The organism is Thalassolituus sp. UBA2009, from assembly GCF_002335285.1.
GTDB classification, from domain to species: Bacteria; Pseudomonadota; Gammaproteobacteria; order Pseudomonadales; family Oceanobacteraceae; genus Venatoribacter; species Venatoribacter alkanivorans.
In genome coordinates, this window is sequence record NZ_DDCJ01000143.1 from 65,447 (window position 1) to 109,267 (window position 43,821).

The 43,821-nt window shown below is 51.1% G+C and carries 35 protein-coding genes (1 of these 35 running past the window's edge); 32 read left to right on the forward strand and 3 right to left on the reverse strand.

Annotated features, from left to right (window positions below; genetic code table 11):
- From B3P58_RS17475 to B3P58_RS17585, 23 genes are all read left to right on the forward strand, one after another.
- A protein-coding gene (locus tag B3P58_RS17475) for a chemotaxis protein CheV (protein WP_145465840.1) crosses the window boundary here: on the forward strand, window positions 1-109 show its 3' end. It extends 818 nt beyond the left edge of the window; 109 of the gene's 927 nt are visible here — the last part of the coding sequence; its start codon lies off the left edge, out of view; its stop codon occupies window positions 107-109.
- 17 nt (window positions 110-126) lie between these two features.
- Window positions 127-963 (forward strand): CheR family methyltransferase, encoded by an 837-nt coding sequence (locus B3P58_RS17480; RefSeq protein WP_274704275.1) that lies wholly within the window; start codon window positions 127-129, stop codon window positions 961-963.
- Window positions 964-1,129: 166 nt separating this feature from the next.
- Window positions 1,130-1,528, forward strand: coding sequence for a flagellar basal body rod protein FlgB (gene flgB / locus B3P58_RS17485; RefSeq protein WP_286719347.1), 399 nt, complete (start codon window positions 1,130-1,132; stop codon window positions 1,526-1,528).
- A gap of 2 nt (window positions 1,529-1,530) precedes the next feature.
- Window positions 1,531-1,977, forward strand: coding sequence for a flagellar basal body rod protein FlgC (flgC, locus tag B3P58_RS17490; protein WP_145465836.1), 447 nt, complete (start codon window positions 1,531-1,533; stop codon window positions 1,975-1,977).
- Window positions 1,978-1,987: 10 nt separating this feature from the next.
- Window positions 1,988-2,779 carry a flagellar hook assembly protein FlgD gene (locus tag B3P58_RS17495; protein ID WP_145465835.1) on the forward strand — a complete coding sequence of 264 codons (792 nt, stop codon included), beginning with the start codon at window positions 1,988-1,990 and terminating at the stop codon, window positions 2,777-2,779.
- Between the two features lie 27 nt (window positions 2,780-2,806).
- Entirely contained in the window at window positions 2,807-6,442 is a 3,636-nt protein-coding gene (locus B3P58_RS17500; RefSeq protein ID WP_145465834.1) for a flagellar hook-basal body complex protein, read from the forward strand.
- A gap of 204 nt (window positions 6,443-6,646) precedes the next feature.
- Window positions 6,647-7,393 (forward strand): flagellar basal-body rod protein FlgF, encoded by a 747-nt coding sequence (gene flgF, locus B3P58_RS17505; RefSeq protein WP_145465833.1) that lies wholly within the window; start codon window positions 6,647-6,649, stop codon window positions 7,391-7,393.
- A gap of 13 nt (window positions 7,394-7,406) precedes the next feature.
- Window positions 7,407-8,192: a flagellar basal-body rod protein FlgG gene (gene flgG, locus B3P58_RS17510; RefSeq protein WP_225693476.1), complete on the forward strand. Its 786-nt coding sequence runs from the start codon at window positions 7,407-7,409 to the stop codon at window positions 8,190-8,192.
- 10 nt (window positions 8,193-8,202) lie between these two features.
- On the forward strand, window positions 8,203-8,901 hold the full coding sequence (gene flgH, locus B3P58_RS17515) for a flagellar basal body L-ring protein FlgH (protein ID WP_145465831.1): 699 nt from the start codon (window positions 8,203-8,205) through the stop codon (window positions 8,899-8,901).
- Between the two features lie 20 nt (window positions 8,902-8,921).
- Window positions 8,922-10,019: a flagellar basal body P-ring protein FlgI gene (locus B3P58_RS17520; RefSeq protein WP_145465830.1), complete on the forward strand. Its 1,098-nt coding sequence runs from the start codon at window positions 8,922-8,924 to the stop codon at window positions 10,017-10,019.
- A 28-nt stretch (window positions 10,020-10,047) separates the two neighbouring features.
- Window positions 10,048-10,347 carry a hypothetical protein gene (locus tag B3P58_RS17525; RefSeq protein WP_145465829.1) on the forward strand — a complete coding sequence of 100 codons (300 nt, stop codon included), beginning with the start codon at window positions 10,048-10,050 and terminating at the stop codon, window positions 10,345-10,347.
- A gap of 291 nt (window positions 10,348-10,638) precedes the next feature.
- A complete protein-coding gene (gene flgJ, locus B3P58_RS17530; protein ID WP_286719353.1) occupies window positions 10,639-11,721 on the forward strand; it encodes a flagellar assembly peptidoglycan hydrolase FlgJ in 1,083 nt (360 codons plus the stop codon).
- The gene (flgK, locus tag B3P58_RS17535) at window positions 11,714-14,695 is read left to right on the forward strand and encodes a flagellar hook-associated protein FlgK (RefSeq protein ID WP_225693484.1); all 2,982 of its coding nucleotides are present in this window, start codon (window positions 11,714-11,716) and stop codon (window positions 14,693-14,695) included. The genes flgJ and flgK overlap by 8 nt, the downstream gene beginning before the upstream one ends.
- 21 nt (window positions 14,696-14,716) lie before the next feature.
- Entirely contained in the window at window positions 14,717-15,955 is a 1,239-nt protein-coding gene (gene flgL / locus B3P58_RS17540; protein WP_145465826.1) for a flagellar hook-associated protein FlgL, read from the forward strand.
- Window positions 15,956-16,008: 53 nt separating this feature from the next.
- On the forward strand, window positions 16,009-17,007 hold the full coding sequence (pseB, locus tag B3P58_RS17545) for a UDP-N-acetylglucosamine 4,6-dehydratase (inverting) (protein WP_225693488.1): 999 nt from the start codon (window positions 16,009-16,011) through the stop codon (window positions 17,005-17,007).
- 2 nt (window positions 17,008-17,009) lie between these two features.
- Complete coding sequence (gene pseC, locus B3P58_RS17550; protein ID WP_286719356.1) at window positions 17,010-18,167, forward strand: UDP-4-amino-4,6-dideoxy-N-acetyl-beta-L-altrosamine transaminase; 1,158 nt, start codon at window positions 17,010-17,012, stop codon at window positions 18,165-18,167.
- Window positions 18,164-18,877 carry a pseudaminic acid cytidylyltransferase gene (pseF, locus tag B3P58_RS17555; RefSeq protein WP_286719358.1) on the forward strand — a complete coding sequence of 238 codons (714 nt, stop codon included), beginning with the start codon at window positions 18,164-18,166 and terminating at the stop codon, window positions 18,875-18,877. The genes pseC and pseF overlap by 4 nt, the downstream gene beginning before the upstream one ends.
- A 32-nt stretch (window positions 18,878-18,909) precedes the next feature.
- Window positions 18,910-20,394: a UDP-2,4-diacetamido-2,4,6-trideoxy-beta-L-altropyranose hydrolase gene (pseG, locus tag B3P58_RS17560; RefSeq protein WP_286719451.1), complete on the forward strand. Its 1,485-nt coding sequence runs from the start codon at window positions 18,910-18,912 to the stop codon at window positions 20,392-20,394.
- Window positions 20,378-21,292, forward strand: coding sequence for an ATP-grasp domain-containing protein (locus B3P58_RS17565; protein ID WP_286719360.1), 915 nt, complete (start codon window positions 20,378-20,380; stop codon window positions 21,290-21,292). The genes pseG and B3P58_RS17565 overlap by 17 nt, the downstream gene beginning before the upstream one ends.
- Window positions 21,282-21,917, forward strand: a complete 636-nt coding sequence (locus B3P58_RS17570; RefSeq protein ID WP_286719362.1) for an HAD family hydrolase — start codon at window positions 21,282-21,284, stop codon at window positions 21,915-21,917. The genes B3P58_RS17565 and B3P58_RS17570 overlap by 11 nt, the downstream gene beginning before the upstream one ends.
- The gene (gene pseI / locus B3P58_RS17575) at window positions 21,907-22,938 is read left to right on the forward strand and encodes a pseudaminic acid synthase (RefSeq protein ID WP_286719364.1); all 1,032 of its coding nucleotides are present in this window, start codon (window positions 21,907-21,909) and stop codon (window positions 22,936-22,938) included. Before B3P58_RS17570 ends, pseI begins: the two co-directional genes overlap by 11 nt.
- Window positions 22,939-22,943: 5 nt before the next feature.
- Complete coding sequence (locus B3P58_RS17580; protein WP_225693497.1) at window positions 22,944-23,612, forward strand: PIG-L deacetylase family protein; 669 nt, start codon at window positions 22,944-22,946, stop codon at window positions 23,610-23,612.
- Window positions 23,613-23,614: 2 nt separating this feature from the next.
- Window positions 23,615-24,784 carry a class I SAM-dependent methyltransferase gene (locus B3P58_RS17585; RefSeq protein ID WP_286719367.1) on the forward strand — a complete coding sequence of 390 codons (1,170 nt, stop codon included), beginning with the start codon at window positions 23,615-23,617 and terminating at the stop codon, window positions 24,782-24,784.
- A 43-nt stretch (window positions 24,785-24,827) separates the two neighbouring features.
- Here the strand turns inward: B3P58_RS17585 and B3P58_RS17590 are convergent, their stop codons facing one another.
- Window positions 24,828-26,858, reverse strand: coding sequence for a 6-hydroxymethylpterin diphosphokinase MptE-like protein (locus tag B3P58_RS17590; protein WP_286719368.1), 2,031 nt, complete (start codon window positions 26,856-26,858; stop codon window positions 24,828-24,830).
- A 319-nt stretch (window positions 26,859-27,177) separates the two neighbouring features.
- On the opposite strand from B3P58_RS17590, the gene B3P58_RS17595 reads away from it, so the two are divergent.
- The 4 genes from B3P58_RS17595 (at window position 27,178) to B3P58_RS17610 (ending at window position 35,192) form a co-directional block, all read left to right on the forward strand.
- Window positions 27,178-30,051, forward strand: coding sequence for a flagellin (locus B3P58_RS17595; RefSeq protein WP_286719370.1), 2,874 nt, complete (start codon window positions 27,178-27,180; stop codon window positions 30,049-30,051).
- A 65-nt stretch (window positions 30,052-30,116) separates the two neighbouring features.
- A complete protein-coding gene (locus B3P58_RS17600) occupies window positions 30,117-30,500 on the forward strand; it encodes a flagellar protein FlaG (protein ID WP_145465814.1) in 384 nt (127 codons plus the stop codon).
- Between the two features lie 137 nt (window positions 30,501-30,637).
- Window positions 30,638-34,588: a flagellar filament capping protein FliD gene (gene fliD / locus B3P58_RS17605; protein WP_286719372.1), complete on the forward strand. Its 3,951-nt coding sequence runs from the start codon at window positions 30,638-30,640 to the stop codon at window positions 34,586-34,588.
- 166 nt (window positions 34,589-34,754) lie between these two features.
- On the forward strand, window positions 34,755-35,192 hold the full coding sequence (locus tag B3P58_RS17610; RefSeq protein ID WP_286719374.1) for an ester cyclase: 438 nt from the start codon (window positions 34,755-34,757) through the stop codon (window positions 35,190-35,192).
- A 90-nt stretch (window positions 35,193-35,282) separates the two neighbouring features.
- On the opposite strand, the gene B3P58_RS17615 is transcribed toward B3P58_RS17610, so the two are convergent.
- The gene (locus B3P58_RS17615; RefSeq protein ID WP_145465811.1) at window positions 35,283-35,477 is read right to left on the reverse strand and encodes a (2Fe-2S)-binding protein; all 195 of its coding nucleotides are present in this window, start codon (window positions 35,475-35,477) and stop codon (window positions 35,283-35,285) included.
- A 324-nt stretch (window positions 35,478-35,801) separates the two neighbouring features.
- On the opposite strand from B3P58_RS17615, the gene prfB reads away from it, so the two are divergent.
- The 3 genes from prfB to ung all read left to right on the forward strand — a co-directional run bounded on the left by prfB (window position 35,802) and on the right by ung (window position 39,252).
- Window positions 35,802-36,897, forward strand: a protein-coding gene (prfB, locus tag B3P58_RS17620; protein WP_286719377.1) for a peptide chain release factor 2 whose coding sequence is annotated in 2 segments (ribosomal slippage) — window positions 35,802-35,873 and window positions 35,875-36,897 — 1,095 coding nt in all. Because the reading frame shifts where the segments join, the coding sequence is not laid out codon by codon here.
- A gap of 38 nt (window positions 36,898-36,935) precedes the next feature.
- Complete coding sequence (gene lysS / locus B3P58_RS17625; protein WP_286719379.1) at window positions 36,936-38,468, forward strand: lysine--tRNA ligase; 1,533 nt, start codon at window positions 36,936-36,938, stop codon at window positions 38,466-38,468.
- 106 nt (window positions 38,469-38,574) lie between these two features.
- Window positions 38,575-39,252: a uracil-DNA glycosylase gene (gene ung / locus B3P58_RS17630; protein WP_145465809.1), complete on the forward strand. Its 678-nt coding sequence runs from the start codon at window positions 38,575-38,577 to the stop codon at window positions 39,250-39,252.
- A gap of 76 nt (window positions 39,253-39,328) precedes the next feature.
- Here the strand turns inward: ung and B3P58_RS17635 are convergent, their stop codons facing one another.
- Window positions 39,329-41,347 carry a methyltransferase domain-containing protein gene (locus B3P58_RS17635; RefSeq protein WP_286719381.1) on the reverse strand — a complete coding sequence of 673 codons (2,019 nt, stop codon included), beginning with the start codon at window positions 41,345-41,347 and terminating at the stop codon, window positions 39,329-39,331.
- A 266-nt stretch (window positions 41,348-41,613) separates the two neighbouring features.
- Here B3P58_RS17635 and fliS point away from each other — a divergent pair, with 266 nt between their 5' ends.
- Both fliS and B3P58_RS17645 read left to right on the forward strand, forming a co-directional pair.
- Window positions 41,614-42,078, forward strand: coding sequence for a flagellar export chaperone FliS (gene fliS / locus B3P58_RS17640; RefSeq protein ID WP_145465807.1), 465 nt, complete (start codon window positions 41,614-41,616; stop codon window positions 42,076-42,078).
- Between the two features lie 250 nt (window positions 42,079-42,328).
- Window positions 42,329-43,789, forward strand: a complete 1,461-nt coding sequence (locus tag B3P58_RS17645) for a sigma-54 dependent transcriptional regulator (protein WP_145465806.1) — start codon at window positions 42,329-42,331, stop codon at window positions 43,787-43,789.
- Window positions 43,790-43,821 lie beyond the last annotated feature (32 nt).

Sequence of the window (43,821 nt, forward strand, 5' to 3'; positions counted from 1 at the left end):
CTTTAACAAGGCGATGGTGGAAAAAGTGGGAGCCAACGATTTTATTGCCAAGTTTGATCCGGACATTCTGGCTGAACGGGTAGTACGACAAGTGAATGCAGCCGGTTAGGCTATGTGGATGAAATTATGACCAAAGACATGTCAGTGGATGAATATAACCGCTTCCGTCAGATGTTGGAAAAAAGCAGCGGTATTATGCTGGGCGAAGGCAAAGAATATCTGGTTACCAGTCGTCTGCGGCGCATGATGGAACGGGAATCGGTTGCCAGTATTTCAGACCTGCTGGTTGCTATGGAGCGCAACCGCAGCCTGCAGGAAAGTGTTATCGATGCGATGACCACCAACGAAACCCTGTGGTTCCGTGACGAACACCCTTACCGTATTTTTCGTGAGAAGCTGTTGCCAGAACTGGCACAACACCGGCGTCCGCTGAAAATCTGGTCGGCAGCCTGTTCTACCGGCCAGGAACCTTATTCTCTCAGTATTGAGATTGAAGAGTTCAGAAAAAAGAATCCGGGTCAGCTGATGACCGGCGAGCGTATTACCGCAACGGATATTTCCCCGAGTTCTCTGGCTGCAGCTAAAGAGGGGGTGTATCAACAATTGGCGATCCGCCGTGGTATGAACGATCAGCATCTTAAAGTGTATTTCGATGAGGTGGATTCAGATCGCTGGCGTATTAACAGCCAGGTGCGCAGCCGGGTGGATTTCCGTGCCCAGAATCTGCAGCAGAGTTTCTCTTTGCTGGGAAAATTCGACATTATTTTCTGCCGTAACGTACTGATCTATTTTTCTGCCGATCTGAAGCACGACATTCTGAGACGCATGCATGGCAGCCTGAATCCTGGTGGTTACCTGATGCTGGGAGCTTCAGAGGCAATGAATAACCTGAGCGATTATTTCGAAATGGTGCAATGCCATCCGGGGATTGTGTACCGGGCGAAGAAGATCGGAGGTGTATAGCCTGTTTGCCGCCGGTCGGTAAAGGTTTGCCGTTGCCGTTGAATTGCCGCTCCATTGCCGCCTTAAAGGGCGGCTTTTTATTTTCAACCTATTGAAAAATAAGGATTATTTTTTTTGGCACAGGGGTTGCTATCTTCCAGTCATAGTCACGTAAGAGAATCAGATTATGGCCTCTATCAATTTCACCAACGCTCTCGGCGTTCATCCTTCTGCACTGCAGCTGCGCGCGGCGCGGGCAGAAATTCTGGCGAATAATCTGGCTAACTCCGACACCCCGGGGTTTAAAGCACGTGACATCAATTTTCAGGCTGTACTGGCCGGAGAGATTAACTCCCGTAACAGCGTAGCGCTGGAGCGCACTCACTCCGGTCATCTCAGTGGTCACAGCCAGCGCGATGATGAATTGCTGTACCGCAATCCGATTCAGCCCTCCATTGATGGCAACACCGTCGACTCGCAGATGGAGCAGGCGCTGTATGGCCGTAACAGCATGAATTACAACGCCAGCTTTGAATTTCTCAGTGGCAAGTTCAAAGGCATGAAAGGCGCGATCCGGGGAGAATAATTATGTCGTTATCCAACGTATTTGATATCGCCGGTTCCGGCATGAATGCTCAGTCGATCCGGATTAACACGACCGCCAGTAATATCGCCAACGCAGAAAGTGCATCCAGCTCGGTCGATGAAACCTACCGTGCACGTAAGCCCTGGTTTGCGGTGATGCATAAAACTTTTATGGAAGTGAATGCTAATAACGAGTTTCAAAGCATTGAAGATGGCACCGGAGCCGGTGTTCAGGTGATGGGAATTGTGGAGAAGGATGCGCCGCTGCAGCAGCGTTTTCAGCCGGATCACCCAATGGCAAATGAAGATGGTTATGTGTACTACCCGAACGTGAACATCGTTGAAGAAATGACCGATATGATGTCTTCATCGCGCAGCTATCAGATGAATGTAGAGGTGCTGAAGACCGCAAAACAGATGCTGCAACGTACGTTGACTCTGGGACAGTAAGGAGCAGGTTATGGCAATTAATGAAGTCGGTAATAACACTGCTGCGCTGGATCAGTACCGCAAGCCCAGCAACAGTGCGGAGCCAAAAGATAACGAACTGGGACGTGATGCGTTTCTGGAGCTGATGGTTGCTCAGCTGAACAATCAGAACCCGCTGGAACCGACCGATAACCAGGCCTTTGTGGCACAGCTGGCACAGTTTTCCACGGTAGAAGGGATCGACAAACTCAATACCACCAGCGAAAGCATGATGTCGCGCTTTAACTCGGCTTCGGCGTTACAGGCATCCAGCCTTGTCGGCCAGTCGGTCATTGTGGAAGGCAATGAAACCGGTCTGCTGCTCAGTGGCGGGGTGGTCAGTGGCTACACCGAGGTGCCGGAAAGTGCCAGCAATCTGCAGCTGAGCATCGAAGACGAAAATGGTGTTCTGCTGGAACAGATTCCACTGGGTAACCGTACCGCCGGCTCGATGTCGGTGCGCTGGGACGGTCTGAATATGATGGTCGATGGCGAAATTATCGACATCGATGTGAATAAGCTTAACCGTCAGGAATATTACAAAGACGAAGACGGTGAGCTGGTCCTCGATGCCGAAGGTAACAAGATTCCTGTGCCTTATCCGGCTGGTGAGTACGTGTTCAAAGTCACCGGCACTATGGGTGGCAAATCAGAAGAGTTAGGAATGCAGATGAGCTCACGGGTTGACAGCGTCACCATGAGCGGCAGTGGAACGGTCACTCTGAATCTGGCGGGCGGTCGCAGTGCCTCGCTGGATCAGATTAAACAGATTCTGGATGAGTAGTTCGGAACGGGCAACGGAGACTAGATTATGGCTTTTAATATTGGTTTAAGTGGTATTCGGGCTGCCTCGACCGACCTTGAGGTAACAGGTAATAACATTGCCAACGCCAGTACCACCGGCTTTAAGCAATCACGGGCGGAATTTTCCGACGTGTACACCACCACATTGCTGGGTACCGGTGTTAAACCGGTCGGCAGTGGGGTTATGGTGGATAACGTCCGTCAGCAGTTCAGCCAGGGTAATATCAGCGGCACTGAAAGTGCGCTGGATATGGCCATTGACGGTAACGGCTTCTTTGTTCTGGAGGATCGCGGCAGCGTGTCTTACACCCGTGCCGGGATTTTCTCTCTCGATAAAAATGGCTATGTGGTGGCCAATAACGGCTCCCGTTTACAGGGCTACGCTGCCAATGAGAATGGTGTGGTTAATGGTGTACTGGGCGACATCCGTATTCAGGTTGCCAATCAGCCACCGCGACTGACCAATCTGGCATCGGCCATTCTGAACCTGAATGCCAGTGAAAAGGTATTGCAGGAGCAGGGTCTGCAGCTGGTATCCAATGGTCTGGCAATCGGTGCTGCAGATTCCGGTATTGCCGAGTCGACCCGCAGTATTCTGGATTCTGCCGGTCAGCCAACGACTGGCGGCACGCCGGCAGCGGTGGCTTTTGATGGTGCGCTGGGTGGTGGTAATACCGTCGCCAACGTGGCCACTGCCGGTACCGCCGGTGGTGAAACCTTTGATGTTGACCTGGGTGACGGCAACGGCGTGCAGACCATAACGCTGCAGGCGATTCCGGCCGGCTCTACTCAGGCAGAGGCCCTGACTCTGATTCAGCAGTCGATTGATACCGTGCTGGGTTCCCAGCAGCTGACAGCGACAACGGATGGCACCGGCAATCTGGTGTTCCAGCGTGCTGGCTACAGCGCAACGGATGGTTCCAGCTTTGCCTTTACCAACTCCGCCACTATGGCGGCCTTTGGTGCGGCCGGTGCCGTGACCGCAGGTACTCAGGGCTCACTGCTCTTTGTAGGTTCCGGTGCATTGACCGCTGACTTCCGCAGCATTCCCGGCACATCTACGACGACCCGTACTACCGCCACACCATCGTTGAATATCGTGGCTTCTGACCCTGGGCAGTTTGCCCAGCTGACCGCCAGCAACCTCTATGGCGCGCTGGATATCAGTGCCGGTAGCGGTAACGTTCTGGCCTTTACCATCGCTACCGAAACCGGTGCTACCTATCCGATTAACCTGAGCCAGGCAGCCTGGCAGGGCGCGGCTCCGGGTTCGGGTTATGCCACTTTAAGTATTGCTGATGCCGTGGCGCAGATTAATACGCAGATCACTGCAACTGCAGGCGCGGGTAACGAAGAAGTACTGGCTGTTAATAATGCCGGCCGCATTGAGTTTCAGGTTCAGGCTCCGGCAACACAGGGTGACTATCTGCAGATTGCCAATAACTCGGTGTCTTCTGTGGGTCTGAGTCTGGACAGCATTGGCTTCCTGACAGGTAACCGCTTCGACAATGGCGTTGAACCGGTTCAGGCCAATAACGTTTTCCAATTGGAAGTCACCAGTACAACCGGTAATGGTGGCGGTCCGTTCAACATTACCATTCCGCCGGCGAATTATGCCTCGCTGGACGATCTGGCAGTGGCCATTCAGCAACAGATTGATGTGTATATCGGTGCCGCGGGTATCGCCGGTAAGGTCACCGTGGATGCGGTGGGCGGTCAGCTGGTGTTCACTAACACCAATGTGGGCTCCGGTGAAGGTATCTCGGTGACACCAACCGTAGCTGAACCGCAGGCGGTTGCAGCACTGGGCTTTGACAGTCTGTTTGTGGTTACCGGTGAAGACGAGGTGGATAAATCCAACAGCTTCCGTATTAACCTGACAGTACCGGCTCCGGATAACGAAAACCGCAGTGGCTCTGTGCTGATTACGCTGGATGAAGAATATCGTTCGGTGCAGCAACTGGCGGCCAGTATTAACCGCCAGCTGAACAGTCAGGATGCCGATGGTTACATCGGTGTGCAGGCGGCTGCGGTCGAAATTGAACCGAATGTGGTGCCACCACAGTATCAGCTGGAATTGCGTGCCACTGAAGCCGGTGAAGCGTCGATTATTTCGATCAGTAATATCAGTGCCTCAGGCCCGGATATTACCGCTGCCGATCTCTATGGTCTGCTGCAGGCTAACCCGTCTGACGGTACGCTGCTGACTACCGGTATTGAGGGTGTGAATAATGAATATCCGCGCCAGACGGTCGTACTGACTGATCCGGACGGTGAAGAAACTGAAATCGTTATTCCTGAACGCAGTGAGGCCAATGCCATTGTTGCTCTGTTCAACAAGCAGCCAGGGGTCACCGCATCGGCACTGACCACCATGAATATTCCGCTGTCGGGTTATAACAGCCCTGGCAATGATATGAAGCTGACGCTGAATGGTCAGGTGTTAACCTCTACCTCGCTGGAAGATATTGCCGACGAAATTAACTCCTACCGCGGCACGACATTGCCGGGTTTCAACGCCGAAATTACCGCTGCCGGTGATCTGGTCATCACCAACGAAATTGGCCGCGATATCAAGCTCAGTATTTCCAGTCCGGTCACTTCCGATTCGCTGGTGGTGCAGGGCGCCGATAACACCGGTCCGGTGGTACTGGGCGGCAGTACCAGTGCTGACCTGTCTGCGGCAGTGGGTGGTGTGGTGACCTTTATCCTGAACGAGAACTACACCCTGAGTCAGCCTGATCCGGTGGTATCCGGTATTTTCGGTGCGCTGACACCGGATGAGTTTACCCCTTACACCCTGAATGCTTTTGATCCGAAAGATCAGGACACCTACAACCACGCCACCTCAATGAATATCTATGACAGTTTGGGTAATACCCATGTCATGACACAGTATTTCGTTAAGGAACCGGTTGATCCGAGCCGTCCGAACGAGGCCAACCTGTGGGCAATGTATGTTCAGGTGGATGGCTTCGATGTGGGGGATCCTGATCCGACTCTGCCATTCCCGCAGAACCTGGAGCCAACGCCGGCACGTTTTGAACTGTTCTTTAATCAGGACGGCAGCTTTGATCCGGTATCGACAGGTGATATCTACATCACCAACTGGGACCCTAAGGATGCCGATGGTAATCCGACCGGTGCCCTGAGTTCGGTGAACGTGCTGGAAGGTGGTCTGCCTCTGTCCGATCCGCCAAGCAACTCCAACTTCCAGATTGACCTGAGTGGCTCTACTCAGTTCGGCAGTGCCTTTGCGGTTAACGAAGTGAGCCAGAATGGTTACACCACCGGCCGTCTGACCGGACTGGAAGTGGATCAGGAAGGGATTATCTTCGCCCGCTTTACCAACGGTCAGGCACAGACACTGGGGCAGGTGGCTCTGGCCAACTTCCGCAACCCGGAAGGTCTGACCCCGCTGGGTGACACATCCTGGGCCGAGTCTTTTGAATCGGGTGATCCGACGGTTGGCTCTCCACGCACGGCTTCCTTTGGTCAGGTGCGCTCATCGGCACTGGAAGACTCTAACGTGGATTTATCGGAAGAGCTGGTTGGGCTGATCATTGCCCAGCGTAACTTCCAGGCCAGTGCCAAAACCATTGAAACCACCGATCAGGTCACTCAGACCATTCTGAATATCTGATGACTGCCTGGCGGCAAGCCTCTTCCCCTCTGGCGGAAGAGGCTGCCGTTTTTTCCGCGCTTTTTCCCGTCTGATACCGTCAAAAAATCATAAGTTATTGAAAATAATGACTTTTATGGTTTTGGCACGTCCTCTGCAATGTTTCCTGTAACTCATTCGGTAAGGTGGATTTTCCGTCTTACCCGCAAGAACAGAGGCAGAACTATGGACCGCGCTTTATACATTGCCATGTCAGGTGCCAAGCAAAATACGCTGGGGCAGGCCGCACACGCCAACAACCTGGCCAATGCCAGTACCACAGGCTTCCGCTCCGATTACACCCAGAGCCGGGCGATGGGCGTATTTGGCGATCATTTTCCAACCCGTGCTTATGCCATGACTGAACGCCCGGCCAGTGATTTCCGTCAGGGCCCTCTGATGGAAACCGGCAACCGTATGGACGTGACCATTGAAGGCGATGGCTGGTTTGCGGTGCAGGGACCCGACGGCCAGGAAGCATACACCCGTGCCGGCGATCTGAGCGTCGATGCCGATGGTCGTCTGGTGAATGGCAGTGGTCTGCAGTTGATTGGCGATGGCGGGCCTGTGGTGCTGCCAGAGTTTCAGAGTATTGAAGTCAGCCGCGCCGGTATCGTGACGATTCAGCCTTTGGGGGAAAACCCGGCAGCGGTCGCCGAACCGGTGCAGCTTAAGCTGGTGCGCCCGGATCTGCAGGCGCTGGAAAAAGGCGAAGACGGCCTGTTCCGTTTCCGTGATCCGGCCACACCGCCAGCGGTTGCCGACCCCAATATCACACTGGTTAACGGTTTTGTTGAAGGCAGTAACGTCAATGCGGTGAGCGAGCTGACCAGTCTGATTGCCCTTAACCGCCAGTACGAAATGCAGGTAAAGCTGATGAAACGGGTGGATGAAAATACCGCCGCAACCACACAAATTCTGGCCAACCAGTAACAGGAGCTGACCTATGTTAAATGCACTTTGGGTAAGTAAAACCGGACTGGAAGCACAGGATCTGGCGTTAACCACGGTTTCTAACAACCTGGCCAACGTATCCACCACCGGCTTTAAAAAAGACCGCGCGGTATTCGAAGACCTGCTGTATCAGATCCAGCGCCAGCCCGGTGCCAACTCCTCGGCTGACAGCCGTTTGCCGTCGGGTCTGCAGCTGGGTACTGGTGTACGTACTGCGGGTACGCAAAAGATTTTCACCACAGGTTCCCTGCAGCTGACCGATCAGCCACTGGATATGGCCATTAACGGCCGTGGTTTTTTCCAGATCGCGATGCCGGACGGCACCATCGGTTATACCCGTGACGGTACCTTTCATATCAATAATGAAGGGGTGGTGGTGAACGTGAACGGCTATCCGCTGGAGCCGCAGATAACCATTCCTGAGCAGACCAATAAGCTCACCGTCAGTAAAGACGGGATTGTGCAGGCCACCCTGTTTGGTGATCCGACGCCGCAGGAGCTGGGCCAGATTGAAACCGTCGACTTTATTAATCCGGCCGGTCTGCAGGCAGTGGGTGGTAACGTGTTCTATGAAACCGCCGCCAGTGGTGCGCCGCAGGTAGGCGTACCGAATGAAGAAGGCTTTGGTACGGTGGAGCAGGGAGCACTGGAAAACTCTAACGTCGAAGTGGTGGAAGAGCTGGTAAAAATGATTACCGTGCAACGTTCCTACGAAATGAATTCGAAGGTTGTATCCGCCGCCGATCAGATGCTGCAGTTCCTGACGCAGAACGTGTAAGGAGGTTGTTATGAATACGCTGTTTTCATCCCGTTTATCTCTGGCCGCGCTGATGCTTATAACATTGCAGGCCTGTACTTCAGTGCCTTTGGAGCCTGAGGTTTATCCGGATGATCCGGATTACGCGCCGGTATCCGCCGAAAGCCTGCAGCCACCACCAATGGCCAATGGTTCTTTATTTCAGGCGCGCTACAGTTTTGGTTTGTACACCGATCAGCAGGCACGTCGTGTCGGCGATATTATTACGGTGATTTTTGATGAGCAGTATCAGTCATCAAAATCGGCGCAAACCAAGTCGGATAAAACCTCCAGCAACAGCATTGTACCTAACAGTGTGATGGGTACGGTGCCAGGCTGGAAAAATCTGGGTCTGGATTCCGATACCTCGGCTGACCGTAAATTTAACGGCAAGGGTGAAGCTGATCGCTCTAACAGTCTGAGTGGCCAGATATCGGTATCGGTCGCGGAAATTATGCCTAACGGTATTTTACGTATCCGCGGTGAAAAATGGCTGACCCTGAGTGAAGGGGAAGAATATATCCGCATCAGTGGTCTGATCCGCCCGCAGGATATAACGCCGGACAATACCGTTTCATCAAGTAAAGTGGCCGATGCCCGTATTTCCTTTGGTGGTCGCGGTAATCTGAATAATGCCACCAAGCAGGGTTGGTTTGACCGTATTCTTAATTCGCCCTGGTGGCCACTGTAAGCCGGCCGAGGAGAAAAACCATGTTACGTTTTCTGAGTTGTCTGTTTGTGGTGTCAGTTTTTCTGGCACCGGCCGTACAGGCTGAACGGATTAAAGACATCACCAGTATTTCCGGTGTGCGTACCAACCAGCTGGTGGGGTATGGTCTGGTGGTGGGGCTGGATGGTACCGGTGATAAAGCACCGTTCACCACTCAGACCTTCCGCAACATGATGGCCGAATTCGGCATTACCCTGCCGGCCGGTGTCGATCCGAAATTAAAAAATGTGGCGGCGGTATCGGTTACTGCAGAATTACCGGCCTTTGCCAAGCCCGGACAACGGGTGGATGTCACCGTTGCCTCATTAGGTAATGCCAAAAGCCTGCGTGGTGGCGCATTGATGTTTACTCCGCTCAAAGGTGCCGACGGAAATATTTACGCGGTTGCCCAGGGTAATCTGGTGGTTGGTGGTTTTGGCGCTGAAGGTAATGATGGTTCAAAAATTACCGTGAATGTACCCAGTGTCGGCCGTATTCCTAACGGTGCTTCTGTGGAGCAAACCGTGCCCAGCAATTTTTCCCGTGGTGACAGCCTGATTTTTAACCTCGACCAGCCGGACTTTACCACGGCCCGTGCGATGGTTGAGCGCATCAATACCTTACTCGGACCGGGAACCGCTGAAGCGCTGGACGCAACGTCGATCCGCGTCAGTGCACCGCGTGATACCAGTCAGCGCGTCAGTTATTTATCCATTATTGAAAATCTGGAAATTGAAACCGGAAAAGAACGGGCCAAAGTTATTATCAACTCCCGCACCGGTACTATTGTGATCGGGCAGAATGTAATGATTGAGCCGGTGGCGGTTACCCACGGCAGCCTGGTCGTAACCATTACCGAAGATTTTCAGGTTTCCCAGCCCAATGCCCTTGCCGATGGCGAAACCGTCGTCGTACCGCAGACCAATATTAATATCGATAACGGTGGCGATAACCGTATGTTTAAATTTGGTCCTGGTGTATCCCTCGACAGTATTGTTAAAGCCGTTAACGAAGTAGGGGCTGCGCCCGGTGATTTAATGGCTATTCTTGAAGCAATGAAGCAGGCCGGTGCGTTAAAGGCTGAATTGATTGTTATCTGATACGAATAAACATAAAGAGAACACGAATATGAGTGCTGAATTGTTTGAGCAGGTAAAAAACCTGTCCCTGGAACTCCGCTCGCTGATTCGTCAGGGGGTTCGTGAGGGTGTCGATGAACGGATTCAGCGGCGCAACGAATTACTGCAGCAGTGGTTTGCCCAGATCAGTGAGCTGATTGATATGACCAATGAGCAGCAGGAGTTTCTGGAAGGTTTGCTGCAGGAAGAGCAGCAGTTGCTGGCCGATCTGCAGCAGGAGCAGAAAAGCATTGCCAGCCGTCAGAGCGGCAAGAAAAAGCTTTCCCAATACGAACAGTTGCCGCATTGAAAGCGTACATCTGGCTCCCACGCTCTGCGTGGTAGTCTTTGCTGACACCGTTGCATTCCCACGCAGAGCCTGGGAACGAGAAAAAGAAAAAACCTTCTGAATACGAACAATTGTCACACTGAGGCAATGCCTGTTCAGCTCATCAGACTTTACTGGCAGAAATGGCTCAGATGCTGATGTTATTCAAACTCAAAATCCGGGCTTTTGTCCGGATTTTTTCTTCTCTCTTTACACTCGCTTAATCAGTCAATTGGCAAACATCTTGCAGTTTCCCTAACAAAGGAGATTGTTATGATCCAGACTCAACCACAGAGCGCCCAGATTTATACCGACCTGAATGCCCTGCAGGGTATTCGTTCGTTGGGAAAAGACGATAAAAACGCCGCGCTGATGGAAGTTGCCAAGCAGTTTGAATCGATGTTTCTGAACATGATGATGTCGTCCATGCGTGACGCCAACAAGGTGTTCGAAGAAGACTCGATGTTCAATTCTCCGGAAACCGATTTCTACCGCAAAATGTATGACGATCAGATGGCGCTGTCGCTCTCCGGCCAGCAGGGCATGGGGCTTTCTCAGGTTATCTATCGCCAGCTGATGTCCAGCTACGGTGACAACAATAACGAAGCCAAAGAGCTGGATCAGGGCAAGTTATTTGACCGTCGCGCACGTTCACCGCTACCGATGGTTTCTCCCTCTCATGTTACTGCCCTCAATGCGACGATGGATGCCGTTGATGCTGAACTGCATCAGCTTCGTCCTCGGCCTCAGGCAGCGGTCACAGCCAGTGAACATTCTGTTGCTGCGGATACAACACCGCTTGTAGCAGCCAGCGGCAGCGGTAATAAAGGGCAACAGTTTGCCACTCCGGCAGAGTTCGTTGCCGCTCTTTATCCGCTGGCAGAAAAAGTCGGCGCTGAGTTAGGGGTCGAACCGAAAGCCATCGTTGCCCAGGCTGCGCTCGAAACGGGCTGGGGAAAATATATGATCAGCGATGATCAGGGTCGCAACAGTTTTAATTTTTTTGGCATTAAAGCCGACAGCCGCTGGCAGGGTGAGCGGGTCGACGTGGTTACCCACGAATACCGCGACGGTCTGGCCGTAAAAGAACGGGCGCCGTTCCGCTCTTACTCGTCGATGGAAGAAGGTGTGCGCGACTATGCCGACTTCCTGCAGGGAGCCGAGCGTTATCAGCAGGCCATTGGTCAGAATCTGGGCGCCGGACATTACGGTTATGCCCTGCAGCAGGCCGGCTATGCCACCGATCCACAATATGGAGCAAAAATTCAGCGTATTTCACAAAGTACAACCCTGAATTCTGCACTGGAGCAACTGCGTTCGTCAGCGCCGCTGACCGGAGATCGCAACGATGGCTAGTATTCTTGAAATTGGTATTTCCGGCCTGCGCGCAAGCCAGACGGCATTAACCATTACCGGCCACAATATTACCAATGCCGGCACAGAGGGTTACAGCCGTCAGGTGATTGGCCAGAGTGCAGTCAGTCCGCAGAATAAAGGCGGTGTCTGGGTAGGTTCAGGCGTTAATGTCGATACCGTTAATCGTGTTTATGATCAGTTTCTGACTGAGCAACTCTGGCGTGATACCTCAACCTTTAATGGCTTCGATACGCTGGCTTTAAACGCAGAACAGATTGACAGTTTACTGGCCGATTCCGGCACTGGTGTGCAGCCGGGTCTGGAGCGTATGTTTTCATCCCTGCAGGCTGTGGTGGATGATCCGGCTTCATTGCCGGCACGGGCAGTATTAATTTCAGAGAGTAATGGTCTGGTTGATCGTTTTACCTCGATCAGTGACCGCCTGTATGCACAGAACGATATTATTAATGGCCAGATGGATGTCATGGCCGGGCAGATTACCACCATTGCAGAAGGCATTGCTGAGCTGAATGAGCAGATTCAGTTTGCCACCGCATCGGCCAATGGTATCGAACCCAGCGATTTACTGGATGCCCGTGATAAATTAGTTAAAGACCTTTCCGAGCTGGTAAAAGTAAATGTTGTAGAACAAGACGATTCGGTCTGGAACGTTTTTATCGGCAATGGCCAGGCATTGGTTATTGGTAATGACTACAACGAAGTATTTGCCGATGCCGGTGGCTCTGATCCATCCCGCTCCGATCTGTACTTCCGTAAAGGCGATGTGATTCAGAATGTCACCGACGAAATTGTTGGTGGTCAGCTGGGGGGAACACTGGAGTTCCGTAATGAAGTTCTGGATCCGGTACTCAGTGGGTTGGGACGTCTGGCGCTGGTCATAAATCAGACCTTTAACGAACAACACAAGCTGGGCATCGATTACGACGGTAAAATGGGCGAGAACTTTTTTACCGATATTAACGCACCGGAAAAAACCTACACACGTGTTCTTGGTGATAGTCAGAATGCCCGCCCGAATGACCGCTTGTTGAGTGTTCATATTAAAGATGCCGGAGCATTAACCACCAGTGAGTATCAGGTGGAATTTCCCGGTCCGGATGATTACACCTACCGCATTAAACGCCTGGATGACGATAAAATCGTCAGCAGCGGAGCATTGACCGGCAGTTTTCCGGATTCCGTAGAGGTCGATGGATTTGAAATCCGCTTTGAAGCCGGTAGTTTTCAGGCGGGCGATGACTTCCGCATCATGCCGACGCGTAATGAGTCGACTAAGGTTCAGGTTAATATCACCCGTCCTGAGCAGGTTGCCGTTGCTTCTCCGATTGTGACCGATTCCGCTATTGGTAATCAGGGAAATGCAGCGATATCTCAGGGTGGTGTTTATGACATTAATACGCCTTATTTTTCCCGTGAAGGTGAACTGACACCACCGCTGTTGATCCGCTTCACTTCGCCAACCACTTACGATGTGCTGGATAACACCGATCCGGGGAAGCCTATTCCGCTGTTTCCGCCGCTGATGAATCAGACTTACGTGCCGGGTATCAGTAATTCGATTCTGCCAGCTGATGAAGGCAAAACAGCCTTTACCAGCTTTGGTGGTTATCTGCCGGTTAATACAACCTATCAGGCGCCACCACCGGCCACTAATGTGACACCGAAGAATGGCTTTTTCCCGGAACGCATTGTCATCAGCCATACCGACCCGGTCAGTGGCAAGGTGACGACACAGCCGACATTAATTACCAAGGCAAATGCCTCGGCAAAAGAAATTGCAGAGCAATTGAGCAAGCGTGAGGGTATTGAAGCCCTGGCACGGACAACGGTTGAGCTGAGTGATTTCAGCAGCGATGCGAATCCTTTTCAGCCTATGACGTTCAGCCTGAACGGAATTGTTCTGACCGATACCCTTGGCCCGAATCAGACGAAATACGATGCCAATTACCCGGAAGAAGTACCCGACCCGGTAACGCCGGATTTTATTGCCGATCGCATTAACAGCAATCGTGATCTGCAGGATTTGGGGATCGTTGCGCGCAGTGATGGCAGCAGAGTCGTGATCACCGCACTGAATGGTGACGATATTAATCTGGAGATATCCGGTGACAATGGCGACGGATTCAACGTCAGTAATGGTCAGGACATTATTCTGCGTGAAACCGGCGAAGCGCCATTTACGCCACTGACTGAGTACGATGGCTATGACTTCAGTGAGGGTGGTCCTTACACCTACGAATTTGATGTACCGGGACAGGGCACCTTTAATATCGAGCTGAATGATACCTATGCAACGGGAGCTGAGGTTGTCGATGCTATCCGTACCCAGCTGGAAAATTCTGGTTTTACTTTTTCTGGCAATCTGGATGTGGATATTGATGAGCGTGGCACCATCAGTTTTCAACCGCGTCTGCCGATGAATGCCACCGGTGTGCATGGCTCATCCAAAATATCCATGGGCGGACAGATCAAAGTGATTGCCGATCCCGGTTACAGTCTGGATATCGAACCGCCGGGTAATAATTTGTTCGCCGAGAATCCGGTGGGCGAACCAGTGCACTTTGGTTTTGATGTTGAAATCAGTGGTCTGGCACAAAGAGGTGACGAATTCACCGTTGGATTTAATACCGATGGTACTTCAGACAGCCGTAATGGTGTGGCTCTGGCAGCGCTGCAGAATGAAGACACGGTGGCCGGAAATACCAGTTATTCGGAATCCTACTCCCGGTTGGTTGAAGAAATTGGCTCTGTAACCAGTCGCGCTCAGATTAACCGTGATTCCAGCGAGGTATTGTTACGGAACTCTGAGGGTGCAGTAACCAGCCTGTCTGGCGTTAACCTCGATGAAGAAGCGGCAGCCTTGATTAAATATGAACTGGCCTATAACGCCAGTGCTCAGGTAATTCAGGTTGCGCGCAGTATTTTTGATACCTTGATTTCGACCTTCCGTTAAGGCTTTGGCAGGAGATTACTGATGCGTATAGCAACATTGCAGAGTTTTAATACCGGTCTTAATGGCATTCTGGATAACCAGTCTTCGGTTAATAAAACCCAGCAGCAGGTTTCCAGTGGCCGGCGCGTACTGACACCGGCCGACGACCCTATTGCTGCTACAAAAATTCTTCAACTGCAGCAGGACCAGGCATTGCGGGATCAGTATGACCGCAACATGACAGCGGCCGATAACCGCCTGAAACTGGAAGATGCAACCCTTGGGTCTATTACTGATAACCTGACCCGCCTGAAAGAACTCACGGTTAAAGCCGGTGGCGGCTCTCTGACCCTGACGGACCGTCAGGCGATTGCCGCTGAGGTTTATCAGATTCAGGAAGGCCTGGTCGATTTATTCAATACCCGTGATGCCAATGGTGAATATGTGTTTGCTGGTTTTAAAGGCGGCAATGCGCCTTTTGTTAAAAACGACAGTGGACGCTATGACTACAAAGGTGATGAAGGACAACGCTTTCTGACCATTGGCGCTTCTACCAATGTTGCAACCGGGGATAACGGTAAAAGTCTTTTTGTCGATGTGGAAGCGGCTAAAAATACCTTTACTGCTGAGCTGAATCCGCTCAACAAGGGCACCATGCGTATCAGTCCCGGATTTGTGATTGATGAAGAAAAATATGCAGAGTTTTATCCTGATGACCTGATCATCACTTTTAATCCGGAGTCTGCTATTACACCAGCGGGTCCCAATTACACCGTGCGCCGCGCTTCTGATAACCGGGTTGTCGAAGGTATGAGTAATCAGGCATACAGCCCGGGTACCGATGTGGTGGTTGCCGGTCTCACCATTACCCTGAATGGTGACCCGGAACCGGGTGATGAAGTGCTGGCTAATTCGACGCCCAAACAGAGTATCACTGACACTATCTTCCGTCTGACCGCTGGTCTGAATACGCTGGAAGATAATGTGGTGGATTCGGAAACACTGGATATTCTGATTGAAGATACACTGACCAACCTGGCATTTGCCCAGTCATCGGTGTCAGAAATCCGCAGTCAGGTCGGCGCCCGGCTGAATGTTGTGGATAACACCCGCAACCTGTCGGCGGATGTTGGTCTGGTTAACAAAGAAGTACTGTCAAAACTGTCGGATGTTGATTTTGCTGAGGCGGTAAGCCGCCTGTCACTGCAGAGCTTTCTGCTGGAAGCGGCGCAGCAAAGCTATACCACCATCTCAAGGTTGTCATTGTTCAATCAGCTGTAGTAGCTTGGTACTTATAGTCACCGGTTCCGCTATGGCGTTCCAGGAGAGTCATAATGTTTGATAACAAGGTATTGCTTGTCACCGGAGGAACGGGGTCGTTTGGCCATGCTTTTGTGCCGATGACTCTGGAAAAATATAACCCGAAAAAGATCATCATCTTTTCCCGTGATGAAATGAAACAATGGGAAATGGCAAAGATGTTTGCCGGTGACAAGCGGGTACGGTTTTTTATCGGTGACGTGCGGGATAAAGACCGGTTATACCGGGCGCTGGATGGTGTTGATTATGTGATTCATGCCGCTGCGACGAAAATTGTACCAACCGCTGAATACAACCCCTTTGAATGCATCAAGACCAATATTAATGGCGCAATGAATGTCATTGATGCCTGTATCGATCATGATATTAAAGGCTGTGTTGCTCTGTCGACTGATAAAGCCAGTTCTCCGATTAATTTATACGGTGCGACCAAACTGGCATCTGATAAATTGTTTGTCGCATCCAATTCCTACTCTGGTGAGCATGGCACGCGGTTTTCCGTGGTCCGGTATGGCAACGTAATGGGGTCACGTGGCTCAGTGATTCCATTCTTTATGTCTATACGTGATAAGGGAACGCTGCCGGTTACCGACGAACGCATGACACGTTTTATGATTTCTCTGGATGAAGCGGTAAAGCTGGTATGGCATGCCTTTGAAGACATGATTGGTGGTGAAATTTACGTTAAAAAAATTCCGTCAATGAAAGTCACTGATATTGCCAGAGTAGTAGCACCGGAAGCCGATATTGAGTTCGTTGGCATTCGTCCGGGTGAGAAACTGCATGAGCAGATGATTGGTGTTGAAGATTCTTACCATACCTATGAGTATGATGAGCACTTTAAAATTTTACCGGCAATCAACGACTGGGATCACTGCCCAAGCCGGATTAAAAATGGCGTTAAAGTTCCTGAAGGTTTTGTCTATGCCAGCGATAATAATCAGGAATGGATGACGGATGAGGAACTCTCTGACTGGATTGATAAACACCGGGATAAAATCGGAAACCTTTGATAATGATTCCATATGGTCGTCAGGATATTAACCAGCAGGACATAGATGCTGTTGTTGATGTTTTACAATCAGATTTTCTGACCCAGGGGCCTCAGGTGCCTCTGTTTGAAAAAGCATTAACTGATTATACCGGTGCTGCTTATGCAGTGGCGGTTAACAGTGCGACTTCGGCGTTGCATCTTGCTTGTCTGGCACTGGATGTTGGCCCAGGGGATTATGTCTGGACATCGCCGGTTACCTTCGTTGCTTCGGCCAACTGTGCTTTATACTGCGGCGCTCAGGTTGATTTTGTCGATATCGATGAAAAAACATACAACCTGTGTCCGCTTGCGCTTGAACAGAAACTGATTCAGGCAGAGCAAAAGGGCATGCTGCCCAAAGCAGTGGTGGCTGTTCACCTCTGTGGTCAACCCTGTGATATGGCTGCAATAAGCCGGCTGGCCGAACGTTATGGCTTCCGGGTGATTGAAGATGCTTCCCATGCAATTGGTGGGCAATACCAGAATCAGCCAATCGGCAGTGGCCGTCACAGTGATATTACGGTTTTCAGTTTCCATCCGGTAAAAATCATTACAACCGCAGAAGGCGGTGCGGCGCTGACCAATTCATCAGTACTGGCAGAAAAATTAATGTTGCTGCGCAGTCACGGTATTACCCGTGATCCGGCGCAAATGACCAGAGAGCCGGATGGCCCCTGGTATTATCAGCAGATAGCACTCGGTTTTAACTATCGCATGACTGAGTTGCAGGCTGCTTTGGGAGTCAGCCAGATGCAGCGGCTGGACCAGTTCGTTGCGCGCCGGCACGAACTGGCAAATCGTTACAACGAATTATTGGCTGACCTGCCGCTAACAACGCCCTGGCAAAACCCCGACGGCTATTCCGGGCTGCACCTGTACGTTATTCGATTGCAGTTGGAAAATATCAACAAGACTCATCGACAGATATTTGAAGCATTGCGCGAGCAGGGTATAGGAGTGAACCTGCACTATATACCGGTGCATTTGCAGCCGTTTTATCAGGCCATGGGATTTTGCAACGGAGATTTTCCTCTGGCGGAGCGCTATTATCAGGAGGCAATCAGCCTGCCTATGTATCATACACTGACCGAAGAACAACAGAATTCCGTTGTTCAGGCCGTTACGGATGCATTGCTATGAAAGTCGCTGTAATTCCTGCCCGTGGTGGCAGCAAGCGGATTGCTAAAAAAAATATCCGGCCATTTTTCGGAAAACCGGTAATGGCCTGGTCTGTTGAGGCGGCGCGTGCCAGTGGCTGCTTTGATCGTATTATTGTGTCGACCGATGATGCAGAAATCGCAGCTGTAGCCAGGGCTCTTGGCGCCGAAGTGCCTTTTACCCGCCCGGTGGAGCTCGCAACGGATCAGGCGGCGACCATTCCGGTAGTCGCTCATGCTATTAACTGGCTTAAGCAACAGGGTGAAGAGCCGGAACAGGTTTGCTGTATTTATGCTACCGCGCCTTTTATTTCTGCCACAGACATTCAGCAGGCGGAGACTATTTTACGCGACAGCAGCGTCAGCTATGTGTTTCCTGTTGCCAGTTTTCCCTCTCCGGTACAGCGTGCTCTCCGAATTCTGCCCTCCGGGCGGGGTGAGATGTTTAACCCGGAGTTGTTTGTTAAGCGCTCGCAGGAACTTGAAGAGGCATATCATGATGCCGCTCAGTTTTACTGGGGAAACGCAGAAGCCTGGCTGCAGGAAAAAATGATCTTTTCCACAGATTCTGTGCCACTGGTTATTCCCCGCTACCGGGTACAGGACATTGATACGGAGGAAGACTGGCAGAGAGCGGAGTACCTGTTCCGTGCCATGCAGGAAATGCAGGCTTTTTCCGGAACGCAGGGTTGAATACGCTGATGAGTACGCCTGTTACGAGCCGTATGAGAGTATTAATCAGGGCCGATGCTTCTGAGGCCATAGGCCATGGGCACATCATGCGCTGTCTGACTCTGGCCGGTGCTTTAGCCAAAGCCGGAGCTGAATGCCATTTTATCTGCCGCGAACTACCGGGGCATGCTCAGGCGTTAATCAGCCGCTATGGCTTCCCGGTTAATCTGATTCCGTGTTCTGAACTTTCTTCTGCTGAAGCCATTGCGGAAGATGCAAAGCTTACACTGCAGTTCGCAGGATTATGGCAACCCCATTGGGTTATTGTTGATCATTATGAACTGAATACCGAGTGGCAGTCTGCGCTTAAAAGCACTGGTTGTCGTTTGCTGGCTCTGGATGACTGGCCGCACCGGCAGCACCAGAGTGATCTGTTACTGGATCAGAATCTGGCTGCCGATGCAGAGGCTTATTCAGCCTGGACTGACAGCACTTGCCGGATCTTAACCGGAGCCTGTTTCTCTTTGCTGCGCCCGGAATTTATGCGCAAAAAAGTAAACCGTATTTATTCAGAGAATAATCAGCTGAAAGTCCTGATTAACCTTGGCGGTGCCGATTTACCGGGTTACAGCGCCGATATCGTTGAGCAATTGATGCCTCTGGCGCAACGCCTGAATCTGCAGCTGGTTGTTCTGGTCAATCAGCGCTCGGTTTCCTATACGCAGATCGCAGAAAAAATAACCACAGGGTATTACCCCTTCACAGTGCAATTGCAATCCTATTGTCAGGATATGTGTTCGCTCTATGACAGCGTGAATCTGGCGATTGGTGCCGGTGGCAGTTCAACCTGGGAGAGAGCAAGCCGTGGTTTACCAACAGCGCTGGTTGTCATCGCAGATAATCAGAAGGCGACGGCACAGGCTGCGGTCAGTGCGGGAATGGCTGTCAACATCGGTGATTTTACCTGTTCAACAAAGCTTGACCTTTCTGCACTGGCTGACGTTCTGAAAAATCCGCAGCAGTTACAGCATATGAGTCAGTGTGCTGCTGCATTATTTGATGGCTTTGGGCCAGAGCGCATTGTGCGGGAAATGTTGCGTAAAAGCCGCCAGGATTTGCAATTAACAGCAGCACAACCACAGGACTGCACGCTTTTTTATCAGTGGCAGAAAGAGCCCGGTGCCAGACGCTTTTTCCGTAATCCACAGGTTCCGGTCTGGTCTGATCACCGCTCATGGTATCTCAAGGTTTTACGCAGCCGCGCCGTTATTCTTTATAAAATCATGCTGTGCGGAATGGCGGCGGGTTATATCCGTCTGGATATTCATAATCGCCGGGATGCTGAAATATCGGTACTTGTAACGCGCAGGTTTCAGGGACTTGGTCTGGCAGCAATCGCCCTGAATCTTTGTGCCTCTGTGCATTCAGAACGCCGTTTATATGCGGCTATAAAAAATGGCAATTATGCATCGCGCCGCAGTTTTCGCCGTGCCGGATTCCGGCCATCAGGAAATGAAATGTATGTCAGACATCCGTAATAAACCCCGTATTCTGATCAGTGCCGCCGCTTCACCTGCCGCCGCCTCGCTGGTGCAGCATCTGCGCTCAAAGGGTTATTACATTATTGGAATGGATGCCAATGAATATGCTGCGCCTTTAGGGGCGGCTATGTGCGATGATTTTTTACTTTCGCCCATGGCGACAGACTGTGGCTATTTACCGTTTCTGGCAAAGCAGCTTGATCGCTGTGATCTTTTCCTGCCCTTTATCGATGAAGAGCTGCTGGCGATTGTCAATGCCGGCGCCGGACGGATTCAGAAGAGCAAAATAATGCTGTCTGCCGATCAGAGCATGAACATTTGTCTGGATAAACTGAATTTTCAGACTTTCTGTGAGAATAATGATTTAGCCATTGCTCCGCGGGCCATTGATGTTCCGGCGATATATAAGCCACGTAACGGTCGTGGCGGAAAAGGTGTGATGCTGGTTGATGATGAGGCTGTTTTTGCACTTCTTTCTGCAAAAGAGCAGGGTATTCTGCAGCAGCAGCTTAAAGGCGTTGAGTACACCGTTGATTGTCTGTTCGGCAAGGACTCGGCACTGTTGTCTGCGGTTGCCCGTCAGCGTCTTCTGGCAGCCGGTGTATCGACCATTGGCCGCATTGATCAGAATCCACAGGTACTTGAATTAGTGACCGATGTCAGTAAGAAACTGAATTTCCGTGGGCTGGTGAATATTCAGATTATGCTGACAGATGCAGGACCTAAGCTGATCGAAATTAATCCGCGCTTATCCGGAAGTCTGATGTTTACCATACTGGCAGGCGCTGATTTGGCAGATGCCGCTATCCGTCTCTGGCTGAATGATGAACAACCACCGGCATTTACTCTCTCCGAAAAAACCTTCTGCCGTTATTGGAGTGAGTATGTCTACTGATCTTGCCGATAATATCAGGCAGTTATTTATCCATTTGGAGCCTTATCAGGAATGGTTGTTTGATCTTGATAATACCCTGTACGCGCAGGCGGAGTACGACCATTGCATCTTTACTGCGCTGGAGCACTGGCTCGGGCAGCAGGGAGAGGCGGTTTCCGGACTGGCCAGAAAAATGTCCGCCGAGAAATTGCGATTAGGACCAACCTATCCGCATCTTTTTGATGACGTTTTCGCCGGTTTTAATCTCAGTCCGGATATTGTCAGCCGGGCGATTGAGTTTTACCGTGATGAACGACCAGCCTTCGTCAGCAAACATAACCTGATTGCACAGATCAGGGCTAACTTACAGGGGCGGCCTTTGTTTATCGTAACCAACGGACACACGGCACTACAGCAGCATAAAGTGAAGTGTCTTGGTCTGGACTCTCTGGCCAGCAAAGTTGTTTATTGTGATAAACACAGTCCGGAGCAACTGAAGCCTTCCCGCTGGGCCTGGGACAGGCTGCTTGCGGATTACCAGTTCAGCCATCCGCTGTACGTCGGAGATTCTCCGGCAACAGACGGTGGTTTTGCCCGTAATGCGGGCATCGACTATTACCGCTTTGAGTATTCCTATGAACATTAATAATCAGATCATCGGTGCCGATCATCCGCCCTATATCATTGCGGAAATGTCCAATAATCATATGCAGGATATGGATCGTGCCAAAGCCATCATTGACGCGGCGATGAATGCCGGTGCCGATGCGATAAAAATTCAGACCTATGATGCCGACAGCCTGACCATCGAGTGTGATCTGGATGATTTTATTATTAAAGATCCGCTTTGGGCCGGGCAGAGTTATTATCAGCTTTATAAAAATATTGCTGCGCCAAAATCCTGGACGCAGGAGTTATTCCGTTACGCCCGCCAGCAGGGCGTAACCCTGTTCAGTTCACCTTTTGATAAAGAAGCCGTGCGGATTCTGGAAGAGGTTAACTGCCCAGCTTATAAAATTGCCTCATTTGAAGCGCAGGACCCTGAGCTGCTTGGGTATGTCGCCAGAACCGGAAAACCGGTGCTGGTATCGTCCGGGGTCAGCAATTGGAATGAAATTCAGGAAACGCTGCTTTGGCTCAGGCAGGCCGGGGCGCAGGATCTGGTATTTCTGCACTGCATCAGCAGTTACCCGGCCAGCGAAGCGGATATGAATCTGAATGTTCTTAAGCGCCTGGCCACTTTACCGGTTATTACCGGTTTATCTGATCACAGTCTGGGTAATACTGCGGTACTCGGTGCTGTTGCTTTAGGGGCGAGAGTCATTGAAAAGCACTTTACCCTGCAGCGCAGCGATGGCGGCCCGGATGCGGAGTTTTCTCTTGAGCCAGAGGAATTTAAATCGATGGCAGTGCAGGCGCGGGCATTATTTCAGGCGCTGGGCAGCGACCGTATTATTGATGCCCCATCCCGTCAGGGCAATCAGCATTCACGTTCGGTTTATTGTGTTAAAGATATTAAAGCCGGCGAGCATATAAGCGCGGATAATGTGCGCGTCATTCGTCCGGGTTTTGGCCTTAAGCCGAAACATTTACCTGATATGATCGGTAAAAAAGCCCGCGCGGATATTGCGCGTGGTACGGCTATGAGCTGGGAGCTTCTGGAATGACTGGAATGAAACGGATACTGATTATCGCCGCCCATGCCGATGATGAAGTGCTGGGTGCCGGAGGAATAATCCATCGCTGGGTCAGAGAAGGTAAAGACGTTGCCTGTTTATTTCTGGCTGATGGTGAGACATCGCGTGCCGGTGGCGAAGAGCGCATCGGCCAGCGGACCTGTGGTGCAGAGGCGGCCGCTGCTGTACTGGGTCATCAGATTCTGGCAACGCTGAACTTTCCCGATAACCGGCTTGATCAGGTTCCTTTGCTGGATATTGTGCAGGCAATTGAACCTCATATTGCTGCTTATGCACCGGATACGGTACTGACCCATTCTGCCGCCGATCTGAATGCTGATCACCGCCGGGCGCTGGAGGCAACGCTGACAGCTTGTCGGCCTTTACCTGGCCATCCGGTACGGCGAATTGCCAGCTTTGAGGTGGTGAGCGCAACCGGCTGGAATCCGGCCAGTGCTGCTTTTAACCCTAATTGCTATATCTCGCTGAGTGAGCAGGACTGGAATAAAAAACAGGAAGCTCTGCAGTGTTACGATGCGGAAATGCGGGCTTATCCTCATTATCGTTCCTATCAGGCAATCGATGCACTGGCGCAGATGCGCGGAGCCAGTGCGGGGGTTGAACGGGCAGAGGCATTAACTATTTTACGTTGGCTGGAGAACTGAGTATGACGGATCAAAAAACTATCTGCCCGGTGTGTGCCGGCGAACAGTCAGAAACTCTGTTAACACTGAAAAAATTTCCGGTGTATCAGCATCCGGTTCCGGTCGGTGAAACACTGCAGCCACCTTTTGAGGTCGATATTGAATATGGATTATGCCGTGATTGCGGTCAAGCTTATCAGCGGCATTATGATAAATCTGTGCTGGAAAACCTGTATAAACAGCATTACTACACGCCACGACCAGGCCATATAGGAACAAAATTTACTCAGGATTTTGTCGGCTTTTTCAAGGAATGTGTCGCCGGGCAGGAGCAACGCTTTCAGAGCGTGCTGGAAATCGGTTGTTCTGCTGCAGAGGTGCTGGGTGAGATTCGCACACTGTATCCGCAGATGGAGTATCTGGGCATCGAGCCAAACGATGAAACACGGGAACAAGCCGAGGAGCAGGGGTTTTGCGTTTATAACAGCTTTTTCAACCGCTCATTTGCAGAAGCACTGGGGCGGAAAGTGGATATTATTTACAGCCGCCATGTGATCGAACACGTCTTTGACTTTGATGACTATATCGCTGCAGCATCCATGCTGTTGAATCCCGACGGGGCAATGTTTATTGAAACTCCGGGTCTGGATTGGGCAATCGAACATGAAAGCCGGGCGCCTTTTCATGTTGAGCATGTAAGTCTGTTTTGCAAGCATTCGCTGCAGGTTCTGCTGGCCCGGCATGGCTGGTTTATTCAGAAATATCAGGTTTCCGATGTTGGTAACCTGATTGCATTCTGTACCCGTGACCGTGAGCAGGCACTGAGTTTTTCGGTACCAGAGAATATTGGTCATTTTCAGCAGGGTATTGATGCGCAGAAGCAACGGCTGGCTGAGCAGATTTCCGGACGGAAGATTGCAATGTGGGGAGCGGGTGCCGGCGGCCGGGCATTAATGAGTTTTCTGGATTTTGTCCCGGACGTTATTCTTGATGGTAACCCGAATAAATCAGAAAGAATTTTTGCCGGTTATGAACAATGCCGGATTCAGCCGGCCGAAGAATGGATTGCTCAGAATAAAGACGACGCCAGCCAGTGGATTATGGTGGTCGCGTCGTCCTTCTATGATGAAATTGCACAGTCATTACAGGCTTATGGCTGGCATGGCGATGCAACTTATCCTTATCGTTATTAATACTTATGCTGGAATAGTTCAGCTGTGAACCATAGCCCGGTGGCTATGGTTCATATTCCGGACAATCCGGGTCATCAATCGCAGTATGAATCCATGGATCTGAGTCGTTAAATTCTTTGCTGACGACGTTGTGCACATGATCCGGTACGGTATTAATAAAGTGACGGAAATTGGTTTCCCAGCGCTCTATATATTCCGCCATTTTTTCCGGTGAATTCTGCAGTTTAAGGGCAACAGAGGCACCGGCATGCAGGTAATGCCATATGGCTCCGCGGATTAAGAACTGCAGAGCACCATAGCGGCTCAGGCCAAAGGACAGATACTGACCGACGATATGCAGATTCTGATAATGCTGTGTCAGGGTTTTCTGGCCACTGCCCATCATATTCAGAATATCATCGGCGATCTTTCTCAGATTACTTTCCAGTTCATCAGTCCGTTGCTGCAGGAATTCCGGTGAAAAGACAGCCCTTTTCCTGTCTGACATAAGCTGAAGATCGTTTTCCTTTTTCGCGGCCGATGACTCCATCAGCGAACAGAATCGGGACTGCTCCATGTGCTCAGCGTTTTCGATTTTTGCACCATTAGCGCAGTTATAAACTTCAATCGTTCTGTTTTTCAGGAAATAACTGATGTCTGATTCAAGCCGGCGTCTGGAGGCGTTATAAATCATGGTTGTCTGCATTGGTAAGCCATCAACCGATTCAATCTCAATCAGATCCTGCTGCTGGTAATTGGTGGATTGCTTCACCAGATCAGAGCGCTGCTCACTGTAATAAATCGAATTCTTGGAGTGGTGTGAACCGGTATTACGGAAGCCGTAGTCCGTACCAAACAGGAATACCTGTTGGTGGTTCAGGTGATAACAGATGGCCAGCGCGGCATTGGTACAGGTTGGGGTTGTGCCACGGATCTGGTCGGTTAAGTCTTTGCTCAGCTCATGAATGGCGGTGGAGTCTTTGATAAAAAGCATTACCCTGCCAAACATCGGCGGAATTTTCGGCGTTGTCTGAGCCGAGCAGATCAGGGTGATATCCTGCAGATATTCCGGGTCATTAATTTCACTGATCACCCGGAAAGGCTCATAGTGTGATTCAATCTCGATATGGAAATCCGGCTTAATGCCCTGTTTGTATAATGCGCGCAGTGCTGTCCCGGCCGAATAGAGCACGGCTTTGCCCTGATATTTGCGGATATCTTCGATGCGGTCATCAAGGGATGGGCCGGAACCTATGATAAAAGCCGGGCAGTTCATGGCTTGTTTATCGGCCAGTGGCAGCAGTTCGTTCCCTGCGCGGAAATTATGCAGGGCGTTATTCATCTGATTGATTTCATCGTCGTAATACCCCCAGAGCGAGAGATACACTTTCAGATCTTTCTGGATTTTTTTGATGACCTTGCGGTACTTATCCTGGTTGCGGTGATTATATAAATAGGTACACAGGGAAAAGCTGGGCGGATGATCAATCAGCTGATTCCAGAGCACCGCATACTGATCGGTGGCCAGCTTAAAGTCACCAATGACCAGCTGGATGGATTTTCCGCGCTCGCTGAATTTCAGGAAAATGGCTTCCCAGTCGATGCAGTACAGAGAGGTGACAAATTCTTCCGGATCGGTTTCATAGATAATCAGGGCAAGTATTTCCCGCCGGTTGACCAGCTCTTCTATATGGAAACCGGCGCCAATCCCCATGATGGCCACCAGGGCGAGGAAATCCGGGATCTGGTAATCCTCGGTCTGATCAACCTGTGTGTCCTGGTACAGGCGGGTGATTGAGCGGGAGAAATAGCGTTGTGCCTTAAAGGCGTTCGCGCCATGGGGCCTGAGGCCATGGATGGCATTGCCCGGAGCGACGATAGTGTTGAACTGTTCGGCCTCTTGCCGGGCGAACGCTCTGGCATCACCGTTATAAAAGTAAGCATTACCGCTGTGAATATCGACCCGGCCATGATCGTCCATATCCAGTGTCAGCTTCCGCAGGGGCGTGTTCTGCGCCAGATTGTAGAGATAGGGATAGTGCTGCTGCAGGTAAGCGATGTTCTTGTTGAATCTGATTTCGGCAGGGTGCGTCATAAAAGCCTCTCTTTTCATTGAACAAAGCAATATACATGCCTGTGAACCCCCGGGAGCCATCGCTGCGGGAGTGATGTGTCGCGGTTTTTATTCTGGCTGATTTTTTGTCGTTTTTTTGACATTCAGAATAATTTCCAATGGTTTCAATCGCTTAAGAATTCCGTGTCGGTTGGGATTGTGTCGTGATATTGGCGCAAAAAAAATTCTAAAGATCCTGCCGGGTGTGCCGTTAAAAGGTATGACAAAGACAGAGGGAGTGCAGCAACGTTGCTACTACAGCACAGCGCTGGCTCTGTAACGCAGGTACAGGAGAAACACCATGCCTCAAATTATTAATACCAACATTGCCTCTATTAACGCGCAGCGCAATCTGGATAAATCCCAGTCTGCCAACCAACAGGCTCTGCAACGTTTATCTTCTGGTCTGCGTATTAACAGTGCCAAAGATGACGCCGCGGGTCTGGCGATTTCTACCCGTTTCACCTCTCAGATCAAAGGTCTGAATGTGGCCGTGCGTAACGCCGGTGACGGTATCGCACTGGCTCAGACGGCTGAAGGTGCGCTGGGTTCTATGAACGACAACCTGCAGCGTATCCGTGAACTGGCGGTACAGTCTGCTAACGCCACCAACTCCGACGTTGACCGTGAAGCTCTTCAGGCTGAGGTTGATCAGCTGGTTGCTGAAATTTCACGTACTGCTGATGAAACCGACTTCAACGGCCGTAAACTGCTGGACGGTTCTTTCAAAGCAACCTTCCAGATCGGTGCTAACGCTGGTCAGACTGTGGACGTATCCATTGCCGAACTGACTGCCAGCAAGCTGGGTTCCAGCAAAGAAAGCGGTATCAGTGCCATCGGTACTGACAACGCGCTGGCTAACGGCGACCTGATCATTAACGGTGTAGCGATTACCGCTTCCCGTGCAGAAGATGATTCTGCTTCCACCAGTGGTGCGGATGCTTCCGCTATCTCCAAAGCGGCTGCAGTAAACCGTCACTCCGCAGAGACCGGTGTGTCTGCGCAGGTGAATGAAAACACTGTTTCCGGTTCTGAAATGACGGCTTCTGCTGCCAGCGGAACCATCAGCCTGAACGGTGTGAACATTGATATTCAAACCTCTAACGATGGCTCTACTACCCGTGCCTCGGTACTCGAAGCGATTAACGCTGTGTCTGATCAGACCGGTGTTGTTGCGGTTGATACCGGCTTCGATAAAGGTGGTGTGCAGCTGGTTGCCGCTGATGGCCGTAACGTTGACATCAATCTGGGCACTCTGAGTGCCGCTCAGACTGGTCTGGCTGCTACGGGCGTGTACGAAGGTGGTTTCACTCTGATCGCCGATGGTGACGTGAAAGAAATCGTGATCGAAGGTGGTAACGGTACCGGTAACGGTGACCTGTCCAATGCTGGTCTGGTTGCAGGTACTTATGAATCAGGTCAGGCCAGTGTGGTCAGCGATGCCCAGACTCAGGATATCTCTGCCGCGAACGCAACCCCTGCCGGTACTTTCGTCAGTGTTGCCAGCGCAGCAGCATCCGGTTTCGATACCACCACTTCTATCGGCTATGAAGTAACCGTTAACGGTGCTACTTCCATCGGTACTATGGCCAGTGGTGGTTTCGTGAACAACCTGGCGGCAGCCATCTCCAATGTGGCCGGTGTGACCGCTTATGAAAGCGTCAAACTGACTGTCACTATGGCAACTACCGCGACAGCCATTGAGCTGGGTACCGGTACCAGTGGTGCAATGATCAGCTTCACTGCGGGCTCAACCGCAACCGTTGCTGCACAGAATGCTGCTGATGCAATCAACGCCCGTGACTTCTCTGCTGAGAATCTGGATGTAAGCGCTACCGTAAACTCTGCCGGTGCACTGGTTCTGGATGTGAAGAACTTCTCCACAACCACAGCAGGCTCTGCGGGTCTGGTGGTATTCGATACTTCAGGCGCGATTGGTAACGTAGCGGTAGGCACTAACGCTGCTGCTGCATTCCAGGCTTCCGGTACTAACAATATTGTACAGGGCTCTCTGGCCTTCCAGTCTGACGACGGTACTAAAGTGACTGTTGCTCTGTCTGATCCGGATGATGCCGGCCAGTTACTGGCATCAGGCACCACCAGTGTGACCACTGCTTATGATGGTGTGAATGGTCTGAAAGACGGTGACCTGACCATTAACGGCGTCAGTATCAAAGCTGCAGAAACCAGCGAAGATAAGGCGAGTGCCGAGTTTGCATCTGACGGTTCCCGTATCCTGTCATCCAACAAAACCTTGTCCGGTATCGCTGTCGCCGCCGCGATCAATGAAGTATCGGATGAGACTGGTGTGCAGGCGGCTGTGAATCCAACCGAAGTTGTTGGTGGTACTGCAGTGACCCAGGCAGAGGCGAATGCCTTCGAGAATGGTGATCAGGCTGGTATCTACATCAACGGTGTGTCTCTTGGTTCGGTAACCCTGCAGACTGATTCCGGCGGTAACATTGATTACGCTAAATCCCGTGCTGATGCGATTGCACTGATCAATCAGAGCGCAGGTCAGACCGGTGTTACCGCAATCGATAACGGTGAGTCTATCTCTCTGACCGCTGCCGATGGCCGCAACATCTCGATCGCGATTGATGATAAGTCTGGTTCTTCATCTTCAATCGGTCGTGTATTCGGTCTGGACTCTGCGGTAGAGGGTATCGGTGAAGCGACCTTTGGTCAGGGTGGTACAAGTACTAAGTCTTCTGTTGAAGCAGATACTTACGAAACTACTTACTCAACCGTGAAGCTGACTTCTGCGAAAGAAATTGAAGTCAACGTCGGCAGCAACGGTAATACCGAGCTTGAAGCTCTGGGCTTCAACACCGGTACTTACGGTGGTGGCGAAAACGGTCAGTTCCTGACAGAGATCGATATTTCGACCTTCGAAGGTGCGACTGCTGCGATCACTGCGATCGACAACGCGATTGGTCAGGTGGCCAGCCAGCGTGCCGACCTCGGTGCGATCCAGAACCGTATGAGCTCTACTGTAAGTAACCTGCAGGTGACCTCTGAGAACCTGAACTCCGCGAACTCACGGATTCAGGATGCGGACTTCGCGGCTGAAACCGCCGAGCTGTCCCGTACTCAGGTACTGCAGCAGGCAGGTATCTCGGTTCTGGCTCAGGCGAACGCTGCCGGTCAGCAGGTTCTGTCTCTTCTGGGATAATAGCGGACTGATGGGGAAGGCCAGCCTTCCCCAGGCTGCTTAACCAAGAACCTGAGAGGTGACTTATGAACGAGCTGAAATTGAATGTGGTAGACCATACAGCTGTATCACCCTCAGCTACAGCCGGAAAGAAAGCTTACGCCAAGGCGGCAAGTGATCCGGTTGCAGGTTCCGATAGCGGCAAGTCTTTGCCGGTTGGAACTGAGAAAGTTGCGGAACTGAATAAGGACCAGGTCAGAGAAGCAATTTCCCGTATCAATGAGTATGTACAGCAAACTGAAAGAACACTGGATTTCCAGCTGGACGAAGATAGCGGCAAGACCATTATCCGCGTCTATGACCGGGCGTCATCGGAACTGATCCGACAGATTCCCAGTGAGCTGGCTCTGGAACTGGCGCAGAAATTGAATGATGAAGAACCATCTTTATTGTTCAGCGCACAAGTTTAGGTGATCAGTGTATGGGTTAGGTAAACAACCCTTCAGAAAACCCTGCATTGGCCGATAAAGCCAGTACAGGGTTTTTTGTTTCAGGGCCATCTACGCTTGATACAGACCGGATGGTTCGGTAACACGGGGGAACAGGTATGGCATCCATAGAATCACTGGGATTAGGGTCTGGAGTACTGACCACTGATCTGGTGGAAAAAATCATCAGTGCAGAGAAAGAAGCGACCTCGCTGCGTCTGGATAGCCGTCAGCAGCTGGTGGAAGCCAAAATCACCGCCTATGGTGAGATTCAGTCGATGATGGCGAAGGTACAGTCTGCGGCCAACAGCTTATCCAGCCCGAGCCTGGTAAGTTCAACCACGGCGACTTCGTCTGATGAAGATATTCTGACCGCAACAACCTCCAGTCTGTCTGAGCCGGGCACCTATAACGTCGAAGTGCTGAACACGGCTAAATCCCATTCCCTGGCAACACAAACCTACAGCAGCTTTGACGAAATTATTGGCACCGGAAAACTGGTATTCACCTTTGGTGATATCACCTATGGCGCCGGCGGCAATTTTGTCAGCCAGGACCTGAATCCGGATCGTCTCGGCAAAACCATTACCATCGACGACTCCAACCGCACCCTCAGTGGTATCCGCGACGCGATCAATAATGCCGATATGGGTGTAACCGCCAGTATCATCAACGATGGCAGCGGCTATCGTCTGCTGATGACCTCGGAAGAAACCGGGGCTGAAAATGCCATGCGTATTGTCGCGCTGGATGAATCCGGCGCCATGCTCAGTGGCGGGCTGGGAGCGCTGGCATTTAATGAAAACCAGAACACTGCTGCCAATATGAGCCAGACCAGCCGCGGCGAAGACGCGCAGCTGAATGTTAACGGCCTGACCATCACCCGCAGCAGTAACTCCGTAGATGAAGTGATTAAAGGGGTGACCCTTAATCTTAAAAATGCCGATGTCGGTAAAAACATCAGCGTTACAGTCAGTGCCGATACCGATAAATTAGCTGAAAGTATCCAGGGCTTTGTCGATGCCTATAACGAGCTGAAAAGCTTTGTCGATGATTTGTCCGGTTATGATGCTGATAAACGACAGGCGGGCCTGTTGCTGGGGGATTCGACGATTCGCAGCATGATGTCGCAGATCCGCGCCATGATCAGTGAGCCCATTGTTGGCTTAACCGGTAAATACCGTTCGCTGACTGAGCTTGGGGTTGATACCAACCGGGATAATGACTACCAGCTGGATTTTAATACCACCAAATTCAAAAAAGCGATGGCCGAAGACCGGGCGTCGATTGTGGGCCTGCTGGCTAAATCCGGTACCACCACCGACAGCCAGATTACCTACGTTAACGACTCAATCAATACCAAGCCGGGCACCTATGACGTCAACATTACTCAGTTAGCGAGTCAGGCTAAATACGTTGGTGGATCACTGTCTTCGCTGGATTTTTCTTCACCGGTTGTGATTGACGAAAGCAACGATAATTTCCGTATTAACGTAAATGGCCAGACAGCCAGTATTGAACTTACCCATGGCAGTTACAGCTCTGGTGAGGATCTGGCCAAGCAATTGGCGCTGCAGATTAACAGCAGTGAAACCCTGTCTAAATATGGGCACAGTGTTTCGGTTAATTACAATGCCACGGATAAAAACTTTTCCATTACCTCAAACAAATACGGCTCTGAGTCGCAGGTGTATTTTGCGGCTGTCGATCCTAATCTGGCCAACACACTGGGCTTTAATAAGCTCGGTCAGGGGACCTATAAAGGCGTCGAGCTGACCACGCTGAATGCCGAAGCTTTTAATGGCAAAGGCGCTACGACTCAGATCGGCAATACGTCAGTGTCAGCCAGTACCGGAATCAATTTTTCGGTCAGTAACGCGAGCTTTTCTCTCGACGTTGATGGTAATGGTCCGGTAGCGGTGGTGGTTAATCAGAACGCCAATGGCCAGGATCTGAATGGTGACGGGGTATTTGGTGACAGAAAAGATACCCTGCAGGCTATCCAGACCGCCATCGATGCGACAGCCCTGAATGGTCAGGTAACGGCGTCGTTTGATGATAACGGTTATCTGATTTTTGAGACCGTTGCTGAGGGCACTGCACGCAGTATTGAGCTGACCGCTGTTGGCTCTAATACCACGGATGTACAGCTGGGTCTTAATGGTACTCAGGGCGTACAGACTAACGGTAAAGATCCGGGCCTGACCTTTGGCTCACCGGTTGAATTTAATGTGCAGGTCGATGGTATTGAAAGTGCCACCAAGGTTTCTGTGCCGGCTGGTACCTATGCAACAGGCGATGCCTTAGCGGCAGAGATTCAGAATCAGTTAAATATTACGCTGGCCGGTGATGCTAATTTTGCCGGTGCGGTTAAAGGTGCGGAAACCGCAACGGCAACCCGTGATATCAGCACCAATATTGATTTTTCCACAACCAATGCCGGCTTCCGTCTGAATGTATCGGGTGTGGAAAAAGATGTGCTGGTTAACAGCGATTCCGGTGACAATATCGTGGATATTCAGACCGCACTGGATAATGCTTTTGGTGCTGGAGTGGTCAGTGCCAGCCTGGACGGAACCGGGCTGAAATTAACCACCGTAGCAACCGGGCACGAAGAATATATTGAAGTTGTCAGCGACGGTCGCGGCGCGCAAAGCAGCAGCTTTGCCGATATTTCTGCCGGTATTGATTTCAGTGGCGGGCAGAATGCAACCTTCACCCTGACGCTGGATGGCGTCGATATCAATGTGGATGTAAACGGCGATGGCACAACCGGCAGTAATAATGCCGACTCCAATCTGATTGTTATTCAGCAGGCGCTGGATACTGCACTGGCTGCGACCGGGCAATTTGCTGCCGGAGATGTGAAAGCCCGTGTTGATGGCAGTGGCCAGCTGTACTTTGAAACCCAGAGTAAAGACGGTGTTAAAACCGCTGCTACCTTTGGCTCCGGAGCTGCTCTGGAAATTAAAAATCTGGGTGGCACCGCCGTAAGCTCACTGGGTCTTGCGGCTGAAACTGTCAGCAATGGTTATGATGGACTTGGCCTGACCGACACCTCCAGAACCTTTGGCTACGATCTGGATGCCGTGGTTGATTATGTTTACGATCCGGAATCAGATCTTGGCTCCCTGAATATCACCATTGGTGGTCAGGGCACAGCCGTTGGTTTTACCGGATTGGACAGTTCGTCGATTGCTTTCCTCGGTCTGCAGGATGTCAGCCAGTACTCGCCCTCAACGGCTAAAGGCAAAGACGTTGCCGGTACCATTAACGGCATAGAAGCAACGGGTAATGGCCAGTTCCTGCGAGCCGTTGATGGTAATGTGAAAGCCAGTAACGGTTATTACATCGGTAATGAAGCGGCGGACTTTTCGACCCCGGTGAATATCGATGCAACCAATAACACTTTTAAGATCAAGATCGATGGTGTTGAAGCCGAGGTGACATTAAATCAGCCTGCGACCTATAACAGTGGCGCAACGCTGGCCCAGGCATTGCAACAGGCGATTAATGATACCGCGGCATTTAAAGATGAAAGCATTGCCGTCAAAGTGGAATTCACCAGCGATCCGGCATCCTTTGCAAATAATAAATTCGGCATTATTTCAGCCTCAACCGGTGCATCGTCATCTGTTGAAATGACGGATTTCTCCAATGAAGCGGCGGCCATTTTTGGTTTTGTTCGCGGTGCCGGGGATGGTGAGCCGGGTAAAGATCAGGTGGGTACGATCGATGATGCTTCCGGTCTGCGTCTGAAAATTACCGGTGGCAATATCGGCGAGCGCGGTAGCGTTACCTATATCACCGGTTTTGGCGATCAGCTGAAAGATATTATGGACAGTTTCCTTAATGGCCAGAAAAGCGTCATCGGGGTTAAACAGTCGGGGCTGGATGATGAACTGGAAGCGGTGGATAAAGACCGTGACCGGATGGAAGCACGTATCTCTGCGCAGGAAGCCAGACTTAAAGCCCAGTTCCTGTACAACGATTCCATCATTCAGACGCTCAATACCACGCTGGATTATGTGAAGCAGCAGTTTGAAGCAATGAATAACTCCAAGAAATAACCCCTGACCCGGACAGGGACGTCGCGGGCTATACCTGAATGTGAGATATATCGCACATAAGATTAGATTGGCAAATTGCGCCACCCTGGTACAGAATGCCTGAGTACTTAGTTGAACCGGTCACATCGGTTCGGCAGGAGTTCCACTTTTAGGGCAGGGATGTGCCATGTCAGACCATAATAAACAACTCGTAGAGCATTTTATTAATCTGTCCTGGAATACCGGACGTTTCAGTCTGTTGCGTCAGATTGCCACCCCCGATTTTGTTTACCATACGACGTTTGCTGAAGGGTTTAAGGACATTGATTCCTTCGTCGAATACGTCAAACAAATTCGCACTTCCATCGTCGATCTTGATGTCTCCATTGAAGAAATCATGGCGGAAGGTGATCGCGTTATAACGATATCGACATTCAGTGGATCTTTTCAGAAGCCACTGTTTGGTTTTCCCCCAAATAATAAAGTTATTGGCTTCAGTGCGGTGTCTACCTGGGAAATTCGCCGGGGAAGAGTCTGCAGCCAGAATACGCTGGTCGATCTGGCCGGGCTGCAGCGTCAGATGGCTCAGGACTGGGGAAACGGCCCGGTACGGGCAGCCGGATAAAAGCTTTGTGTCGTAACTCTTGATCAATATGTCAGCCAATAAAAAAGAGCGCCCAGAGCGCTCTTTTTTTGCATCTGAATGGCTGTTTTCTCAGCTGGCTACTGCGAACTCGCAGGGCGGCAGGCGGGATGTATGCTCACGGATCATCTGCTTAGCGCTCTGACCGCAGCAGCCGCAGTCGGTACCAACGCCCAGCTTCTGACGGATCTGGGCATAACTGTCGCCTTGCTCGACAGCCTGCTCAATCTGTTGCTGGGTAACGGCTTTGCACAAACATACGTACATGGTAATCAAATCCGGATGCGAATCACTTTGATTTGTAATTTAATCTTAATGCGAAGGATTTGCAATAGCCTTATTAGATATTTCCTATCTACGTCATAAGCAGTAGCAACATCCAGAGCTGCCATGGTTTCAATCACCACCTGTAGCCGCTGCGCTCTTCAGGCCCCGGCTGAGCCGTCTTGCGGCGTGGCCTCAGCCTGAAACACACTCGCATCCGGCGGCTGACTTCTGTAAAATGCTGCCTCTTTTTTGTCGCCAGCGCCCTGAGCGCCGGCCGTACTGACTCCGACCGGCCTGTCTGCCGGATGACAACAGGGTATTACATTGGAAATTAATCCGATCCTCGAAACCATCAAAGACCTGAAAGCGCGCACTGACGTGCTTAGGGGGTATCTTTGACTACGCCAACAAGCTTGAGCGTCTGGAAGAAGTAGAACAGGAACTGTCACAGGGCGACGTCTGGGATAACCCGGAACGTGCGCAGGAGCTGGGCAAAGAACGCTCAGCACTGGAAAATGTGGTCAAAACCATTGATACCCTGGATACCGGCCTGAGTGACGCCCGTGACCTGCTGGACATGGCCGTTGAAGAAGAAGACGAAAACTCGGTCGAAGATATACGCGCCGAACTGGCTGCCTTGCAGAAAGAGCTTGAAGTACTGGAATTCCGCCGTATGTTCTCCGGCGAACTGGACCCGAACAACTGCTACGTTGAAATCCAGTCTGGCTCCGGTGGCACCGAAGCTCAGGATTGGGCAAACATGATGCTGCGTATGTACCTGCGCTGGATCGAAGCGCATGGCTTCAAGGGCGAGCTGATGGAAGTCTCTGAAGGCGAAGTCGCGGGCATCAAAGGCGCCACTATCCGCGTCGAAGGTGAATATGCCTACGGCTGGTTACGTACCGAAACCGGTGTACACCGTCTGGTGCGTAAGAGCCCGTTTGACTCCGGCAACCGTCGTCATACGTCATTCTCATCCGTGTTCGTATCGCCGGAAGTTGATGACAATATCGATATCGAGATTAACCCGGCCGACCTGCGTATCGACGTTTACCGCGCCTCCGGTGCCGGTGGTCAGCACGTTAACCGGACCGAATCGGCGGTACGTATTACCCACATGCCGTCCGGTATCGTGACCCAGTGTCAGAATGACCGTTCGCAGCACAAGAACAAAGACCAGGCGATGAAGCAGCTGAAAGCCAAGCTGTATGAGCTGGAAATGCAGAAGCGTAATGCTGAGGCTCAGGCGCTGGAAGATACCAAGTCGGATATCGGCTGGGGCAGCCAGATCCGTTCTTATGTACTTGACGATGCCCGTATCAAAGACCTGCGTACCGGGGTTGAAACCCGCAATACCCAGGCGGTACTGGACGGCGACCTTGACCAGTTTATCGAAGCCAGCCTGAAAAAAGGCCTGTAACCACACGCTTCGTATCATCTAATTTTTAGGGTAACACCATGACAGACAACAAAGTGACCGAGCAGCCAGCTCAGGATGAGAACAAACTGATCGCCGAGCGCCGCGCCAAGCTCGAACAGCTGCGCAGCAACTGCAAATCGAATGCTCACCCGAACGATTTCCGTCGTGAACATCTGGCCGGTGAGCTGAAAGCCGAACACGGCAGCAAGAGTCAGGAAGAACTGGCCGCTGCCGGTATCCGTGTTGCTGTTGCCGGTCGTGTGATGCGTCGCGGTGGTCCTTTTGTGGGGATTCAGGACAGCACCGGCTCGATCCAGATTTACATGGCCAAAGGCATGCAGAAAGAAAGCGAAGCCTGGCAGATGCTGGATCTGGGTGACATCGTGGCCGGTTCAGGTACGTTACACCTGTCCGGTAAGGGCGAGCTGTATGTCGATATCGACGAGCTCAGCAACTTCCGCATCCTGACCAAGGCACTGCGTCCGCTGCCGGATAAATTCCACGGTCTGGCTGACCAGGAAATGAAATACCGTCAGCGCTACGTTGACCTGATCATTAACGAAGATACCCGCCGTACCTTCCTGATCCGCTCAAAAATTATTGAAGGTATCCGTTACTTCCTGTCGCAGCGCGGCTTTATGGAAGTGGAAACCCCGATGCTGCAAACCATTCCCGGTGGCGCTTCGGCCAAACCGTTTGAAACTCACCACAATGCACTGGGCATCGATATGTTCCTGCGTATTGCGCCGGAGCTGTACCTGAAGCGTCTGGTGGTGGGCGGTTTTGACCGTGTGTTCGAGATTAACCGTAACTTCCGTAACGAAGGTCTGAGCACCCGTCACAATCCTGAATTCACCATGATCGAGTTCTATCAGGCGTATGCCGATTACCGCGACATGATGGATACCACCGAAGCCATGCTGCGCTTCCTGGCCGAAAGCGTATTGGGCACCACCACGCTGGAATACGGTGATGCGACCTACGACTTTGCCCAGCCATTTACCCGCATGAGCATGGTGGATGCCATCCTCAAATATAATCCGGAAATGGACGCGGCTGTTCTGCGCGATGCTGAAAACAACATCGAAACCCTGAAAGAGTATGCCCGCAGCGTGGGTATCCATCTGGGACCGAAAGAAGCAGGCTGGGGTGCCGGTAAGCTGGTGTGTGAAATCTTTGAAGCCACCGCCGAAGAGAAGCTGAATCAGCCGACCTTTATTACCGAATATCCGTGGGAAGTGTCACCACTGGCGCGTCGCAACGACGACAACCCGTTTGTGACCGACCGCTTTGAATTCTTTGTTGGCGGACGCGAACTGGCCAATGGCTTCTCCGAGCTTAACGATGCCGAAGATCAGGCTGCCCGTTTCCGTAAGCAGGTTGAAGAAAAAGATGCCGGCGATGATGAAGCGATGCACTACGACGAAGACTACGTACGCGCGCTGGAATACGGTCTGCCACCAACGGCTGGTGAAGGTATTGGTATCGACCGTCTGGTGATGCTGTTCACCAACAGCCATACCATTAAAGACGTTATTCTGTTCCCGCACATGAAGCCTCTGGCGGATTAACGCTGAGCAGACGATAACAACAGGCAGCTTCGGCTGCCTGTTTTGTTAGGGCCTGTTGCCACAGACAACCCGGACAGTTAACAGACAGTTTTTAAGGATATTAATCATGGGAAAAGCCGGAGAATTACATCCATCCTGGCAGGCAGTGCTTGGTTCTGAACTGGAGCAACCTTATATGCATAATCTGCGTGAATTTCTCAAAGCAGAGAAAGCGGCGGGTAAGGTTATCTTCCCTCCGGGTCCACAGATTTTTAATGCCTTTAATCACACGCCGTTTCAGCAGGTGCGTGTGGTGATTATTGGCCAGGACCCGTACCACGGTCCGGGGCAGGCTCATGGCTTAAGTTTTTCGGTACAGCCCGGGGTAAAAATTCCACCATCACTGGTGAATATTTTTAAAGAAATTGAAGGTGATCTGGGGCTGCGTATGAGCGGCAGTGGTGATCTGACACCATGGGCTGATCAGGGCGTTTTACTATTGAATGCAACGCTGACGGTGGAGCAGGCCAATGCCGGTTCACATCAGGGTAAGGGCTGGGAGCAGTTTACTGATGCGGCTATCCGTGCGCTGAATGAGCAGCGTGAAGGGCTGGTATTTGTCCTCTGGGGCAGTTATGCGCAGAAAAAAGGTGCCGTGATTGACCCGCAGAAGCACCTGGTGCTGAAGTCGGTGCATCCTTCACCGTTATCTGCGCACCGCGGCTTTTTTGGTAATCGCCAGTTCTCACGTATTAACGATTACCTTATTTCCCGTGGTGAAGCACCGATACAGTGGCAGCTTTAAGCGCAGGAAAATAAAACGCAGGATTTAGGAAGCGCGGCCAGATGGCAGCTCAGGTTCAGCTGTCATCTGTCCGTTTTTATGGTTTACGCGCATAAAACTGATACATACCGGCAAATAACTGCGGATTATTCTGCTCCAGTGTGTGCCATTCTGCGGCGGTAATCCGGCTGCTGTGTTTACCTGTAAGGCTGAGTAATTCCTGCGATTCAGGGGGCGGCAGCATACCAATCCATTCCAGTCCGGCACTGGCCAGAAAACCTTCTAATTCCAGTACATCAAACACATGCTCCTGCTCATGAAACAGCAGGTCGCGACAGGCGCTCAGACTGTAAAAGTCCGGTGAGTTATAGATCTCAGTCCAGTCACCTTCAATCGAACTTTGTAATAAAGCTTCACGTACCAGACGCATTTCTGCAGGTTTTCCTGGTTGTTTATTTCCCCAGAGTTTGCGCAATTCACTGATCTGCCGGCGTGCAGTTGCACTGTACAGGGCAAGCTTAATAACGCCACCGGATTTCAGTTTCCGTGTCAGTGCCTGCAGGCCAGTGACAGGAGAGTGCATATGATGCAAAACGCCGGAGCATTCAATTACATCAAAGGTTTCGTGGAGCTTATCAAGCTGCAGAATATCCCCCTGAATAAACTGAATATTACGTTTGTGGCGCTTTTCTGCCTGATATTTCGCATAAGCCAGTGCGCTGTAACTCAGATCCAGTGCGCAGACTTTTACCTGCGTGAAATATTGTGCAAGACGGATGGCATGGCGGCCAGTGCCGCAGCCGGCAACCAGAATATCAAGTGAGCCGCCGTCAGCTTGAGCGAGCAGGCCGTGCTCAGGGAATGCTGCCTGTAACGCCGCCCGGTAATTACCCGGTTGGCTGTACCCTATGTCTGTCCAGCGGGGATAGGGGTTTTGATTGTACTGCTGTTGCACTTTTCGTGAAGTGTGGTCAGCACTTTCCCCTAACGCCGGAATACTGTTAATAATGCTGTTCAGATTCTGTTGCTCAGTAATCGCCTGACGTATAAGGCTATCCATTACTTTTGGCCACTGCAGTTTTTTACTGCTTAACGCCGGGAAAAATTCGCACTGAATTAATGGTTTATACATTTGCAGCAGCAACAGAGCCGGATAGATGTCATCTGCTGTCAGCTCATCAATACTCAGCATCTTTGTGCACAGTATTTCCAGTTGCTGTACCAGAGCTTCTTCCTGTGAGGTTATATACCAGACAGATTCATTTAATGAGCATTGGTATGCCAATGCTGAGACCAGTGGCAGCAGATCTTTTTTAATGGCAAGGTTACTGCTGCAGGACAGTAACAAAGACTTTCTCAGAGTCAGCAGCAAGCGCTCAATTAATGGATCGCAAAAATAAAAGCGTGTCAGTGCCTGTAGTAATAGGTTGTCGTTGGCAATGGTTTCCAGTTCAAGCGGGCATCCGGCTTCAGATAAGCGTAATTTATGTTTCAGCAGTGATGTGGTCAGACTGCGTAACTGGCTGTGATCACTATCGGTAAAATCGAAGTAGCGTAACAGATCCTGTTCCAGCTCCTCTGAATAAAAGTCCGCTATAACGTGGGAAGCAGACTCAAATAATTTACTGCGGATCTGCTTGTCGCGTGACTGGGTTTTGATCAGTTCACGGTAATGGCGGAAAGCTTCAACATAATCTCCCTGCAGTAATTTTACGTGGGCGAGGAAATTAGCTGCTTTAGTGGCCACCCGCGATATACGACAGGAGCGGGTGAAATAATCTTCGGCTTTATCGAGCTGATGTTGGCTCAGGGCGATATGGCCAGCGCTGTACAGCAGGCTGGCACTGTCAGGCTTTATGCTCAGGCCGCGATTAACCCAGTACTCTGCAGCGGCGACATGCTGACGCTGCAGTTCGATACGGGCAAGAAGGTTTAATCCGGCAAGGTTGTCAGGCCGCAGCTGCTGTGCTGCTTCAGCCAGAGTACAGGCTTCCTGCAGCAGGTGCTCATCCTGCTGTGCAACAGCATCGCTGTACAGCTTGCTCGCCAGTTCGTACAGGTGGCGGTGTTCCCCTGTACCACTGCGGGCGACGGTCTGTAGTTGTGCGCTAGCCATAATTAAAGCCTCATTAAAAAATGCACTGACAATTTCCCTGTCAGCATAATGTGTGCCATTTTTTAAGTGATTGAATAATAAGGGTTTTGTCGATTTTTATAGCGGCAACAATGGGTGGCTATGGTTGCCGTCCGGCGAGGCATTGCCGTTTTTATGGAATACTGGAGTGGCTCTGTGGGTGTGTAAGGAATGAAACAGAGGCTAAAGATATTCTCCATGCGGCCGTAACATTGGTAACAGGCTTTTGCGAATTCAGGAGACGTGACATGTATAAGAGCGGTGCTAAGCAATATCAGCAGGTTAATGTGACTTCCGAAGTATTGGATGCCGACCCTCATCGCCTGATTCAATTGCTGATGGAGGCAGCGCTGACGCGCATGTCACAGGCGAAAGGAGCGATTGAGCGTAAAGAGATGGATACCAAAGCCAATCTGCTGGGACGGGTGATGGAAATTATCCAGACTCTGCAGGGCAGTCTGGACCACTCGGCCGGCGGTGAACTGGCGCAGAATCTTGACCGTCTTTATGACTATATGAATCGCCGACTATTGGAAGCCACCAGTCAGAACAACCTGGCGATGATCGATGAGGTGATGAGCCTGTTACTGGAAGTTAAACAGGGCTGGGATGGTATCCGTCAGGAATATCTGCAAAGTCTGAATGGCACAACTGCATCACCTTCTGTTAATTCTGTCAGCGATGTTCGCCTGGAAAGCCATATTTCTGTCTGAAATTTAATCATTTCCCTTCGGAATCCCGGCGCAATTTGTTCACGGTGGACAGATTGTGCCTTGTCTTTTGACGACACCTTCAGCTATAAATGCCCCCAGCGTGAACGCTTAACAACAAATTATTATTTAACGTCAGAAGTTTGACTTGCTTATGGATTGCTACTTAACTTACGTAGTTCCAGTCAATCTTATGACGTTATAAAAAGAAGAATTGACCGATAGTCACATTGGGAAGGAAAGGCTGACCACCATGTGGAGAGAAATTAAAGTACTGCTGGTAGACGATGATGCGCAGCGGCGACACGACATGAAAGTCATTCTTGATTTTCTTGGCGAAGAAGCAATTGTTGCTCAGACCACCGACTGGCGCAGGGAGGTGGAAGGTAAAATCGAAGACAGTACAGAAATCAGCGCCGTCCTTCTTGGTGACAGTAGTTCCATTGCGCTGGAAGACGTAATAGAAGGTTTACTGAGTTGGGATAAAGGCATCCCGATTCTTTTTATGGGCGACAGCTCATTGCCAGACAGTATGCCTGAGCATATTCACCGTGCTTTATTAGCGAATGTGGAGATGCCTCCGAGCTACAACAAATTGCTCGACAGCCTGCATCGCTGCCAGGTATATCGCGAACAATATACGCATAACCGCAGTCGCGGAGAGCGCCGAGAGGTACAGCTGTTCCGCAGTCTGGTGGGCACCAGCCGTCAGGTTCAGCATGTCCGTGAGCTGATTATGCAGGTTGCGGATAAAGACGTCAGCGTGATGATTCAGGGTGAATCCGGTACCGGTAAAGAAGTGGTTGCGCGCAATCTGCATTACCATTCCCATCGTCGAAATAAACCTTTTGTGCCGGTTAACTGTGGCGCTATTCCTGCTGAGTTGCTGGAAAGTGAACTGTTCGGTCATGAAAAAGGCGCCTTTACCGGAGCCATTAACAGCCGCCCCGGGCGTTTCGAAATGGCTGAAGGCGGTACGCTCTTTCTCGATGAAATCGGCGATATGCCGCTGAATATGCAGGTAAAAATACTGCGTGTTCTGCAGGAACATACCTTTGAGCGGGTGGGCAGCAATAAAACCATTGAGACAAATGTGCGCATCATTGCGGCTACCCATAAAAACCTCGAACAGATGATTGAAGATGGTACTTTCCGCGAGGATTTGTACTACCGTCTCAATGTATTCCCGATTGATATGCCTTCTCTGCGGGAGCGCGTCGAAGATCTGCCGTTATTGCTGAATGAGCTGATTTCCCGTCTGGAAAACGAAAAACGCGGTTCTATCCGCTTTAATTCTGCTGCCATTATGTCTCTGTGCCGTCATGACTGGCACGGTAACGTTCGGGAACTGGCCAATCTGGTGGAGCGGCTGGCGATTCTGCATCCCTATGGCGTGATCGGGGTTAATGAACTGCCGAAGAAATTCCGCCATGTGGATGACAATGATGAAAGCTTGTCGGTGCCGGTTATTGCTGATGTAACCCAGAATGATGGCCGCCTGGCGGGTATCGACTCTCCGGCATTACTGCCGGTTAATGGTCTGGATTTACGTGAATATCTGCAGGATCTTGAGTGTTCATTAATTCAGCAGGCGCTGGATGATGCTAACGGCATCGTTGCCCGCGCTGCTGAGAAATTAAATATCCGGCGTACGACTTTGGTCGAAAAAATGCGCAAATATAATCTGCAGCGCAAAGAAAAAGATTTCGCCTGAGAGCGTCTTCTTTTTTGATCAGCCCACAGAAA

Bases quoted from the DNA above. Each gene is read 5' to 3' on its own strand.
- B3P58_RS17480 (WP_274704275.1), top strand. From the start codon at position 127: ATGACCAAAGACATGTCAGTGGATGAATATAACCGCTTCCGTCAGATG.
- flgB (WP_286719347.1), top strand. From the start codon at position 1,130: ATGGCCTCTATCAATTTCACCAACGCTCTCGGCGTTCATCCTTCTGCA.
- flgC (WP_145465836.1), top strand. From the start codon at position 1,531: ATGTCGTTATCCAACGTATTTGATATCGCCGGTTCCGGCATGAATGCT.
- B3P58_RS17495 (WP_145465835.1), top strand. From the start codon at position 1,988: ATGGCAATTAATGAAGTCGGTAATAACACTGCTGCGCTGGATCAGTAC.
- B3P58_RS17500 (WP_145465834.1), top strand. From the start codon at position 2,807: ATGGCTTTTAATATTGGTTTAAGTGGTATTCGGGCTGCCTCGACCGAC.
- flgF (WP_145465833.1), top strand. From the start codon at position 6,647: ATGGACCGCGCTTTATACATTGCCATGTCAGGTGCCAAGCAAAATACG.
- flgG (WP_225693476.1), top strand. From the start codon at position 7,407: ATGTTAAATGCACTTTGGGTAAGTAAAACCGGACTGGAAGCACAGGAT.
- flgH (WP_145465831.1), top strand. From the start codon at position 8,203: ATGAATACGCTGTTTTCATCCCGTTTATCTCTGGCCGCGCTGATGCTT.
- B3P58_RS17520 (WP_145465830.1), top strand. From the start codon at position 8,922: ATGTTACGTTTTCTGAGTTGTCTGTTTGTGGTGTCAGTTTTTCTGGCA.
- B3P58_RS17525 (WP_145465829.1), top strand. From the start codon at position 10,048: ATGAGTGCTGAATTGTTTGAGCAGGTAAAAAACCTGTCCCTGGAACTC.
- flgJ (WP_286719353.1), top strand. From the start codon at position 10,639: ATGATCCAGACTCAACCACAGAGCGCCCAGATTTATACCGACCTGAAT.
- flgK (WP_225693484.1), top strand. From the start codon at position 11,714: ATGGCTAGTATTCTTGAAATTGGTATTTCCGGCCTGCGCGCAAGCCAG.
- flgL (WP_145465826.1), top strand. From the start codon at position 14,717: ATGCGTATAGCAACATTGCAGAGTTTTAATACCGGTCTTAATGGCATT.
- pseB (WP_225693488.1), top strand. From the start codon at position 16,009: ATGTTTGATAACAAGGTATTGCTTGTCACCGGAGGAACGGGGTCGTTT.
- pseC (WP_286719356.1), top strand. From the start codon at position 17,010: ATGATTCCATATGGTCGTCAGGATATTAACCAGCAGGACATAGATGCT.
- pseF (WP_286719358.1), top strand. From the start codon at position 18,164: ATGAAAGTCGCTGTAATTCCTGCCCGTGGTGGCAGCAAGCGGATTGCT.
- pseG (WP_286719451.1), top strand. From the start codon at position 18,910: ATGAGAGTATTAATCAGGGCCGATGCTTCTGAGGCCATAGGCCATGGG.
- B3P58_RS17565 (WP_286719360.1), top strand. From the start codon at position 20,378: ATGTCAGACATCCGTAATAAACCCCGTATTCTGATCAGTGCCGCCGCT.
- B3P58_RS17570 (WP_286719362.1), top strand. From the start codon at position 21,282: ATGTCTACTGATCTTGCCGATAATATCAGGCAGTTATTTATCCATTTG.
- pseI (WP_286719364.1), top strand. From the start codon at position 21,907: ATGAACATTAATAATCAGATCATCGGTGCCGATCATCCGCCCTATATC.
- B3P58_RS17580 (WP_225693497.1), top strand. From the start codon at position 22,944: ATGAAACGGATACTGATTATCGCCGCCCATGCCGATGATGAAGTGCTG.
- B3P58_RS17585 (WP_286719367.1), top strand. From the start codon at position 23,615: ATGACGGATCAAAAAACTATCTGCCCGGTGTGTGCCGGCGAACAGTCA.
- B3P58_RS17590 (WP_286719368.1), bottom strand. From the start codon at position 26,858: ATGACGCACCCTGCCGAAATCAGATTCAACAAGAACATCGCTTACCTG.
- B3P58_RS17595 (WP_286719370.1), top strand. From the start codon at position 27,178: ATGCCTCAAATTATTAATACCAACATTGCCTCTATTAACGCGCAGCGC.
- B3P58_RS17600 (WP_145465814.1), top strand. From the start codon at position 30,117: ATGAACGAGCTGAAATTGAATGTGGTAGACCATACAGCTGTATCACCC.
- fliD (WP_286719372.1), top strand. From the start codon at position 30,638: ATGGCATCCATAGAATCACTGGGATTAGGGTCTGGAGTACTGACCACT.
- B3P58_RS17610 (WP_286719374.1), top strand. From the start codon at position 34,755: ATGTCAGACCATAATAAACAACTCGTAGAGCATTTTATTAATCTGTCC.
- B3P58_RS17615 (WP_145465811.1), bottom strand. From the start codon at position 35,477: ATGTACGTATGTTTGTGCAAAGCCGTTACCCAGCAACAGATTGAGCAG.
- lysS (WP_286719379.1), top strand. From the start codon at position 36,936: ATGACAGACAACAAAGTGACCGAGCAGCCAGCTCAGGATGAGAACAAA.
- ung (WP_145465809.1), top strand. From the start codon at position 38,575: ATGGGAAAAGCCGGAGAATTACATCCATCCTGGCAGGCAGTGCTTGGT.
- B3P58_RS17635 (WP_286719381.1), bottom strand. From the start codon at position 41,347: ATGGCTAGCGCACAACTACAGACCGTCGCCCGCAGTGGTACAGGGGAA.
- fliS (WP_145465807.1), top strand. From the start codon at position 41,614: ATGTATAAGAGCGGTGCTAAGCAATATCAGCAGGTTAATGTGACTTCC.
- B3P58_RS17645 (WP_145465806.1), top strand. From the start codon at position 42,329: ATGTGGAGAGAAATTAAAGTACTGCTGGTAGACGATGATGCGCAGCGG.